This is a genomic window from Nocardia shimofusensis NBRC 100134, assembly GCF_001613125.1.
Taxonomy (GTDB): Bacteria; Actinomycetota; Actinomycetes; order Mycobacteriales; family Mycobacteriaceae; genus Nocardia; species Nocardia shimofusensis.
Map to the genome: position 1 here is coordinate 288358 of NZ_BDBT01000003.1, position 56301 is coordinate 344658.

The window sequence follows — 56301 nt, forward strand, 5'->3', positions numbered from 1 at the left end:
CCAGCGGCTTGAGCTGGCGGCGCAGCTCGGTGGTGAGGTCGGTCAGGCGGGCCAGATTGGCCTGCATCGCCTCGAGCTTGCGCACCGCCTTCTCTTTGCGCTTGCGGTGTTTGAGCACGCCCGCGGCTTCCTCGATGAACGCGCGGCGGTCTTCCGGCCGCGATTCCAGGATCGCCGAGAGCTGGCCCTGCCCGACGATGACGTGCATCTCGCGTCCGATGCCGGAGTCGCTCAGCAGCTCCTGCACGTCCATCAGCCGGCAGGAGTTGCCGTTGATCTCGTATTCGCCCGCGCCGTCGCGAAACATTCGCCGGGTGATGGACACCTCGGCGTAGTCGATGGGCAGCGCGCCGTCGGAGTTGTCGATGGTCAGGGTCACCTCGGCGCGACCCAGCGGCGCGCGGCCGGCGGTGCCCGCGAAGATGACGTCCTGCATCTTGCCGCCGCGCAGCGCCTTGGCGCCCTGCTCGCCCATCACCCAGGTGAGCGCGTCGACGACATTGGACTTGCCCGAGCCGTTGGGCCCGACCACACAGGTGATGCCCGGTTCGAAGCGCAGCGTCGTCGCGGACGCGAAGGATTTGAACCCCTTCAACGTCAGGCTCTTCAGGTGCAAATTCGACGACCTTTCCTGGGCCGGAGACGGGCGAGGTGCCATGCTATCGGCTGGTCACGACATGTCGTGGCACGCCCGACCCCCCGTGGCGCGAGTGCTGCTCGACCAGACTAGCGAGCCCGGCGCCCGCGCCCCACCCGACCCAATGCTGGACAGTTGCCCGAAAGGGTTCGCTCGATCCGTCGTGCTTCCCGCGCGAACTCTACGGTTCGTCGGCCCAGGATCACCGGTCGCGAGCACTGCCGTTTCGCCGTTCGTACGCATACGATCCACGGGTTCAGGCGGTACTTCTTGGTTCGGGAGCGTTGGGCGAATGCGGGCACCATCGATCGGCACGGCCCTGCGGCTCGGCCGGATCACCGCACTCGTCGTGGCCTGTCTGTTGTTCCTGCACGCCTGCGATCGCACCCGGCGCCTGCTGCCCACCGACGTATGGCTGGAACTGGTCGCAGCCGCGCTGCTGGCCACGGGCGCGATGATCGCCGCGTGGTTCGAGATCGTCCGGGCCGAGCGGATCGAGGAGGCCGAGGAACTCGAGGCCAACCATCCCCCCGCCCCGCGCGCAGACGACCTGCTCTACGACACCAGCACTCACGCGATCCGCGCCAGGATCGCCCGATCCGGCAATCTCGTCATCCACGGCCGCGAATACGGCGGCCCCCGCCCCGGCCACGAATGGTCCTGGACCTTCCGCACCGATACCTTCCCCGCCGTCCGCACCGCCCTCGGCGGCGGTGGTGACGACGACAGCGATGGCAGCGATGTTCTGGAGCTGCTGGAAGAGGTGGTCCCCCGGCTCGACGCGGACAGCCGCGCGGACCCGGGCGCCTGGCTGCGCGCGCACGGCATCGCGGGCACCTACCGCGAGAAGGGCGACCATCCCAGTCGCACCACCCACAAACTCCCGATCCTGCGCCCCGGCCCGCGCCGCGCCACCGACGCACGCACACGCGCGTCGCGTGAGGAATCCGCCGCAGGTCCATCCGTTTCCGAACCCACCCGGCGCGGCTCCCGCCGACCCGCATCGCCGACAGACGCCGCGTCCGCCCGCGGTGCGCGCCCGGCCGCCTCCGAATTCCGCGACGCCCGTTCCGGACCGAACCGCCGGGTCGACGCCGACCGCGCCTCGTCGTCGCGCCGACGCTCCGACGTGCAGGGCCCCGACTCCGCGCCGATCCGCACAGGCAACCGCACCCCGAAGCCCCGGCCGGGCTCGCACTCCGGCCCCCTGCCCACGGCGAGACCCCCCGATTCCGGCCCACTACCCTCCTCCGCGCGGCATCCGTATGCCTTCCAGGACAGCGCCGAGCAGCATTCCGGACCGATCGCGCGAGCCGCGAAACGCAGAGCGGCCGGATCTCGCGACATCGCCGACCACGCCGCGCGCCCCGACCCGCCCCGTCGCAGTCGGCCACGAGCGACAGCCGACGATCTCCCCGAGACCACGATCCACGGCAGCAGGCGGGCATCCGCGGCCGAGTCGCCCACGCCGGGACTGTTCAGCGCCCGCACCGGAATCGACCCCGCCGATACGCCGCGCACCCAGACGTCCCGGAGCCGCGCACGCCCCACCCGATCGGGCCCTTCGCCCGCAGCCGACGTACCGCCGACGCGACTGCCTCCGTCACCGGGCGATGCCGCGTCCTCGGGGTACACCACCTCTCGGGGGTACGACAGACCGTATGGCGCCGAGAGCCGATACGACCGCCCGGCGCACCACGATCCCGGCTCCAGCGGCCGGGACCACGACGGTCCGGATCACAGCAGCACGGAGTACAACGGCCGGGCCTACGAACAGGCGGACCCGATGCCGGGACAACCACGCCGACGCGGTCACCGCTACCGCTGACAGTCGGTCACATCACCGGGCAGACGCCTGGCCGCGCGCGATGTACGCTCCCCGCCCGCACCCGCGCCCGGATTCGAAGCCGGTGACGATGCGGAAGGCCAGCACCGCACCCCACGGACCGATGACCCACACCGGCCACGGGTAGGTGAATTCACCCGCGCCGAGCGAGATCGCCGCCCAGATTCCGAGCACGAGCAGGCTGACACCGGCCCAGGTACGCAGTTCGACGCGCTGCCAGAGCGGCAGACGAGAGCGGTCGCCGATCGGCTTGCGCCGACCGGCGTCCTCGGCCGGGCGCGGCAGGTCGGAGAGCACGAGGTCGAGATCGTCGCGGGTGGTGGTGGCGTAGACGCGCGCGACCCTGGCGTCGTACTCGGCGAGATCGAGCCGGCCATCGGCCAGGTGCCGGGCCAGCAGCTGCACGACTTCGTCGCGTTCGGCGTCGGAGGCGCGGGGGGAGGGCGAGATTTCCATGTCCGATTCCTCTGATCGATACTCCATTGTGGAATGTCTACTCCCAGCCTGCATCTTCCATAGTGGAATGTCAAGAGAGATAGAAGTACAGACAGGTGTCCAGTTCTACTGGCAATGCCCGCCCGCGCCGGGCAATATGGGCACCGTGCCGACGACGGCACGCCGAACCACGAGGAGGCATGCGTGTCCGAAACCGTGCGCGGGGTGATCGCCCGAGCCAAGGGAGAACCGGTCGAACTGGTCGACGTGGTGATTCCCGACCCGGGGCCGCACGACGTGGTGGTCCGCATCCAGGCCTGCGGTGTGTGCCATACCGACCTGCACTATCGCGAGGGCGGCATCAACGACGAGTTCCCCTTCCTGCTCGGACACGAGGCCGCGGGCGTGGTGGAGACCGTCGGCGCGGCGGTGACCCATGTCGAGCCGGGCGACGTGGTGGTGCTGAACTGGCGAGCGGTCTGCGGCGAGTGCCGCGCCTGTAAGCGCGGACGCCCGTGGTACTGCTTCGCCAGCCACAACGCGAGCAAGAAGATGACCCTGACCGACGGCACCGAGCTGAGCCCGGCGCTGGGCATCGGCGCGTTCGCCGACAAGACCCTCGTGCACGAACGTCAGTGCACCAAGGTCGATCCCGAGGCCGACCCGGCCGTCGCCGGGCTCCTGGGCTGCGGCGTGATGGCCGGTCTCGGCTCCGCGCTCAACACCGGCGGCGTGACCCGCGGGGACACCGTCGCGGTGATCGGCTGCGGCGGCGTGGGCGACGCGGCCATCGCGGGCGCGAACCTGGTCGGCGCGCGCACCATCATCGCCGTCGACCGCGACCAGCGGAAACTGGAGTGGGCCAAGGGCTTCGGCGCCACCCATACCGTCGACGCGAGCAGCGAGGACACCGTCGAGCGCATCAAGGAACTCACCGGCGGCTTCGGCGCCGATGTGGTGATCGACGCGGTCGGCAGGCCCGAGACCTGGAAACAAGCCTTCTACGCGCGCGACCTGGCGGGCACCGTGGTGCTGGTCGGCGTGCCCACCCCGGACATGACCCTCGACATGCCGCTGATCGATCTGTTCTCGCACGGCGGCGCGCTGAAGTCGTCCTGGTACGGCGACTGCCTGCCCGAACGCGATTTCCCGCTCTACATCGACCTGTACCGCCAGGGCAGGCTGCCGTTGCACAAGTTCGTCTCCGAGCGCATCGGCGTCGACGAGGTGGAACAGGCCTTCGCCAAGATGCACGCCGGCGACGTGCTGCGCTCGGTGGTGGTCTGGTGAGCGCGCGCATCGACCGCGTCGTCACCTCCGGCACCTTCTGCCTGGACGGAGGCACCTGGGATGTCGACAACAACGTCTGGCTGATCGGCGACGACAGCGAGGTACTCGTCGTCGACGCCGCGCACGACGCCGACGCCATCGCCGACGCGGTGGGCAACCGCCGGGTGGTCGCGGTGCTGTGCACGCACGGGCACAACGACCATGTCACCGTGGCGCCGGAACTGGCGGACCGCTTCGACGCGCCCATCCTGTTGCACCCCGGCGACGAGCCGCTGTGGCGGATGACCCACCCGAACGTCGGTTACCGCTCGTTGGAGGGCACCGACCGGCTGACAGTGGCCGGGCTGGACATCGACATCCTGCACACGCCGGGGCACTCCCCCGGCTCGGTGTCGCTGTCGGTGCCGCAACTGCACGCCCTGTTCACCGGCGACACCCTGTTCGCGGGCGGGCCCGGCGCAACGGGCCGGTCCTTCTCCGATTTCGACACCATCATCGATTCGATCAGGGACCGGCTGCTGACCCTGCCCGAGGAGACCGTGGTGTACACCGGCCACGGCGAGGGCACCACGATCGGCGCCGAGAAGCCGTCCCTCGCGGACTGGGTCGCCCGCGGGCACTGACCCCGGCGACAAAACAGGTACACGGCCCGGCCGGTCCGATCCGGCCGGGCCACGCGAACCGGTCGGAGCCGGCCGGTGCCGGTCAGAGGATCGCGACGGCGACCACGAGACCGAGCGCGAAGTGCGCGGCAGCGACCACGAGCACCTCGGTGGTGCGGACGTCGGAGTGCAACGCCGCGCCGATGTCGATGCCGAACACCCGCTCGAGCACCCGCACCGAGATGACCTGCGCGACGATGCCCACCAAGCCGAAGACCAGAGCGGCGATCAGTCCTTCGGACAGCTTGCCCGCCGAGGCGTAGATGGCCAGCACCACGATGAAGGCCATGCTGACCAGGCCCGCGGCCGTGACGATGATCGCGTTGGGCTTGCCCTCGGCGACGAGCCCACGCAGGTGGCCGGGGGTGGTCAGGTCGATGGCGTAGAAGCCGACGAGCATCAGCACCAATCCGACGACGGCGTAGAGGAGGATGGCGCCCACGCCCTCGCCGAGCGCGCTCCAGTACCCCGATTCGAGGGCGACTGCGGTCATCGTGAACCTTTCCGGAAAATGTGGCGTACGAAGTGGATCAGAGTCGGCCGGTGCGCAGGACTAGCCGGTCGGGATTCGGTGCGGGACGAAGGCGGCGCCGTCGTCGGTGATCAGGCCCGCCGTCTCGCGGATGCCGAGCCCGGCCGAGCCGTCGCCGACCATCCAGGCGCCGAGCACCGGGCGCATGCCGTCGAATTCGGGCAGCGGGTCGAGCAGTTGGTAGACGTAGCCCTCGGCGCCGTAGACGCCGCCGGTGGCGGTTTCCATGCCCGCCCCGACGATGGTCATGTTCGCGCCCTCGCGCCCGAGCTTGGGTTTGCGGATGTACTCGGTGAGTTCGTGCGGATCATCGAGGTAGGTGGGCAACAGGTTCGGGTGCCCCGGATACATCTCCCACAGCACCGCGAGGATCGCCTTGTTGCTCAGCAACGCCTTCCACAGCGGTTCGATCCAGCCGGTGGCGGGCAGGCTCGCGACCACCCGTTTGCCGAATTCGTCGTCGAGCACCCATTCCCACGGGTAGAGCTTGAAGATCGATGCGATCGGCGCTTCGGCGAGATCGACGAAGCGCTCGAGTTCGATGTCCCAGCCGATCTCCTCGATGGGCAGCGCGATGGTGTCGAACCCGGCTTCTGCGGCGGTCTCCTGCATGTAGGCGGTGGTGACGTTGTCCTCACCGGAGGCATCGGCGCTCGACCAGGCGAAGTGCAACTGCGGGTCGGTGGCCTGCTTGCGCAGGTCGCCCCAGCGCTCGACCAACTTCTCGTGCAGGGAGTTCCACTGATCGTCGCCCGGATGGGTATCGGTCAGCCAATGCCACTGCACGATCGCGGCTTCCAGCAGCGAGGTCGGAGTATCGGCGTTGTACTCCAGCAGTTTGGCCGGCCGCCGGGCGTCGTAACGCAGGTCGAAGCGGCCGTAGACATAGGCGTCACCGCGCCGCCACGACTCGGCGATCGGCCCCCAACTCCACTCGGGCAGGCCGAAATCGGCGAACCTTTCGGTGAGCACGACGTGTTCGACGGCATTGAGGCACATCGAGTGCAGCAACTCGACATCGGCTTCCAGCGCGAGGATCTCGTCCATGTCGAACTCGTAGTGCACCGATTCGTCCCAGTAGGGTCGCGGCGCGCCGTCGGCGTACCGGCCCGGCGCACCGTAGACCAGGCCTTGTTCCTCGATGACGCGTTGCCAGCCGGGACGGGGGGTGCCCCGCGTCCGTCGCATCAGGAACCACCGCCGGTGCTCTTGCTGCCCAGACCACCACGCTGAATCGTGGTGCCGGACTTGGTGGTGATGTCGGCGCCCTTCGGCTTGATCGTGGTACCGCCGGCCGGTGGTCTGCCGACGGTGTTGCTGCCGCCGTAGTAGTAGCGGTACTGCGGGCCGCCGCCCAGGATGATCAACGCGCCGGAGCCGCCGTTGTCGTCGACGAACCCGCTCTGCCCCGGAGTGCAGTACCGATCCTCGACCACGACTTCCTCGCCGTTCTCGGTCTTCACGCAATAGGCGGTCACATCGGGTGCGCTGAGCGCACGGTAGGCGAGGTAACCGCCGCCGACGAGGCCGGCCACGCCGACGATGGCCACGCCGCCGATCAGCACCCGGTTGCGGGTGCGGCGCTTGGCTTCCGCCGCCGTGGCCTGGGCCCGCGCCCGTTCCGCGGCCTCCCTACGGGCCTTGTCCCTGGCACGGGCCTCGGCAACCGTCGGCGGTCGCGGGCGGGTGACGCCCGGCTCCTGCCTGTGCACACTGCCGGCGAACGGCGGCTGGGGCATGCCGGGCGGATTCTCCTCCGGCACATTGAGTTGCGGCTGTCCGCCGCTCGGCTGCTGTGTGCCCTCCGGGCCGGAATCCTGTGGAGTCCCGTCCCCCTGCCCCGGCGTATTCACCGCCGGCTCCCCGACGGCATCGCACTCTCCACTAGCGCTCCTCGAATCCGGTGACATCCCCCCGCGGGGTCTCCCAGCTTTCCACAACGAGGTCGACCCGGCCAGGCGTTGTGCCCGAACGCAGGAGTGCGAGCAACCGATCGCAGTTCGCCCGCGACCCTTCGGCAACCACATGGACCCGACCGTCGGCGGAATTGCGCGCGTACCCGTTCAATCCGAGCTCGAGAGCACGTGAACGGGTCCACCAGCGAAACCCGACCCCCTGCACCTGGCCGTGCACCCAGGCGCTCAGACGCATCCGGGTGCCCGCGTCCTCGCGTTCACTCATGCCCGACAGCATGCCGGGCACGGGATACGGACGGAGCAGCGGGTCGCTCACCCGCGGGTCACCTCACGCGGTGGGGCTCACAGCGTGTCGACGTCGAACGACAGCGTCACCTTGCTGCCCGCTTTCAAGGTGCGCCCGACGGTGCAGACCTTGTCGATCGCCCGCTGCACGGTCACCAGCAGGCGCTCACGCTCCTGCTCGTCGAGTTCGCTCAGATCCAGTTCGAAGATCTCGTCGAGCTGCGGGTACACCTCGTTCTCCCGGTCGGCGTCGCCGGAGACCCGGATGGTGGCGTCGAAGTTGTCGCCGAGTTTGCGGGAGAGGGGGAAGTCGGCGCTGAGGCCGGAGCAGGCGGCCAGAGCGACTTTGAGCAGTTCACCCGGGGTGAATGCGCCGGGTACGCCCTGCGAGGCGATCTTCACCTCCGCGCCGCGGGAACTGCGGCCGGTGTAGGCCCTGGTGCCGGTACGTTCGACCCAGAGCGTGGTCGGCGCGTCGGTCACGGTGGTAGCAGCGGTCGCGGTCGGTTCAGCCATAACGTGAATCCTGCCATTCGGGTCACGGCCGCCCGTGTCGAGATCGGCCCACACCCGGCAACAGCGGACGCACCGGCCGGCATTCCGGCGAGCGGCCGACGCCATACCCGCACGCCGCGTTACTGCGAGTGCGGTGCCGCACACAGGGCGGCACCGCACCGACGGACCTAGTGGCGGCGCTGAGAGCCGGCGCCACGAGCGCGGCCGTGCGCGCGCGGGTCGATGTGCTCGACGACCGCGGCAGTCGCGGTGTCGGGGCTGCTGAAGACCGGGCGCGGCACGGAGGTGACGGGCGCGGTCTGGTACTGCTCCTGTGTCGTCTGTGTCGTCGGATGACTGAACGACGGAAGGTCATCATGCGTCATGGGGACGCTCCTGTCCCGGCGAGACGGCGGCCGGATCGCAATTCGGAGGCGGCACGGCCACGTCGGCGGTGCGCTCGGAAATCCCCCGAATACCACCACCCTACGCGGTCACCGTCCGATTCGCCCGCATCACGGCACAAAGACGACTCGCGCGCCCCTCGCGACACGGCCGGTGACGACCGGGCGGCCGATATGCCAGCAGCCTTTCAGCTATCGCTTGGATAACAAACAGATAACGACACGCCTGGCGGGACGGTTGAGTCGTGCGCCACGCGGTACCACGGCGTCGGCCCCCTCTGCTCAGTGACATGCGTCACGACAAGCCTCGAGTGACGGAGACGGACCACATTTCGGCGCCCGGCACTCGGAAGTTGCCGGGTGAAGCGAGTGCCAACGGTTGTGTCCCTGAAAGGAGGGTCATGAGCGCAGTGTTCTCGGAGCCGGTAGCGGCCCCACGTGCCGCCACGGACCTTGTGTCGATCGATCACCCTGGTAGCAAATTCCACATTGCCATGGTTGTTCCCCCCTATTTCGACGTTCCCCCCAAGGCCTACGGCGGTGTCGAGGCCGTCGTCGCCGATCTCGTCGACGCTCTGGTCGATCGCGGCCATCGGGTCACCCTGATCGGCGCGGGCGAGCCCGGCACCAAGGGCGATCTGGTCACCGTCTGGGATCGGATCCTGCCCGAACGCCTCGGCGAGCCGTTCCCCGAAGTCGTGCACGCGCTGAAGGTGCGCCGGGCGATCGAACGCCTGATCGCCACCGAGGGCGTGGATCTCGTGCACGATCACACCTTCGCCGGCCCGCTCAACGCGCCGGTCTACCGTGCGCTCGGGCTGCCGACCGTGATCACCGTGCACGGACCGGTCGAAGACGACTCCTACTGCTACTACCGCGAACTCGGCAACGACGTGGCACTGGTCGCGATCAGCGATCGGCAGCGCGCGCTGGCGCCGGAATTGCCGTGGGTCGGCCGGGTACACAACGCGCTGCGGGTCAGCGAGTGGCCGTACCGGACCGACAAAGAGGACTACGCACTGTTCCTCGGCCGCTTCAACGAGTGCAAGGCGCCGCATCTGGCGCTGGAGGCGGCGCACGCGGCGGGCATCCCGCTGGTACTGGCCGGCAAGTGCAGCGAACCGCCGGAGCAGGCCTATTTCGAGGAGTACGTGCGCCCGTTGCTCACCGACCGCGATCATGTATTCGGCCTCGCCGACGCGGCCGCCAAGCGTAAACTTCTCTCCGGCGCACGATGCCTGCTGTTCCCGATCCGCTGGGAGGAGCCCTTCGGGATGGTCATGATCGAATCGATGGTCTGTGGAACCCCGGTGGTAGCGCTGCGCGGCGGTGCCGTCTCCGAAGTCCTGGTCGACGGCGTCACCGGGCGCATCTGCGACGACCCCGCCGAACTGCCCGGCGCGATCGAGGAAGTCCGCTCGATCGATCCGGCGGCGTGCCGGGCGCATGTCCTCGAGAATTTCGACGCCGCCGAAACCCTCGGCCGCGGCTACGAACAGGTCTACCGCAGGCTGCTGCTGTCCGAAGCACTCGCCGGTGCCGGTGATTCGGTGGCCCGCGCGTTCGGCGCCCCACAGCTGACCGCCCCGAAGCGGATACGAGCGGTCACCGCGGGCGGGCCCGCGTGAGCATGGCGGATTCCCCCGGCGGCCCCTCGCCGCTGAACTCTGGCGAGGCGGCCGGTTTCGGCGGCTCCGATTCGGTGACACTGGTGGAGGGCTCGACCTTCTGCCTGTCGAACCGGATGGGTGACGTCGAACCCGGCCGCCCGCACGGGTTGTTCTTCCGGGACGCACGCGTGGTGTCCCGCTGGGAGTTGCTCGTCGACGGCAAGCCCGCCGAGTCGTTGTCGGTGTTCAGTCCCGAAGCTTTCACGGCCCGATTCGTCCTGCGCAGGCCGCCGCAGGCGGGTCTGGCCGACAGCACACTGCTCGTGGTGCGTGAGCGCATCGTCGCCGAGGGCATGCACGAGATGCTGATCCTGGAGAACATGGGCCGTGAGCCGACCGCGGTCACGCTGGAACTGAACGTCGATGCCGATTTCGTGGATCTGTTCGCGGTGAAAGAAGGCCGCGCGGGCCATAATCGCGCCGAGGTGACCGTGGCCGACGGCGAACTGCTGCTGCAGGATCGCGTCGATCGGATGCGCGGGCTGTCGGTTTCGGCCAGCGTCGAACCGACCGTGCTGCCCGGCACGCTGACCTGGCGGGCGGTCGTCCCGGTCGGCGGCAGCTGGCAGACCGAGATCATTGCCCAGCCCACACTGGGCAATCAGCGTGTGCAGACGGCGGTCTCGCCGGGCGAGCACTACGGCGTCAGCGCGCCCGGCCGCAAGATCGAGGCGTGGCGCGACACCGCCACCGACATCGTCGCCGCCGATCCCACACTGACGCAGGTGTTGCGCCGCACCGAAAGCGATCTGGGCGCCTTGCAGATCCACGACGATTCCGGCGAGCGCAGGCCCTTCGTGGCCGCGGGCGCGCCGTGGTTCATGACCCTGTTCGGCCGCGACAGCCTGCTCACCGCGTGGATGGCGCTGCCGCTCGCGGTCGATCTGGCGTTGGGCACGCTGCAGCAGCTGGCCGAATTGCAGGGCCGCGCCGTCGATCCCCTCACCGAGGAGGAGCCGGGGCGGATCATGCACGAGATGCGCCGCGGCCCGGCAGGCGGGCAAGTGCTCGGAGGGCAGATCTACTACGGAACAGTGGACGCCACTCCGCTTTTCGTCATGCTGCTGGCCGAATGTCACCGCTGGGGCGCCGACGAGGACGCCATCCGCCGGTTGTTGCCCGCGGCCGATGCCGCCCTGGACTGGATCACCCACTACGGCGATCGTGACGGCGACGGGTTCGTCGAATACCGCCGCGCCACCGATCGGGGTCTGATCAACCAGGGCTGGAAGGACAGCTACGACGGCATCAACGATGCCGAAGGGCATCTGGCCGAAGCGCCGATCGCCCTGTGCGAGGTACAGGGTTACGTGCACGCGGCGATGCTGGCGCGCGCCGAACTGGCCGAGGCCTTCGGCGAGGTCCCGCTGGGCGGCCGGCTGCGCGAGCGGGCGGCCGAACTGCGGGTGAAGTTCGCCGAGCAGTTCTGGCTACCCGAACGCGGCTGGTACGCGGTGGCATTGGACGGCTCCAAACGCCGGGTCGACGCGCTGACCAGCAACGCCGCCCACTGTCTGTGGGCGGGAATCGCCGAGGACGACCACGTTGCCGAACTCGTGCGCCAATTGTCCGGCCCGGAGATGGACAGTGGATTCGGTCTGCGCACCCTGGCCTCGTCGATGGGCGCGTTCAATCCGATGAGCTACCACTGCGGTTCGGTGTGGCCGCACGACACCGCCATCGGGGTCGCGGGTCTGCTGCGCTACGGGCACGTGCCCGGCGCGGTGGAACTGGCCACCCGGCTGGCGACCGGACTGCTCGACGCCGCCGCGGCTTTCGACGGCAGGCTGCCGGAGTTGTTCTGCGGCTTCTCGCGTTCCCGGTTCGCCGTTCCGGTTCCCTACCCCACCTCGTGTTCGCCGCAGGCGTGGGCCAGCGCCGCACCGCTGCTGCTGGTGCGCGCGTTCCTCGGACTCGATCCCGACGTGCCCGCCCGCACCCTCACCCTCCGCCCGCGCCTGCCCGCCGAATGGGGTCGGATCTCCCTGACCGAGCTACGCCTGGGCGAGATCACCATCGATCTGGAAGCCGAAGGCGACCAGGTGATCTCCGCCCGGGTCCCGCAGGACTGGCAGTTGATCACCGAATAGCGAACACCTCGATCCAGGTTCGTACACCTCCGACCGGGCGCGCCCCGGACGATCTCCCCGAACTGGAGTCATGATGCAGACGTCACTGGACAGCCTCGACCTCTGGGGATCCGGCCACCGCGACTGCGCGGTGGTCCCCACCGATCTCACTCCCGATCTCGCCCAGTTCCTCCGCGCCGTCCACGCAGGCCACGGTCCGGAGTGCACCCAGTATCTGGCGGCCGCCGCCTACCTCGACACGCTCCGAGGCGAATCCGCGGCCCACACCTGAGGTCGACGGGCTCACCGCCTCGGCGCGCATGTGCTCGAGTCGAGCGTGCCACCGACCCCGAAAGCCACCACGGCAACGTCCGGGCCCTCTTCCGACACTCGATCCAGACCACTCCGGCGAGTCCGGCCTGGCGCGTTCAGCCCTCTGACGCGCCGGCCCAGGCGAGCAGTTCTTCCACCGGCCAGGTGTTGATCACTCGCTCGGGCGGGACGCCGGTGGCGACGGCGCGTTCGCAGCCATAGCCCTGCCAGTCCAGCTGGCCCGGCGCGTGGGCGTCGGTGTCGACCGAGAACAGGCAGCCCATCTCCACGGCCAGTGTCAACAGCCGAGTGGGCGGATCGAGGCGTTCGGGGCGGCAGTTGATCTCGATGGCGGTGCCGTACTGCCTGCACGCCTCGAAGACCATCTCGGCATCGAACTGCGATTCCGGCCTGGTGCCGCGCCCGCCGGTGACCAGCCGCCCCGTGCAGTGCCCGAGCACGTCCACGTTCGGATTCGCCACCGCGTGCACCATGCGCCGGGTCATCGCCGCCGATTCGGCACGTAGGTGCGAATGCACGCTGGCCACCACGATGTCGAGTTCGGCAAGCAGGTCGGCGCGCTGATCCAGCGTGCCGTCGTCGAGGATGTCGACCTCGATTCCGGTCAGGATGCGGAACGGAGCGAGTTGTTCGTTGAGCTCGGCGACCACGTCGAGCTGCCTGCGCAGCCGGTCGGCGGACAATCCGTTGGCCACCGTCAGACGCGGGGAATGGTCGGTGAGCGCGCAGTACTCGTGTCCCAGGGCCGCCGCGACACGCATCATCTCCTCGATCGGGCTTCCGCCGTCGGACCAGTCCGAATGGGTGTGCAGATCACCGCGCAGCAGGGCGCGCAGCGCCGTGCCGGGCGCGCCGATGGGTTGCGCGGAGCGGCGCAGGTCGGCGAGTTGGCCGGGCACCTCGCCCGCGGCCGCCTGTGCGATGACCGCGGCGGTCTTCGGGCCGACGCCGGGCAGGTCCTGCCAGGAGTTCGCGGCCGCGTGGGCGGCGAACTCGGCATCGTCCAGCCCGGCCACCACGTCGGCGGCCCGCCGGTAGGCCTTCACCCGATAGGTCTCGGCGCGCTGACGTTCGAGCCAGAACCCGATCTCGCGCAGTGTCTCCACCGGCCCCGGTATATGCGCCGGGGGCGGTGGGTCCGCTCGATCGGGCTCGGCCATCTATCGAATCCTGCTGTATTTCAGGAACGCGACGCCGTCTTCGAACACCCGGCTGGTGATCACCCGGAACTGCGCCGGCTCGGGCAGGCGCGGCCCGGAACCGAACAGCGACCGGCCCCGGCCGAGCACGATCGGATACAGCTTGAGGAAGATCTGATCGATCTCCGGCAGCAGCACCTGGGCCAGCTCACCGCCCCCGCACAGCCAGATACCCAGGCCCTTCTCGCGCTTGATCTCGCGGACCCGAGCGAGCGGGTCGGCGGAGATCAACTCGACCCCGACCCCGGGGCTCTCCGGCAGTGTGGTGGACACGACGTATTGCCGCAGGTGCTCATACGGGCTCGACGTGCCGGTCCGCACCCCGAAATCGTGCGTCTTGCGGCCCATCAGCACGGTGTCGAAGGACGCGTTGCGCTTGGTGATGCCCATCGACTCCCTGACCTTGGTGGGCAGAGTCTCGGGATACTGCGCCGTGATCGCCTGGCTGTGGTCGCCACCGACGGGGAAGAAGTCGACCGACCCTTCCTCGGTGGCGATGAACCCGTCGATCGTCGAGGCGACGAAGTAGGTGAGCTTGCGCATGGTGTCCTTCCTCCAACGGCACATATCGTCGGGCCGTTCGAGGCAACGGTATCTCGCACGGCTCGGCCCCCGCGAGACCTCGGCCGACACCGGGACCATACCCATACCGAGAGCGCCCGTGACCATTTCGACGGGGCAGGTTCGCGGGGCGGACGCAGCTCAGCGGCGACGAGGTCGGGGCTGGCAGCGGGGGCAGGAATACGACGAGCGATTCATGAACTTCTCCCGCCCGATCGGCGCACCACACCGCCTGCACGGTTCGTCCTGCCTGCCGTAGACGGCGAGGGCGCGCTCGAAGTAGCCGGACTGCCCGTTGACGTCGACATACAGCGCGTCGAACGACGTCCCGCCGGCCGCGAGGGCCTCGTCCATGACCGCGCGCACCTCGGCGAGCAGCCCGCGCAGCGCGGGGCGGGTCAGACCGGACGCGAGGCGGTTGCCGTTGATGCGGGCCCGCCACAGCGATTCGTCGGCGTAGATGTTGCCGATCCCGGAGATCACCGTCTGGTCCAGCAGAACGCGCTTGATCTCGGAGTTCTTGGCGCGGATCGCGGCGACGACGGCCTCGGCGTCGAAGAGCGGATCCAGCGGATCGCGGGCGATGTGCGCGACAGGTTCGGGAACGAGTGAGCCGTCGACCTCCAGCAGCGGAGCCAGCGCCCAGCCGCCGAAGGTGCGCTGATCGACGAACCGTAGTTCGGAGCCGTCGTCGAGCGCCGCGCGGATGTGCGCGTGCTTCTCCACGGGCGCGCCCGCGGGCTGGATGAGCATCTGACCGCTCATGCCCAGGTGCACGACCAGAGCGGCGTCCAGGGCGGGGGAACCGGCGGCGGACGGATCCGGCTCGTCGAAGGTGAGCCACAGATATTTGCCGCGACGGCAGGCGGCGTGCACCCGGCGACCGGTGATCCGGACGGTCAGATCGGCCGCGCCCAGGATGTGCCTGCGCACCGACCGCGGATGGGTGACGACGACCGAATCGACGACGTGACCGACCACGTGCTCGGCCAGTCCACGCCGGACCACCTCGACCTCGGGAAGTTCGGGCACGTCAGGATTCGGCGGTCAGCGCCTGGTAGGCAGCGCCCGCGGCCTTCTGCTCGGCTTCCTTCTTGGAACGCCCGACACCCGTGCCGTAGGACTGGCCGCCGACCACCGTCGTCGCGGTGAACTCCTTGTCGTGATCGGGGCCAGTCGAGGTGATCTCGTAGGCGGGCACGCCGAGGCCGCGCTCGGCGGTCAGCTCCTGCAGGCTCGTCTTCCAGTCGAGCCCGGCGCCCATACGGGGACCGCGCTCGAGCAGTTCGGCGAACAGGCGCAGCACCACGCCACGCGCCACCTCGATACCGTGCTGCAGATGCACGGCCCCGAGCAGCGATTCCATACCGTCGGCGAGAATGCTCGGCTTGTCGCGGCCGCCGGTGAGCTCCTCGCCCTTGCCGAGCAGCAGATGCACACCGAGGCCGCCCGCGCCGAGCCCGCGCGCCACTTCCGCGAGCGCGTGCATGTTGACCACGCTCGCGCGCAGCTTCGCCAACTCGCCCTCGGACTTGTCCGGGTGCTCGTGGTAGAGCCGCTCGGTGATGCTGAGACCCAGCACCGAGTCGCCGAGAAACTCCAGGCGTTCGTTGGTGGGCAGGCCGCCGTTCTCGTAGGCGTACGACCGATGTGTCAGCGCCAAGCGCAGCAGATCCGGTCGTACGTCGACACCTAGCGCCTCGAGTAGACTCCCATGATCACCGGACGAGCCGGCTTCGTCCTTGCTGGCCGTCACGTTCGATTACGGTGATCGAGCCGTCAGACGGCGGAAGTGACCTGGCGGCCCTTGTAGGTGCCGCAGGACGGGCACGCGATGTGCGGCAGGGTCTTCTCACCGCAGGCCCGGTTCGGGCAGGTGATCAGAGTAGGCGCGACAGCCTTCCACTGGCTGCGCCGCGACCTGGTGTTGGAACGGGACATCCGGCGCTTGGGAACGGCCACGACTACTTCTCCTCTTTGTCCTGTAACTTGCTCTGCCGGTGAACGGCTGACTTGGGGTCTTGCGTTATCGGTCCGACTCGGCGTCCGCGTCGGGACCGCCGTTGCCGGGCGATTCGGGGGCGAAATTCGCCAGCCCGGCCCAGCGAGGGTCAAGTATCTCATGCCGATGATCAGATCCCGCAATCGCCATCGCCACCCCGCATTCCGGGCACAGCCCGGCGCAGTCCGGCGAGCACAGCGGCTGCAACGGCAACTCGAGCCCGATGGTGTCGACGATCAGCGGTTCCAGATCGATGAGATCGTCGATCATCCGATAGACCTCGTCGTCCTCGGTGGTCTGCTCGGTGGCGCTGTCCGGGTAGGCGAACAGCTCGGTGACCGGCAGGCTCACCTCGTCGGTGAACGATTCGAGGCAGCGCGAGCACTGCCCCTCGGTCGGCGCGGTCACCGTGCCGGTGACGAGCACCCCTTCGGACACCGCCTGCAACTGCAGATCCAGCTCGACCTCGGCGCCCACCGGAATGGCCACCAGGTCGAGCCCGATGCGCCCCTCGGTGGTGACCGTGCGCCGCAACTCCCGCATGGTGCCGGGGCGACGGCCCAGGCTGCGGACGTCCAGCACGAAACCCGCGTCGACGTGGTGCGAAGACACCCGATGACGCGAGGTGGAACCGGAACCGGCGGACATCACGAACTCACTCACATTCCGAAGGGGATGGGCAACCACCCCACAGTACGCCGATGGGCCCCGCGCGCCAAAACCGCGCGGGCCGCATCACACCCCGCCTCAGCGGCGGTATTCGGCGGCGTAGTCGGGGGCGCCCGCACCGCTGCGCAACTGGTGCCTGCCGCGTCCGACGGTGCGCAGCGTGCTGTTCAGCGTCTCCTCCAAGCCTGCCAGCGTGGAGTCGACGTAGTGGTCGCATTCGTCGCGCATCCGGTCGGCCTCGGCCTGGGCGGAGTCGATCAACCGCGCGGATTCGGCGTGCGCGGCGCGCACCACCTCGGTCTGCGCGACCAACCTGGCCTGTTCGGCCTGGCCGTCGGCGACCGAGCGCTCGTAGGACGCCTTGCCGGATTCGATCATCCGCTCCGAGTCCACCCTGGCCCGTCCGGTGACCGCTTCGTACTCGGCCTTGGCCTCGGCGACGGTGCGTTCGGCCTCGGCCTGGGCGGTGGCGACGAGATGATCGGCGTGCGCGCTCGCCTCGGCGACCATCCGGTCGGCGTGCGCCTTGGCATCGGCGAGGATGCGGTCGGCTTCGGCGCGCGCGCTGCCGACGGTCTCCCTGGCCTGCTCGTCGGCCGTGGTGACCGCGGTCTCGGCGGTCGCCCGCGCGTCGTTGACGATCTTGTCCCGGTGGTCGAGCACATCCTGGGCGTCGTCGAGCTCGCCGGGCAGCGCGTCACGCACATCGTCGAGCAGGTCGAGCACATCGCCGCGCGGGACGATGCAGTTGCGGGTCGGCGGAATACCGCGCGCCTCCTCGACGATGGCCACCAGCTCGTCGAGCGCCTCGAATACCCGATACATGCTCACCAACCTCGTTCTCGTACCAACCACGGACAGCTCGCCCACAGGCCAGTGTGCCCGTCGTCACCGGTTCTGCCGAGTCGATTCCCGGTGTGTCGGGCCCGATGTCTCGTAGACCACAAGCAATACCCGAAATCAAGTGGAGCTTGAACCTCCACTTCATGTACATTCCTTGACAGAGGACCGCCGGAGTCAGCCGGTCCCGCGAGCAACGTTCGATCGGAATGACCATGACCGCTCTGGAACCACTGCGCTCGGCAGCAATTCCTGCCTGCATGTACACGCCGTGGGCGCCGTGGGCCGTGCCGTGTCCGGCGGGCGTCCCGTCGCCCGCGGTCCAGGAGAATCCCGCGGCTTCCCGATGGAAGCGGGTCGTCCATTTCCTGCGCGGCGATCGGGCGCTGCCGCAGCTGGGACGCTTCGCCCTCGTCGGCGGCGCCAGCAACATCGCCTACGTGCTGTTGTTCGCGGCCATGTACGGCATGGGCTCGATCACCGCCAACATCGCCGGTTCCGCGGTGAGCACCGTGCTCGCCAACGAACTGCATCGCAGGCTCACCTTCCGGGCCGCCGACCGGGTGCACTGGTTCACCGCGCAATGGGAAGCAGGCGGGCTCGCCGTGCTCGGCCTGGTGATCACCACCGCCGCGCTGGCGGCCATCGAGGTGTTCACCCCCGGTCTCGGCGGTGGGGCGCAAGCGGCGGCCGTCCTGGCGATCACCGCCGCCGTCGGCGGGATGCGCTTCCTCGCGCTACGCGGTTTCGTCTTCTGAGCCTCGGGCTCGGCGGTCGGTCACCGAGCCCACGCGTTCGGTAGCTCAGCCCCGGCGTTCGGCGATGCGGTCGAGCAGACGCTTGTGCACGACCGGGGGCAGCATGTCGGAGACATCGCCGCCGTAGAGGGCGACCTCCTTGACCAGCGAGCTGGACAGGAAACTGAACACCGGATTGGTGGCGATGAAGAAGGTGTCCACCCCGGACAGCTTCTTGTTCATCTGCGCCATCTGGAGTTCGTAGCCGAAGTCGGTGGCATCGCGCAGACCCTTGACGATGGCGGTGATGCCCTGTTCACGGGCGAAGTCGACAAGCAGCCCGCGCCAGGAGGCGACCCGGACGTTGGGCAGGTGCGCGGTGGTCTCGCGCAGCAGTTCCATCCGCTCCTCGACCCCGAACATGCCCTTCTTGTTCGGGTTCACCATGACGGTGACGACGAGCTCGTCGAATTGCTCGGCCGCGCGGGCGAATACGTCGAGGTGTCCGTTGGTCACCGGATCGAACGATCCGGGGCACAGTGCTCCAGCCATGCGCCCGACGCTATCAGGCGGGCACCGGCGACCCGCCGGTCCCGGGCCCTGCCGCCCCGCACCCGTCGATCCGCCTACGGCTCGAATTCGGCCGACTCCAGACGCGTCTCGCCGTACCGTCGCGAGGCGAGGGGGACGAACCCCTCGGGCCACGCGATCTCGGGACTGCGAGCCGAGCGTTCCACCACGACCAGCGCGCCCTCGGCCAGCCAGCCGCCTGCGGCCAGCTCGGCGACCTCGGCGGTGAGGGTGTCGGTGCTCAGGTCGTAGGGCGGGTCGGCGAACACCAGGTCGAAGGCGCCCGCACCGCCCTGGGCCAGCACAGCGCTCACCGCGCCGACCCGCAATTGCGCGCCCGCGAGCCCGAGTTCGGCGATATTGGCCCGCACCACCTGCGCCGCCTTGCGGTCGGATTCGACCAGCAGCGCGTAGGCGGCGCCGCGTGAGAGCGCCTCGAGGGCGAGCGCACCGGAGCCCGCGTAGAGGTCGAGCACCCGCACGCCGGCGAAGTCCATCCGCGCGTCCAGCGAACTGAACAGCGCCTCGCGCACCCGGTCGGAGGTGGGCCGGGTGCCCGCGGGCGGCACCCGGAACCGGCGGCCGCCCGCGACGCCCGCGACGATCCGCGGCATCAGGCCGAGGACTCGCGCAACTGGAGTTCGACCAGGAGGTCACCGCCTTCGACCTGCTGTACTTTCGTGGTCGCGATTCGGGCCACCACACCCGCCCGCGGCGCGGTGATGGCGGCTTCCATCTTCATCGCCTCGATCGTGGCGATCGTGTCACCCGCGGTGACGGTGTCGCCTTCGGCCACGGCCAGGGTCACCACACCGGCGAACGGCGCGGCGATATGGGCGGGGTTGGTCTTGTCGGCCTTCTCCGCCACCGGCACCTCGCTGGCCACCGAGCGGTCGCGCACCGCGATCGGGCGCAGCTGGCCGTTGAGAATGCACATGACAGTGCGCATGCCCTTCTCGTCGGGTTCGGAGATCGCCTCGAGCCCGATGAGCAACGTCACGCCCTTCTCCAGCTGCACCTTGTGTTCCTCGCCGCGGCGCAGGCCGTAGAAGAACTGGTTCGCCGACAGCCCCATGGTGTCGCCGTACCTGTCGCGGTGGGCCAGGAACTCGGCGGTCGGGCCGGGGAACAGCAGTCGGTTCAGCGTGGCGCGGCGCTGCGCCGAGTCGCCGGACAACGCGGCCTCGTCCGCGGCCGAGAGCGGAGTCTCCGGCTTGGCGGGGCCGCGCCCTTCCAGCGCTCGCGAGCGCAGCGGTTCGGGCCAGCCGCCCGCCGGGGTGCCCAGTTCGCCACGCAGGAAGCCGATCACCGAATCCGGGATGTCGTAGCGGCTGGGGTCGGCGGCGAAGTCGTCGGCGTCCACCCCGGTGCCGACCAGCGCCAGCGCCAGATCGCCGACCACCTTGGACGAGGGAGTCACCTTCACCAGCCTGCCCAGCATCCGGTCGGCGGCCGCGTACTGGGCCTCGACCTCCTCGAACCGGTCCCCCAGCCCGAGCGCGATGGCCTGCTGACGCAGGTTCGACAACTGGCCGCCGGGGATCTCGTGGGTGTACACGCGGCCGGTCGGCGCGGGCAGGCCCGATTCGAACGGGGCATACACCTTGCGCAGCGCTTCCCAATACGGTTCCAGGTCACACACCTTCGACAGGTTCAGACCGGTGTCGAATTCGGTGTGCGCGGCCGCGGCCACGATCGCCGACAGCGCGGGCTGACTGGTCGTGCCCGCCATCGCCGCGCTCGCGCCGTCGACCGCGTCCGCGCCGGCCTGCCAGGCCGCCAGATAGGTGGCCAGCTGACCACCCGGGGTGTCGTGGGTGTGCACGTGCACCGGCAGATCGAAGTTGCTGCGCAGCGCGGTCACCAGCTTCGCCGCCGCGGGCGCGCGCAGCAGACCGGCCATGTCCTTGATCGCCAGCACGTGCGCACCGGCGTCGACGATCTGCTCGGCCAGCTTCAGGTAGTAGTCCAGCGTGTAGAGGTCCTCGGCCGGGTTCATCAGATCGCCGGTGTAGGACAACGCGACCTCGGCGATCGCGGTCCCGGTCTCGCAGACCGCGTCGATGGCCGGACGCATCTGATCGACATTGTTGAGCGCGTCGAAGATGCGGAAGATGTCGATCCCGGTGGCGGTCGCCTCCGAGACGAACGCGCGGGTCACCTTTTCCGGATAGGGCGTGTACCCGACCGTGTTGCGTCCGCGCAGCAACATCTGCAGGCAGATATTCGGAATCGCCTCGCGCAGCGCGGCCAGCCGCTCCCACGGATCTTCGTAGAGGAACCGCAGACCGACGTCGTAGGTGGCTCCACCCCAGCATTCCACCGACAACAACTCCGGGGTCAGCCGCGCCACATGCCCGGCCACGCCCAGCAGGCCGTTGGTGCGCACTCGCGTGGCCAGCAGCGACTGATGCGCATCACGGAAAGTCGTATCGGTGACCCCGACAGCCTTCTGCTCACGCAACGCCCGCGCGAATCCCTCCGGACCCAGCCTCAGCAGCCGCTGCCGCGAACCATCCGGCGGCGGCACGCTCAGATCGATGGCGGGCAGTTTGTCGTGCGGATAGACCTGTGTCGGGCGCTCGCCGTGCGGCTTGTTGACCGTCACGTCGGCGAGGTACTCGAGGATCTTGGTGCCGCGGTCGGCCGACTGGCGCAAGGTCAGCAGCTGCGGGCGCTCGTCGATGAACGAGGTGGTGACCCGGCCCGCCTTGAAGTCCGCGTCGTCGAGCACGGCGAGCAGGAACGGGATATTGGTGGTGACGCCGCGAATGCGGAACTCCGCCAGCGCGCGCCGGGCCCGCGTCGCGGCACTGGTCAGATCCCGCCCGCGACAGGTCAGCTTGACCAGCATGGAATCGAAGTGGGCGCCGATCTCCGCGCCGAGATTCGCACCGCCGTCCAGCCGGATACCCGCCCCACCCGGGGTCCGATAGGCCGAGATGCGGCCGGTGTCGGGACGGAAGCCGTTGGCCGGGTCCTCGGTGGTGATCCGGCACTGCAGGGCCGCGCCACGGATCGTCACCTTCTCCTGGCTGAGACCCAGATCCGCCAGCGACTCCCCCGCCGCGATCCGCAACTGCGACTGCACCAGATCCACATCGGTGATCTCCTCGGTCACCGTGTGCTCGACCTGGATGCGCGGATTCATCTCGATGAACACATGATTGCCGCGCTCGTCGAGCAGGAACTCCACCGTGCCCGCGTTGCAGTAACCGATCTGCCGCGCGAACGCCACCGCGTCCGCGCAGATCCGCTCACGCAACGCCGGATCCAGATTCGGCGCGGGCGCCAGCTCGATCACCTTCTGATGCCGCCGCTGCACCGAGCAATCCCGCTCGAACAGATGCATCACATTGCCCTGACCGTCGGCCAGGATCTGCACCTCGATATGCCGCGGATTCACCACCGCCTGCTCGAGGAACACCGTCGGATCACCGAACGCCGATTCCGCCTCCCGCGAGGCCGCCTCGATCGACTCCCGCAGTTGCGCCGGCTCGGCCACCCGCCGCATCCCACGCCCGCCACCACCGGCGACCGCCTTCACGAAGACCGGGAATTCCAGCTCCCGCGACGCCTCGAGCAACCACTCCACATCCGAGGAGGGCTCGCTGGACTTCAGCACCGGCAACCCGGCCGCCCTCGCCGCCTCGATCGCCCGCGCCTTGTTGCCTGCCAGTTCCAGCACCTGGGCGGAGGGACCGACGAAGGTGATGCCTTCGCGCGCGCAGGCCGCCGCCAGTTCCGGGTTCTCCGAGAGGAACCCGTAGCCGGGGTAGATCGCGTCGGCGCCTGCCGACTTGGCCGCGTCGATGATGGCCTCGATCGACAGGTAGGCACGGACCGGGTGGCCGGTCTCGCCGATCTGGTAGGCCTCGGCCGCCTTCAGCCGATGTACCGAGTTGCGATCCTCGTACGGGAAGACCGCGACCGTCCCGATGCCGAGCTCATAAGCCGCACGGAACGCACGGATAGCGATCTCGCCGCGATTGGCGACCAAGACTTTCGAGAACATTGGCCTACGGTACCCGCCGCCACCCCGGTGCCCGACAGGGAAGTCCCGGTTCGCCATATTCTTCACAACTATGGCTGGCAACGTTGCGAAGACTTGTTCACCGGCCCGTCACATACCCCGGTGGCGTCATTCCTCCTCCACAGGTTTGCGAACCTGATGCCAGCGCGGAGAGGTGTAGCTTTCACACGCTTCGCCCGCAGGCAGTACCGGGCGCGACCGATGTCTCGGCCTCGACCGGGCGCCGCTTCCATGACCGGTCCCCTGCCGCCACGTCAGCCTGCACTTCGGATCCTCCACGCGCTACCACTCCTCACAGCTCCACAAGCCGGATCGTGCACCCGCTTGTACTACTTCGACGTACAGGTGCGCGGTTCGGTTCCCGAGCGGCGGCTGCAATCTGCGTGAGCGCGAATCCGCGTGACGCGCGAATCCCCCTGGGCGCGGGATCTCAGTCGCCGGCGGCGAAAGCCCGGGTGACCGCGGTCATGTCGAAGTAGTCGCGCCACGCGGTGACGAGACCGTCGTTCACCTCGAACACGCCCATCACCGGCAACGCGGTGTTGCGCCCGTCCTTGCCACGCATGGTGTCGGTGCGCTCGTTCATCACCAGCCCACCGGCGACGACCTGGTGGTGGATCTCGAAGTCGATGGCCTCGAAGGCGGTCAGGAAGCCTGCCACGAACTCCCTGATGGCGGCGCGGCCGACCACCGGTTCCATCGGGATGTTGTGATAGACGGCGTCCTCGGCGAAATAGGCGGCGATCTCGTCGGGATCGGGCGTGGACCAGCTGCGGCACAGCGCACGCACGATGTCGTCGGAATCGGTCATGCCCTCGGCTCGCTTTCTCGCGGCGGTGGCGCGCGGCGCCCTCGGCTGCGATTCAAGCAAACAACCCCCCGTCCCGGCCGGTGTTCGCCCGGATTCCGGGTGGACTCCGAGAAGTCCCTCGACGTTTGCCGTCCCGGTGCAAGCCTTCACTCAGGGGACTCGACGCGCAGAAACCGTTGCGACACAGCGGTTTGCGAATGATCGCGGGCGACGACTCCGGCTCCCGCCGGAGCGCGAGTACTAGGATTTTTCCCTGTGCGCAAGATGTACGCGGGCGCTCGGCTCCGACGCCTGCGCGAGGAACGACGGATGACCCAGGCCGCATTGGCCAAGTCGCTCGATCTCTCGCCCAGCTATCTCAACCAGCTCGAACGCGACCAGCGACCGCTCACGATCCCGGTTCTGCTCAAGCTCAATTCGACCTTCGACCTGGACGTCCAGTTCTTCGCCGCCGATTCCGACGCCCGACTGGTCTCGGCCCTGCACGATGTGCTCGTAGACGCGGCGGGCGGCGACAGCGCACCCTTGGCCGAGGTCGAGGAGCTCGCGACCCGCCAGCCCGAGGTCGCCCGCATCCTGGTCGCGATGCACCGGCGGCTGCGCGCCGCCACCGACCAGCTGGACCTGCTCTCCGCGCAGGTCACCACGCCCACCGGTGCGGCGAAGGTGCCGATGCCCGCCGAGGACGTGCGCGATTTCCTCTACGACCATCACAATCACATCCCGCAGCTCGATCATCTCGCCGAGCAACTGTTCGACGACTGCGGGCTGACCGTCGGCTCACTGGACCGGCAGCTGGCCAGGGTCGCCGAGGAGCGCGCGGGCGTGACGGTGCTGGTACGCGGCGACGGCGCGGACCCGACCATCCCGAAACGCCACTACGACGAAGCCGGTCGCACCCTCACCCTGGCCCGCAGGCTGCGCCCGGGCCAGCGCGCCTTCCAGATCGCCGCCACGCTGGGTTTTCTGCTCTACGGCGACCACTTCGACACGGTCCTCAACGAGACCCCCTCGCTGTCGGGCGAGTCACGGGACCTGGCCAGGGTCGCACTGGGCAACTACTTCGCCGCCGCACTGGTGCTGCCCTACAGCCGGTTCCTGCGCTCGGCGGAGGAACTGCGCTACGACATCGACCTGCTCGGCCTGCGTTTCGAGGTCGGCTTCGAAACCATCTGCCACCGCTTGAGCACCCTGCAACGCCAGGGCCAGCGCGGTGTGCCGTTCTTCCTGGTGCGCACCGACCGGGCGGGCAATATCTCCAAACGCCAGTCCGCCACGGCCTTCCACTTCGCCCGCGTGGGCGGCAGCTGCCCGCTGTGGGTGGTGCACGAGGCCTTCGCCCAGCCCGGCCGCATCCTCACCCAGATCGCCGAGATGCCCGACGGCCGCCGCTACCTGTGGATCGCCCGGACCACGGCCACCGCGCCACGCGGATTCGACACCGCCACCCGTGATTTCGTCCTGGGCCTCGGCTGCGACATCGAATACGCCGAACGGCTGGTCTACTCCGCCGGGCTCCCCGTGGACGACCCCGCCGCCGCGGTCCCGATCGGCGCTGGCTGCAAGGTGTGCGAGCGGCCCGCCTGTCCGCAACGCGCGTTCCCACGGATCGGCAGTCCGCTCACCGTCTCCGAGCACACAGTCACCGATCTGCCCTATCCGCGCGCGCTCCCCTGAACTCGAAACAATCGGAGTGTCCGCGGCCCGAGTCCGAGCACAGTGGTGGGGCACGCCGGGAGTCCGCGGCAACGGCGAGCTCCGCGGCAGGGACGAGCCGCTGTCGGAGCCATGGGCCGATCCCGCGGTGGGATCGGCCCACGGCGGTCCTTGGCTCCGGGCGCGGGCGGAGAGCTCCCTCGGCGCGCACGCCGTGGGGAGGAGGCATGGTCAGGACTTGGCGAGGTACTCGAGGCGGTCGGTGTCGACGGCGGCGTGCATCATCGCCGCGAGACCGGGGTGGGCGGATAGTCCCGGGTCGTCCTCGACGAGCTGACGCGCGAGTTCCTGCGCGCTGGTGATGACTTCGAGGTCGTCGACCAGCGAGAGCAGACGCAGTGAACGGGCGGTGCCGGACTGCGCGGAGCCGAGCACATCGCCTTCGCGTCGCTGGCGCAGGTCGAGCACCGCCAGCTCGAAGCCGTCGTTGGTCCCGGCGACCGCCTCCAAGCGCGCCATCGCCGAGCCGCCCGGCGCGGCGTCGGTGATCAGCAGACACAGACCGGGGTGCGCGCCGCGACCGACCCGCCCGCGCAACTGGTGCAACTGGCTGACGCCGAACCGGTCGGCGTCGACGATCACCATCACCGTGGCATTGGGCACATCCACGCCGACCTCGACGACGGTGGTGCACACCAGCACATCCACCGAACCGTCGTTGAAGGCGCGCATCACCTGGTCTTTCTCGTCGGCGGGCAGGCGGCCGTGCAACAGCCCGACCGCCACCGAGGCCAGCGGCCCGGAACGCAACATCTCGAAGACGTCGACAGCGGCCTGGGTCGGCGGTGGCTCCTTCTCGTCCGCTTCGGCAGCCTTGCCGCGCGCCTTGCTCCCCTTGCCGCCGCTCCCCTTGCCGCCGCTCCCCTTGTTTCCCGCGAGCTTGCCGTCCTCGTCGTCGCCGATGCGCGAGCACACCACATACGCCTGACGTCCCTGCCCGACCTCCTCGAGTATCCGTTCCCACGCGCGCTGCACCCAGTTCGGATGTAGTTTGCGCGGAACCACTTTAGAGCTGATGGGCGAGCGGCCGCGCGGCAGTTCGGTGAGCGTGGAGGTTTCCAGATCTCCCAGGGTGGTCATGGCGATCGTGCGCGGGATGGGGGTCGCGGTCATGACCAGCAGGTGCGGGCTGGTCCCCGCTTTCGCCTTGGCGCGCAACGCGTCTCGCTGTTCGACACCGAAGCGATGCTGCTCGTCGACGATGACCATGCCGAGATCGAAGAATTCCACATTGTCCTGGATGAGCGCGTGGGTGCCGATCACGATCCCGGCTTCCCCGGTGACCGCCGCGAGCAGCGCGGCCTTCTTCGCGCTCGCCGACATCGACCCGGTCACCAGCACCACCCGGGTCGCGTTCTCGGCGCCGCCCAGCTCACCGGCCGAACCGAGATCGCCCAGCATCGCGCACAGCGAACGATAGTGCTGTGCGGCAAGCACTTCGGTGGGCGCGAGCAGCGCGCACTGCTGGCCCGCGTCGACCACCTGGAGCATGGCGTGCAGGGCGACGATGGTCTTGCCCGAGCCGACCTCGCCCTGCAACAGCCGGTGCATCGGATGGGTGCGCTCCAGATCCGCGGAGATCTCGCCGATGACCTTCTGCTGACCTTCGGTCAGCTGGAAGGGCAGCCGTTCGGCGAACGCGGCGGCGATCCCGTCGTGGCGAGGCGGGCACGGGCGGGCGGTTCGGCCGGACACCTCGTGCCTGCGCTCGGCCAGCACCAGTTGCAGTGCCAGCGCCTCGTCGAAACGCAGCCGCTCACGCGCCTTGTCGATATCGGCGCGATGCTCGGGCAGGTGGATCAACCGCAGCGCGTCGGAGACCGGCAACAACTCGCGTTCGTCACGGACCTCCTGCGGCAGCGGGTCGTCGATCGGGTCCAGTTGTTCGAGGACCTGCCGCACGCAGGCGAGCAGATCCCAGCTCTGCACCTTCGCCGTGGCCGGGTACACCGGGATGAATTCCCGTTCCAGGAACGAGACATCCACGCCGCCCGCGCCTTTCGCGCTCTCGGCCAGCCCGCGCAGATCACCGCCGCCGCGTACCCGGGTGATCGGCGGAGCGTCGGTCAGCGCCGGATCGTCGCCGGCCTCCGGCAGGATCAGGTAGCCGGGGTGGTTCAGGCTCCAGCTGCCGGGGCGCCAGTAGCTCACATTGCCCGACATCATCGCGCGAAGTCCTTGCTTCACGACGTATTTCACTTTGTCGCCGTTGAAGAAGGTGACGTCGACCGGACGCCCGGAGCCGGTGTCGAGCTGCACTTTCAGCAGGGAGCCGCGGCGATTGCGCATCGGGCGCAGGTCGGCTTTGGCGATCCGGCCGATCACCGTGATGTGGGCGCCGTCCTCGGGGGCTTCCTCGGTGAGCGGCTGGCCCTGGGTGGCGTAGCGCAGCGGGTAGTGGCGCAGCAGGTCCTCGACGGTGGTCATGTCGAAGGCCTCGGCCAGCGAATCGGCCGCCTTCGCTCCGAGGATGTGGTCGAGCCGGTCGCTCAGGGTCGCCATGTGTTCGTCCTCGCCTTTCCCTGCCCCGCGTTCATTCCACCCCGATCTGCACCAGATCCCCCTGCTGACCGCCCGTGTACACCGCGATCTCCACGCCGGGGAAACCTTGTGCGATGTGCTCGCCCAGCGAGTCGGCCAGCGCGGGGTCGGCGGCGTCGCCCATCAACAGGGTCACCAGTTCACCGCCGAGACCCAGCATCCGGTCCAGCAGTATCCGGCCCGCGCCGAGCACATCGCGGGCGATGACGACCACGTCGTGTCCGACCAGCCCGAGCCCGTCACCCGGCCCGCAGGTGCCGACCATCGTCAGTGCCCGATGCTGCGCGCGACGCAGCGACCCCCACCGGGTCGCCGCCGCGGCCTCCGACATGGCGAAACCGTCGTCGACGGCGATACGGGCGCGATCGTGCACCGCGAGCGCCGCCAGTCCCTGCACCATCGATCCACTCGGCAGCAGCAGCACGTCGCGGTGCGCGTCACGGGCGGCCACACCGACGGCGACCAGTTCGTGCGCGGGCAGCGCGCCGTTGGGCAGCACGAGAATTTCCCGGTGCGGCAGCTCGCGGATCGCGCTCAGCAGGCTCGCCGAGGTCACCGGATGCCGATCGAGCACCACCGCGCCCGCCTGTTCGAACAACGCGGCGGCCCCCACTCCCGTCGCGACCGCCAGCACCGCCCGATCGGCGGGGGCGTTCTCGAAGCGCGCCGCCGTCCCGACGCCCGGTAGATGCCGCGGCCCGACACCGAGCGCGTTCTCGGCGAAACTCTCGATCCTGATGCGGCTCAGCGTGCCGGCCGCCAGACCCGCTTCCACCGCGGCCCCCGCGTCGGCGCAGTGCACGTGCGCCGACCAGACCTGCGCGCCGTCGCCCACGACCGCCACCGAGTCCCCGAGTTCACCGAGCGCCGCGCGCAACCGGTCGATCCGCTGTGTGTCGGTGTCGCCGATCAGATACATCACTTCGAACGCGGGCTCGGCGGTCGCGCTCGTGTGGTACTCGCATTCCGGACGGGTCGGCTCGGCCACCAGGCGGGCGTACTCCGGGCGTGCCGGGCATTCCCCGAGTGTCACCGCCACCAGGGCGTCGAGCAGCACCAGCAGTCCCCGCGCCCCCGCGTCCACCACTCCGGCCTCCCGCAGGACGCCCAGTTGCGAGGGCGTCTCCCCCAGGGCTTCGGCCGCACCGTCCGCCGCGGCGACCGCGACGTCGGCGATGGTCACCGCGCCCGCCCGCTCTGCTGTCCCGCCCTCGCCGCCGTCTGCCGAGCCGGCCACCGCGCGCTCTCGCGCACCGGCGTAACAGGCGCGAGCGGAGGCGGCCGCGCAGTCGAGCACCGTGAGGATGGTGCCCTCGACCGGCGCGCTCAGGCAGGCCCGCACCAGCGTCGCGGATCGCGACAGCGCGTCGGTGAGCGTCCGCGCGGTGAGCGGGCCGTGTTCACCCGCGTCGGCGAGACCGCGCAACAGCTGCGACAGGATGATCCCCGAATTGCCGCGCGCGCCGACGGTCGCGCCGCGAGCCATCGCGGCAGCCACCTCCCGGATGGACGGATCGGCGGCGGACTCCCCCGCGCGCGCCTGCGCCGCCTGGACGGCCGCGCGCATGGTGGCCAGCAGATTCGTACCGGTGTCGGCGTCCGGGACCGGGAAGACATTGAGGGAGTTGATCTCCGCGCGGCGCTCGGCCAGGCCCTCGAGGCAGAGCCGTCCCCAGAGCAGCAACGCAGCGCTGTCGATCGTCTCCCGCTCGCCGGGCACGGTCCACCTCACTCCCTCACACCCCCGCTCACCACCGCCGCCCGTCAGGTTAGCGTCAGCGGACGACAGCCGAGGCCACAGCGGGGGCGGCGCCCCCCGGTTTGGTCGTTCGGGGAACCTGCGGTTACTCTTGCAGGGTTGCCAGGCCGCACGTCACTCTCGCAGGGTCATTCTCACCGGGAATCGCCGCGCGCCGCACGCCGACATCAGTCGGCACAGGCACATCACGACATTGTTTCCGGACATGCCGCCTATGCAGGTAGCTGTCCCCACAGGACATGAAGGAGTTCGCGACTATGGCTGCCGTCTGCGACGTCTGCGCCAAGGGCCCCGGCTTCGGGAAGTCGGTCTCGCACTCGCACCGGCGTACCAACCGTCGTTGGAACCCGAACATCCAGACCGTGCGTGCCCAGGTCGCGCCGGGCAACACCCGCCGCATGAACGTGTGCACCTCCTGCCTGAAGGCAGGCAAGGTCGTTCGCGGCTGAGCCCAGCGCATCACCGCACACGCCCCGGCGCCCTGATGGGTGATCCGGGGCGTTGCCGTTCCCGCCCGGTGCCGGTATGGCGCGTGGTCCCCGCCGCACTCGAGCACGCCCGCGGCATCGCGGAGTGCCATATCGAATCCTGGCGCGAGGCATACACGTCCCTGGTGCCCGCACCGGTACTCGCCGCGTTCGATATCGATCGCCGCGCTGCCGCGGTGGCCCGCCGTCTCGATCCGGCCGCCGGGGGGACCGCCGAACGCACCCACGTCGCGCTGGCAGGCGGGGAGGTGATCGGATTCGTCACCGTCACCGCCCCCGGCGAATCCGGACCGGCCTACGCCGAACTCGACGCGCTGTACGTGCGGGAAGCGTGGTACGGCACCGGCGTCGCCGACGATCTGGTGCGCACCGCCCTCGATCCCGGCATCCCGTGCCGCCTCTGGGTTTTCGCCGACGCCCCGCGAGCCCTGGCGTTCTACCGCCGCCACGGCTGGACCGCCGACGGCGCGCGCAAGTTCGAGGAGTTCACCGCCCTGGCGCAGCTGCGCATGTCCCGGACCCCGCAACCGGTGCCGGATCGGTCCGGTTAGGGTGGCGATCATGACGACCAGCGAGACTGTCGAATACGTCACCAGCACCGAGGGTGTCCTGCGGATCACGATCGCCACCGCCGCGCACGGCACCTCCATGGATTTCGCCGGAATCGACGCGGGCACTGCCGCGCTGCGCGACCGTGATTCCTCCGTCGGCGCGGTGCTGCTGACCGGCACGGGTGCGAACTTCTGTGCGGGTGGCGACGTACGCGGTTTCGCGGCCGCTCCCGAGCGCGGCGCGCACATCCGCGATCTGGCCACCAGACTGCACGATTTCGTCCGCGAACTCGACGCCACCACCGTGCCGATCGTCGCGGGCGTGCAGGGCTGGGCAGCGGGTGCGGGCATGAGCCTGGTGCTGGCCGCCGATGTGGCGCTCGGCGCCGCCTCGACCAAGTTCCGTCCCGCCTACCCCGGTATCGGACTGAGCCCCGACGGCGGGATGTCCTGGACTCTGCCGCGCGTGGTCGGACTCGGCCGAGCGCGCGAGATCCTGCTCACCGACGCGGTGATCGGCGCCGAGGAAGCCGTGCGACTGGGCATCCTCAGCCGCCTGGTCGACGGGGGCGCCGATGTGCGCGCGGCCGCCTTCGATCTCGCCCGGTCCCTGGCGAGCGGACCGCGCTCCACCCACGCGAGCATCAAAGCCCTGCTGCGCGACTCGCTGAGCACCTCGCTCGATGCTCAGCTCGACCGGGAGACCGACGCCATCGCCACCGCCGCCGACAGCCCGACCGGCAGGGAGGGCGTCGACGCCTTCGTCCAGAAGCGCACGCCGGACTACACCTCCTGATCGACACCTGCGAGCCCGGAGCACCCACCCGGGCCGGATAGGTGCTCCGCTCAGCGAGCCGACGCCCGCACGAATTCGGCGACCGCGTCGGTGAAGGCGTCGTTGTCGTCACCGGCGGCGGTGTGCGCGGCATTGCCGATCTCCACGACGTCGGCGTGCGGGACCTGCTCCAGGAATTCCTCGACCGCCTCGGCGCTGACCACGTCGGACATCTTGCCGCGTACCAACATCACCGGGATCGTCAGGGCACGTGCCGCGGGCTCGAGCAACCGGGCCATGGTGTCGGTGTCGGCATCGGCGCCACGGCCGGTGATCATGTCCGGATCCCAGTGCCAGTACCAGCGACCGTCACGGTGACGAAGGTTGCGCAGCAGTCCGTCGTTGCTCGCCGGTCGGGGCCGGTGCGGCATGTACGCGGAGACGGCGTCGGCCGCCTGCTCGACGGTGTCGAAACCCTCGCGGTGCTTGCCGAGGAAGTTCAGCACCCGCTCCACGCCCTGGGATTCGGGGCGGGTGACGATGTCGACCAGGACGAGCGCGCGGATTCCCGTGCCACGGGGATGCGCGGTGGCCAGCAACCCGGTGATGCCGCCCATGCTCGCCCCGACGATCACCGCGCCGTGGTCGGCGGTGGCGCCGAGTTGGTCGAGCACCTCGACGAGATCCTCCACCAGGACCGCGCGGGTGTAGTCGCGGTCGGGAGCCCATTGGCTGTCGCCGTGGCCGCGAGCGTCGAGAGTGACCACCCGCAGGCCGTCGGCGGCCAGCACCGCGCCGGTCTGTTTCCAGGAGTGCCTGGTCTGACCACCGCCGTGCAAGAACACGACGAGCGGGCCGTCCTCGGGTCCGAACTGGTCGGCGGCCAGTTCGATCCCGCCCTTGCCGCGCAACCGCAGCGGCTTCGGCTCGACGAGATACTTCGCATTACTCACGATCCGAGGATCGCACACCAGGAGTGCTTCGTCACAGTGCCCCGACGCGAACGCGGGCCGGTGACACTGTCACCGGCCCGCGCGAGATTCGTGTTTCAGCTGGTCAGCAATCCAGCGGCATGGCGCTGAAGGTGCGCTGGAAGGTGCAGGCGATCTTCGCGTTCACCGCGGAAGAGATGGTGGAGGTGCCGGTCGAGGTGAACTCCTCGGCCACCGGCGCGGATTCGACCACCGGCTGCGTGTAGGGCTGCAGCTGCAGCGGCTCGGCGTTCGCGACGGACGCGCCCCCGGCCAGTGCGCCCGCCAGCGCCAGGGTCGCCAGGGTGCCGCGCAGTCCTGCGCGAACGGTCGTGTGGTGCATGGTGTAGCTCCTCAGTGAATCGTTGCGTGCGATATAACAGGCCCCGGACTGGCCCGGGGCACAGCGGTGGGGATCAGAGCCGGAATCTCGAGGCCGTAACCGTCGGAGCCGGAATGCTCAGGGCAGCCGCCAGTCGACGGGGTCGGCGCCGAGTTCGTCGAGCAGCTCGTTGACCCGGGAGAACGGCCGGGAACCGAAGAAACCGCGCGAGGCCGACAGTGGCGAGGGATGCGCCGACTCGATGTAGGGCACCTCGGCCTCGGTCAGCAGCGGCCGCAGCGTGCCCGCGTCGCGGCCCCACAGGATCGCGACCAGCGGTTCGTCCCTGGCCACGAGGGCGCGGATGGCCTGCTCGGTGACCGCTTCCCAGCCCTTGCCGCGATGGGAGGCGGCCTGCCCCGGGGCGACGGTGAGCACCCGGTTCAGCAGCAGCACGCCTTGATCCGACCACGGGCTCAGATCCCCGTTGGACGGGGTGGGATGGCCGAGATCCTTGTGCAGTTCGGTGAAGATGTTGACCAGGCTGCGCGGAATCGGCGAAACATCCGGCGCCACCGAGAAACTCAGGCCCATAGCGTGTCCCGGCGTCGGGTACGGGTCCTGGCCGACGATCAATACCCGCACGTCGCGGAAAGGACGTTGGAACGCGCGAAGGACATTCTCCCCCGCTGGCAGATATCCCCGTCCGGCGGCATTCTCCGCTCGGAGGAATTCACCCATGGCCGTGATCCGCTCGGCCACCGGTTCGAGCGCCTGCGCCCAGCCCGGATCGATGATTTCCGACAATGGTTTCGAGCCCATGACCGCACAACCTATCGCGCTTCGTTACCCGGCGCAGCCTCCGCCCCACGGAACGATTCCCAGCCCCCCGCGCCCTGTGGTGTCACACCGTCCACCGTGACGCCCGCGCCCGCGCCGACCACACCGATCGCGCGCCATCCCGCGGGCAGTCCGACCTCGGCCGGCCAGGCGCCCGCGAAGGCGTGGTCCTCTCCGCCGGCCAGAACCCACTGCGCCGCATCGGCATTCAGTTCCGCGGCGAGCGGTTCGAGCTCCGGTGCGCGCAATGCGTCCCAATGCACATCGATGGCCACCCCGGAGGCCGTGGCGAGGTGCCCGAGATCGGCGAGCAGTCCGTCTGAGACATCGGTCAGCGCGTTCGGCCGCGGGCCGGCGCCGACCGGAACGCAGTCGTAGCGCGGCTGTGGAGCACGGTGTGCGGCGAGCACGTCCTCCAGCACCCGCGCGCGAGCCGGAATACCGTCTGCGGGCGCATCGGGGCGACCGGAAGTAACGGCGCGGTCGGTGGAAATACCGTGCTCGGTGGACAAGCCGTGCCCGGAGTAATCGGCCCGGTCGAATTCGGCACCCTTCTCGAGTACCGCCAGCCCGGCCGCCGACCAGCCGAGCGCACCCGCGACCGCGACGACGTCGCCAGGTCGCGCCCCCGAGCGCGTGATCGCGGGCTGTCCGCGCAGGTCTCCGAACGCGGTCACCGAGATCACCAGTTGCGGGCTGCGCACCAGGTCACCACCCGCGATCGACGCTCCGGCCCGGCGGGCCTCGGCCCACATCCCGTCGGAGAGCTCATCGATCAGCTCGACCGGGGTGTCGGCGGGGCAGCCGAGGGCCACCACGAACGCCGAAGGCACTGCCCCCATCGCGTAGACATCGGCGGCGTTCTGAGCGATGGCTTTGCGGCCGATATCGCGCGGACCCGACCAATCGAGCCGAAAGTGCCTGTCCTGCACCAGCATGTCGGTGGTGACGACGAAGCGTCCGTCCGGCGCGGCCACCACCGCGGCGTCGTCACCGGGCCCGAGCAGAACGCCGGCGCTGGGCACGCGCCCGGCGTTGATGCGCTCGATGAGCGCGAACTCCCCCAGTTCGCGCACCGTTCGCGGCGTCGCGCTCTCGCTGATGGCCGTGGCCCCTTTCCCGAGGTCGTGCGGGCAGAAGTCGGCACGACGGTACCCTGTTCTGGGCGCTCGACACCACCGAGCGACCCCGATGGCGCGATCGGAAAGGACCAGGGCATGGCGGCGGATTCGCCGGACGAGGACACCTCACGCACCTCACGCGAGGACACCTCACGCGACGACGAGAACCGCCCCGACGGCGAGGACCACGCTGCCGACAGCGGAACAATCGAGGACGCCGCCGAGGCCAGATACTCCCCCGGGTTGATCGCGACCGCCGTCGCGCTCCCCGTCATCCTCGTGGTCGGTGTGCTCGTCGCCGCCGTGATCGCGGGCAATATGCCGGTCGATCGCGAGCCGTTGGCGCTGGGCCCCGTTCCCGCCCCCGCCGCCGACGGCCCGGCCTGCGCGGCGCTGTTGCCCGCCCTGCCCGACGAGCTCGGCGACTACACCGCGGCCACCCTGGTCGAGCCGGTCCCGCCCGCGACGAAGGCCTGGCAGCCCGACGGCGAAGGCGAACCGATCGTGCTGCGCTGCGGCCTGGATCGCCCGCTCGAATTCAACCGCGCCGCACCGTTGCAGATCGTCAACGATGTGCGCTGGTTCGAGATCCGCGACGACATCGCGGCGGTCAGCACCTGGTTCGCCGTCGATCGCGAGACCTATATCGCGCTGACCATTCCGGACGGCTCCGGCCCGACCCCGCTGCAAGCGGTCTCCGACGCCGTCACCGCCAGCATCGCCCCGCGCGAGATCGACCCCGGCCCGCTTCCCAACTGAGCAACGGGTCTCCCCCTGGCCGGCTCAGGTTTCTCAGCGCAGCCCGGTCCCGCGCGCCACGGCGGTCTCGATCAGCGTGGACACCAGGGTGGCGTAGTCCACGCCCGCCGCTTCCCACATCCGCGGGTACATCGAGATCGAGGTGAACCCGGGCATGGTGTTGATCTCGTTGATCACCGGGCCGTCCTCGGTGACGAAGAAGTCGACCCGAGCCAGCCCCTGGCAGTCCAGTGCGCGGAACGCCCGGACCGCCATCTGCCGCACCGCGTCGGTGATGTCGTCGTCGAGCTTGGCGGGCACATCGAATTCACAGACATCGTCGAGGTATTTGGTGTCGAAGTCGTAGAACTGCGGGCCGTCTCCCCCCGGTGTGCCGTCAGGCATCTTGATCTCGGCGACGACACTCGCCTCCACCCGCCCGTCCGGAAATTCCAGCACGCCGCACTCGACCTCGCGCCCGACGATGCCCGCTTCCACGATCACCTTCGGATCGTGGTGCCTGGCCTTGTCGATCGCCGCCTCCAGGCCGCTCCAGTCGTCGACCTTGGTGATGCCGATGGACGAGCCGGCACGCGCGGGCTTGACGAACACCGGCAAACCGAGTCCCGCACGCTGTTCGTCGGTGAGGGTCGCGGTCCCCGGCCGCAGCACCACCTGCCTGCCGATCGGCAGGCCCTCGGCAGCGAGCAGCTTCTTGGTGAACTCCTTGTCCATGCCTGCCGCGCTGGCCAGCACGCCGGGTCCGACGTAGGGCACGCCCGCCAGTTCCAGCATGCCCTGGAGGGTGCCGTCCTCGCCGAACGGTCCGTGCAGGACCGGGAAGACCACGTCGACCGAACCGAGCACCGCGCTCGCGTCGTCGAGCGCGACCAGCGCGCCCGCCCTGGTCGGGTCCGGGGTCAGGGTGAGCGCGGTGCCGGTGGCGTCCACCGACGGCAGCGCGTCGTGGCTCAGGCCGATCGAGGCGGTGTCTGCGTTCGCCTGGTGCGCCAGCACCCAGCCGCCGTCGACGGTGATGCCGATCGGGACGGGTTCGTATCTGTCGCGGTCCAGATGTCGCAGCACGCCGGCCGCGGACACGCACGACACCGCGTGCTCGTTGCTACGCCCGCCGAACAGCACCGCCACCCTGATCCGGTTCGTCATGCAACGAACCGTACCGGGCGCGCCGGTGCCCGCCGTACCCGCACTTCTGGGGTCACTACTCCGGTTTGATGCGTCTGCCGAGCAGGCTGCCGACCGCCTCGCGCACCGAAACTCCCTCGTGGCACACGCGGTGCACCGCATCGGTCAGCGGCATCTCCACCCCGTGCGCGGCGGCCAGCGCCCGCACCGATGTGCACGACTTCACACCCTCGGCGACCTGGCCATGGGTGGCCTGCTGCGCGGCCTCCATCGAACCGCCCGCACCGAGCACATGGCCGAAGGACCGGTTGCGCGACAGCGGCGAGGTGCAGGTTGCGACGAGGTCGCCGACTCCCGCCAGCCCGGCCAGCGTCACCGGTTCGGCGCCCAGGGTGACCGCGAGCCGGATGATCTCGGCCAGCCCGCGGGTGATGATGCTGGCGATCGAGTTGTCGCCCAGCCCCATGCCCGCCGCGATGCCGGTGGCCAGCGCGATGACGTTCTTACAGGCGCCGCCGATCTCGCAGCCCACCACATCGGTATTGGTGTAGGGCCGGAAATAGCCGGTATAGCAAGCGCGTTGCACCGCCTCCGCCCTGGCCGAATCGACGCAGGCGACCACCGTCGCGGCGGGCTGGCCCGCGGCGATCTCCTTGGCGAGATTCGGTCCGGACAGCACCGCGATGCGTTCGCGCCCGGCGCCGGTCACCTCGTCGATGACCTCGCTCATCCGCAGCAGCGTGCCGGTCTCGATGCCCTTGGCCAGACTCAGCAACGTGGCGTCGTGCTCGTCGATCGCGGCGCGCAGCGCCGGCCGCCATGCCGTCAGGTTCGCGCGCAACGATTGCGAGGGCACCGCGAGCACCACCAGTTCCGCGCCGCGCAACGCGAGTTCGGGGTCGTGCGTGGCGGCGACCTCGGGTAGTCGCACATCGGGCAGGTAGGCGGGGTTGCGATGCTCGGTCGCGAGCGCCTCGGCGATCTCCGGGCGCCTGGCCCAGATCGTCACTTCCGTTCCCGCGTCGGCCAACACCTTCGCGAACGCGGTGCCCCATGATCCCGCACCAAGTACTGCCGCCCTCGTCATCAACCCAATATGCCATGCAAGGATTGGGCCCATGCGTCCGCACGCCGTGCACGCCCTGATCGCGGTCAAGCGTCTCGATCAGGCCAAGAGCCGCCTCGCCGACCGGTTGCCCGCCCCGCACCGGGCCCGTCTGGTGCTCGCCATGCTCGCCGACACCGTCACCGCCGCCACGGCCGTCCCGCAGATCCACTCGGTCACCGTGGTCACCCCCGACGCGGCGGTCACCGACCTGGTCGGCGCACTCGGCGCGCACGCCCATCCCGAGCCCGCGGCACCCACGGCCGACGGCCTCAGCACCGGCGACGGCCTCACCACCGCCGACGGCCTCAATGCCGCGCTCGTCCACGCCGCCGCAGGCCTGCGCGCCGAGCACCACGGCGCCGACCTGCTGGTCCTGCAGGCCGATCTGCCCGCGTTGCGCCCGGCCGAGCTCGCCGACATGCTGAGTACCGCCCCGCCGCACGGACGCGCCGTGGTCGCAGACCACACCGGCTCGGGCACCGCCGCTCTGCTGGTACGCGACGGCGGTGAGCTCGCGCCCGCGTTCGGCGTGGATTCGGCGCGACGCCACGTCGCGGGGGGCGCGGTGGAACTGACCGGCGATTGGCCCGGCCTGCGATTGGACGTCGACACGGTCGCCGATCTCGAGCTGGTGACCGAGTTGGGCGCGGGTTCGTCCACGCGTGCTGTCCTCCGCGACATCGGCTGGTCCTGCCGCGTTCACGAACCGGTCCGCCGAGTGTGCTAGCGGGTCGCCGTCGCGCGGGTCACGGCACTGTGTTCGTTGCGATGTCGACGTGCGCGCGGTATCGCCGGTAAGGGATGATCGGTGATGTGAGCCCTACGGAAATCGCCAAGCAGCAGCAGCTGCCAACGCCGCCCCCGGCCGCGACGCCTCCCCGATCAGACCAGGCGACACAGCGTTTGCCGCAGGATCGCTACCTCAATCGAGAATTGAGCTGGCTCGACTTCAACGCGCGGGTTCTCGCCCTGGCCGAGGACGCCTCGCTGCCGCTGCTGGAACGTGCGAAGTTCCTGGCGATCTTCTCCTCGAACCTCGACGAATTCTTCATGGTGCGCGTCGCCGGTCTCAAGCGGCGCGCCGAGACCGGTCTGTCGGTGCGGTCGGCCGACGGACGCTCACCGAGCGAACAGCTGGCACTGATCGCCGCCCGCACCCAGGAGATCGCCGCCAGGCACGCGCGGGTGTTCATCGATTCGGTGCTGCCCGCACTCACCGCCGAGGGCATCGACATCATCGGCTGGGACGATCTGGACGCCGAGGAACGCAAGCGCCAGTCGGCGTACTTCCAGGATCAGGTCTTCCCGGTCCTCACCCCGCTGGCGGTGGATCCGGCGCACCCGTTCCCCTACATCAGCGGCCTGAGCCTGAACCTGGCGGTCACCGTGAAGGACTCGGTCACCGGCGGCGAGCACTTCGCCCGCGTCAAGGTTCCCGACAATGTCGACCGGTTCGTGCGGGTGCGCCGCACGTCCGGCTCCATCGCGGCCTTCCTGCCGATGGAAGCGCTCATCGCCGCGCACCTCGATCAGCTGTTCCCCGGCATGGAAGTGGTCGAGCACCATTCCTTCCGTATCACCCGCAATGCCGATTTCGAGGTCGACGAGGACCGCGACGAGGATCTGCTGCAGGCGCTCGAACGCGAACTGGCCAGACGCCGCTTCGGTTCCCCGGTGCGGCTCGAGGTCGCCGACGACATGACCGAGCACATGCTCGATCTGCTGCTGCGCGAACTCGACGTCGATCCGGCCGACGTGATCCAGGTGCCCGGTCTGCTCGACCTGTCCTGCCTGTGGCAGGTCTACGGCGTGGACCGGCCCCTGCTCAAGGACGCCCCCTACGTGCCCGCGACGCCGCCCGCGTTCGGGGAGCGCGAGACCCCGCGCAATGTCTTCGCCGCGCTGCGCGAGGGCGATGTGCTGGTGCACCACCCCTACGATTCGTTCTCCACCAGCGTGCAGCGCTTCATCGAACAGGCAGCCGCCGATCCGCAGGTGCTGGCCATCAAGCAGACGCTGTACCGCACCTCGGGTGACTCCCCCATCGTCAACGCGCTCATCGACGCCGCCGAGGCGGGCAAGCAGGTCGTCGCGCTGGTGGAGATCAAGGCCCGCTTCGACGAGCAGGCCAACATCAAGTGGGCACGCAAACTCGAACAGGCGGGCGTGCACGTGGTCTACGGGCTCATCGGGCTCAAGACCCACTGCAAGACCTGCCTGGTGGTGCGACGCGAGGGCTCCACGATCCGCCGCTACTGCCATATCGGCACCGGCAACTACAACCCGAAGACCGCGCGCCTGTACGAGGACGTCGGATTGCTCACTGCCGCACCGGAAATCGGCGCGGATCTGACCGATCTGTTCAACTCGCTGACCGGATATTCGCGAAAGTCGGACTACCGCAATCTGCTGGTTGCCCCGCAAGGGGTCCGCGCAGGCATCATCGAGCGAATCCAGCGCGAGATCGAACTGGCCCAGCAGGGCGCTGCGGCGCGAATCCGCTTGAAGGCCAACGCGATTGTCGACGAGCAGGTCATCGACGCGTTGTACCGCGCCTCGCAGGCGGGTGTACCGGTGCAGATCGTCGTGCGCGGCATCTGCGGCCTCAAGCCGGGCGTGCCGGGCATGAGCGAGAACATCGAAGTGCGATCCATCCTCGGCCGATTCCTCGAGCACTCGCGGTTGCTGCATTTCCAGGCGCAGGACGAGTTCTGGATCGGCAGCGCCGACATGATGCACCGCAATCTCGACCGGCGGGTGGAGGTCATGGCGAAGGTGAACGATCCCAAGCTGAAAGAGCAATTGGGACGGGTACTCGATTCCGCCCTCTACCCGACCACCCGATGCTGGGTGCTGCAACCGGACGGCAGCTGGTCCGCCTCGCCCGGTGACACCGACACCGAGAACGGGCAGGTCCGCGATCACCAGCAGTACATGATGCGACTACGGAGGCCGGAGCAGCCGTGAACGACGACGCTGGCTACACCGTCGAGGGCCCGATCGCGGACCCCAGGGTCACCGCAAACATCCACGCGGCAGGCGCGGTGCTGTGGCGTCCCGGCGCGGACGGCGGGATCGAGATCGCGGTCGTGCACCGGCCGAAGTACGGCGATTGGTCGCTGCCCAAAGGCAAACTCGATCCAGGCGAGACGCCGCTGCTGGCCGCGGTGCGCGAGGTCCACGAGGAGACCGGCCTGGCCTGCCGGCTCGGCCGGTACCTCGGCTCCGTCACTTATCCCATTCCCGGCCATCGCAAACTCAAGCGCGTCGACTACTGGGCGGCTTCGGCGGCGGGCGGCGAATTCCGCGCCGATGCCGAAGTAGACGAACTCCGCTGGTATCCGCTGGACCGGGTGATGGACGAGCTGTCGTATCCGATGGACCGTCAGGTGGTGCGCACCTTCGCCCGTCTTCCTGCCGACACCGCCACCCTGGTGCTGGTGCGACACGCGAAAGCCGGTCATCGCGAACGTTTCGACGGACCGGACGATCAGCGCCCGCTCGAACAGGCGGGCCAGGAGCAGGCCAGGGCCCTGGTGCCCAATCTGCTCACCTTCGGCCCTGCCGCGGTGCACTCCGCGCCGCCGACGCGCTGCGTGGACACGATGCGGCCGCTCGCGGACAAACTGGGCGTGGACGTCATCCTCGAGCCGACGCTGTCGGAATCCGCCTACAACGCCGATCCCGAAGCGGCCAGGAAGCGGGCGGTCGAACTGATCTCGCCCGATCAGGTGCGGGTGGTGTGCAGTCAGGGTGGGGTGATTCCCGACCTGCTGGACTGGTGGGCGAAACGCGACGGATTGAAATTGCCGCCCGCGCGCAATCGCAAAGGCAGCGCGTGGGTGCTCTCGTTCGTGGGCAAGCGACTGGTGGCCGCCGATCATCTCGACCGCAAGCTGTCGGCGGCCGTAGTGAAATCGTGACCTGCCCAGGGGCATAACCGGAAACGCCCCGCATCCCCGACACACCGAATCGGCCCCGGGATGGTGTTCCCGGGGCCGTTATCGGTCCAGCGGCGGTGTATGCGCGTGTGCCGCGCCTGCGGCGGTGGTGTACGCGGCGTTCGGCGCGTTGTGCGGCGTCAGCGGCGGGTGGTCGTCCGCTTGGCCGCGGTCTTCTTCGCGGGGGCCTTCTTCGCCGCCGTGGTCTTCTTGGCGGCGGTGGCCTTGGCCGCGGTCGACTTGGCCGCCGTCGACTTGGCGGCCGTGGTCTTCTTGGCGGCGGTCGTCTTCTTGGCGGCGGTGGTGCTCTTGGCGGCTGTCGCCCTGGTGGTGGTCTTCTTCGCGGGCGCCTTCTTGGCCGCGGTCTTGGTCGCGGTCGTCTTGCGCGCGGTGGTCTTCGCGGGCGCCTTGGTGGCGGTGGTCTTCTTGGCCGCCGCCTTGGTGGCGGTGGCCTTGGCCGCCGTCTTCTTGGCGGCGGTCTTCTTGGCCGCCGTCTTCTTGGCCGCCACAGGCGCATTCACGCCCCGCTTGACCGCGGGACCGGTCGCGGCCAGCTTCTGCTTACCCGCGATGACGGCCTTGAACTGGGCGCCGGGCCGGAACGCCGGCACCGAAGTGGCTTTCACCTTGACGGTTTCGCCGGTGCGCGGGTTCCGGGCGACCCGGGGGGCGCGCTTGCGCTGTTCGAAGACACCGAATCCGGTGATGGTGACGCTCTGGCCCTTGTGCACCGCACGCACGATGGTGTCGACAACGTGCTCGACTGCCGCGGTAGCCGTGCGCCTGTCCGTACCCAACTTTTCGGTCAGAACGTCGATCAGTTCCGCCTTGTTCATTGAATCCTCCGCAGACTAATGGCCCGTCGTCGGACCGACTAGGTACCACGGTAAACCCACATTGAGCAAGAGTCTATGTGCCACGCCAAAATTCATGGTGGTTTAGCACACGTCCAGCTACCGCTTCTGATGAGGCCCAGCTATCACCGCGCCGATGATTACGTCTGCGAAATAGGCGCCGGAAGCGTGGCGGGCTTCCATGCCGGCCTTGCCTTTTCGAACTCGGTGATGACGTCACTACGGCGCAGCGTAAGGCCGATGTCGTCCAAACCCTCGAGCAGACGCCACCGCGTGTAGTCATCAATATCGAACGGCAACACGACGGTTCCGGCGGTGACAGTGCGCGCATGCAGGTCCACCGTCAATTCGAGACCGGGCTGTTCCTCGATCATCTTCCAGAGCATTTCGACATCGTTCTGTGACATCTGCGCGGCCAGCAGACCGCCCTTACCCGCATTGCCGCGGAAGATGTCGGCGAAGCGGGAGGCGATGACCACTCGAAAGCCGTAGTCCGACAGCGCCCAAACGGCGTGTTCACGGGAGGATCCGGTGCCGAAATCCGGCCCCGCCACCAGTACGGTGCCCCGGTTGAAGGGTTCGATGTTCAGAATGAAGTCCGGGTCGTTGCGCCAGGCGGCGAACAGCCCGTCCTCGAATCCGGTGCGAGTGACCCGCTTCAGGTAGACGGCCGGAATGATCTGGTCGGTGTCGACATTGGACCGGCGCAGCGGCACGCCGATTCCCTTGTGCACGGTGAAGGCTTCCATCGGATTCTCTCCTGGTCGAAATGGTGAAGGGTGGACTTTCAGTCCAGATCAGCGGGTGAGGACAGGGTTCCGCGCACCGCGGTGGCCGCGGCCACCAGCGGGGAAACCAGGTGGGTGCGACCGCCCTTGCCCTGCCTGCCCTCGAAGTTGCGATTCGAGGTGGAGGCGCAGCGCTGGCCCGGCTCGAGCTGATCGGGATTCATGCCCAGGCACATCGAGCAGCCCGCCTGCCGCCATTCCGCGCCCGCGGCGGTGAAAATCTCGCCGAGCCCCTCGGATTCCGCCTGTGCGCGTACCCGCATGGAACCGGGTACCACCAGCATTCGGACGCCCTCGGCGACCCGACGGCCCTTCAGCACATCGGCCACCGCGCGCAGGTCCTCGATCCGGCCGTTGGTGCACGATCCGACGAAAACGGTGTCGACCGGGACCTCGCGCAGCGGCGTGCCCGGGGTCAAATCCATATACCGCAGCGCCTTCTCCGCGGCCTCGCGGGCCGTCTCGTCGGCGATCTCGGCCGGATTCGGCACCGTCGAACTCAGCGGCGCGCCCTGACCGGGGTTGGTGCCCCAGGTGACGAACGGAGTCAGCGCGCTCGCGTCGATGTGCACCTCGGCGTCGAAAACCGCCCCCTCGTCGGTCCCGAGTGCGTCCCAGGCGGCCACCGCGGCGTCCCAGTCGGCGCCCTTCGGGGCGTGCGGGCGGCCCTTCAGGAATTCGTAGGTCACCTCGTCGGGGGCGATCATGCCCGCCCTGGCGCCCGCTTCGATGGACATGTTGCACATGGTCATCCGGGCTTCCATCGACATCGACCGGACGGCCTCACCGCGGTACTCGAGCACATAGCCCTGGCCACCGCCGGTGCCGATCTGGGCGATGACCGCGAGAATCACGTCCTTGCTGGTGACTCCGTGCGGCAGCTGCCCGTCGATGTTGATCGCCATGGTCTTGAACGGACGCAGCGACAGCGTCTGGGTGGCCAGCACGTGCTCGACCTCGCTGGTGCCGATGCCCATCGCCAGCGCGCCGAACGCGCCGTGCGTGGAGGTGTGGCTGTCGCCGCAGACCACGGTGGTGCCGGGCTGGGTCAGGCCCAGCTGCGGGCCCACCACGTGCACGATGCCCTGCTCGATGTCGCCCATCGGGTGCAGCCGGATGCCGAATTCCTCGCAGTTGCGCCGCAGCGTCTCGACCTGGGTGCGCGAGATCGGATCCGCGATCGGCTTGTCGATGTCGACGGTCGGGACGTTGTGGTCCTCGGTGGCGATGGTGAGATCCGGCCGGCGCACCGGTCGGCCCGCGGCGCGCAGGCCGTCGAAGGCCTGCGGACTGGTCACCTCGTGCACCAGATGCAGATCGATGTAGATCAGATCGGGCTCGCGCGAGGCGCCTTCACCCTCACCGCGGGCGACGACATGCTCGTCCCAGACCTTCTCGGCCAGGGTACGGGGGCGGTCGGTCATTTCTCGCTCACCTTTCGAAACGAAACGGCAGGTCCGCGACCTCCGGGCTGCGGAGGACGGCTGACTGCACGGGCTGGGCTTTCGCGTCCGGCGGACTCGCCCGGGCGGATACGCCCGAGTGCGATTTCCCCGGAATCGTCTTCCGGGGCTCCCATCGAGTCGACTACCGAGGCGATCTCCGGGGCTCGATTTCCGGTTGGTCTTCTCAGTATCCGAGACGCTAGTATCGTTCTATGAGACAGCATAGCGGTATCGGCGTTCTGGACAAAGCGGTGGCGGTGCTCTACGCGGTCGCCGAGCAACCCTGCGGCCTCAACGACCTCTGCGCCCGCACCGGCCTGCCGCGCGCCACCGCTCACCGGCTCGCGGTGGGCCTGGAGACGCACCGCCTGCTGGCCCGCGACAACAACGGCATCTGGCGGCCCGGCCCGGCGCTGGCGGAGCTGTCGGCGACCGCGAACGATCCGCTCCAGGAGGCGGCGACCCTCATCCTGCCCCGGCTGCGAGAGATCACCGGCGAGAGCGTCCAACTCTACGTCCGCGACGGCCAGGCACGCGTCTGCGTGGCCGCGATGGAGCCACCTTCGGGCCTGCGCGACACCGTCCCCATCGGCGCTCGCCTACCGCTCACCGCGGGTTCGGCGGCCAAGGTCCTGCTCGCCTGGGCCGATGCCGAGGTGCAGCGCACCGTGCTGCCCGACGCCGTGTTCGGCGAGCGCGTATTGGCCGAGGTGCGCAAGCGCGGGTGGGCGCAGAGCGCCGCCGAACGCGCCTCCGGCGTGGCCAGCGTCTCGGCCCCGGTGCGCGACACCGCGGGCGTCGTGGTCGCGGCCGTCTCGGTGTCCGGTCCGATCGATCGGATGGGCAGGCGGCCGGGCGCGCGCTGGGCGGCCGATCTGGTGGCCGCGTCGGACGCGCTGCACAAACGGCTGTAACACGTTTCACTTTCTCCCATACAGTGGGTGGATGGGAGTCAATCAACGCGCGCAGATCGTCATGACCGACGCCGAGGTCGCCGAGTTCCTGGAGCGCAGTCGCATCGCCACCCTCGCCACCCTCGGCCCCGGCGGCGCCCCGCATCTGATCGCCATGTGGTACGCGCTGATCGGCGGGGAGCGCGAGGCCGACGGCTCGGTCCGCACCCTGCCGGAGCTGTGGTTCGAGACCAAGGCCAAGTCGCAGAAGGTGGTGAATCTGCGCCGCGACCCGCGGATCACCTGCATGGTCGAAGCCGGCCACACCTACGACCAGCTGCGCGGGGTCTCCATCGAGGGCACCGCCGAGATCGTCGAGGACCCGGACGCGATCTGGCGCGTCGGAGTCAGCGTCTGGGAGCGCTACACCGGGCCCTACAGCGAGGAGGTCGCTCCCCTGGTGGCGAACATGCTGCACAAGCGGGTCGCCGTGCGCGTCGTGCCGACCCGCATCCGCAGCTGGGACCATCGCAAGCTCGGCCTGCCCGCCATGCCGCTCGGCGGGACCACAGCCGCCGCACTGGAGTGAACCGCACGGGGTGCACAACGCCGAGGCGGATCGGCGGCCGGAAACGTGAAAGGCTCCCGCTCGTGATGAGCGGGAGCCTTTGTGGTAGCCCCGACGGGATTCGAACCCGCGCTACCGCCTTGAGAGGGCGGCGTCCTAGGCCGCTAGACGACGGGGCCAGGGACATGGTCTCCCATTTCTGAGGACCACCCGGTGTGGATCTCTGCGATCCGTGGAGTGCTCGGTTAGCTTAGCCGACCGGAGCCCGGCGACCAAATCGCCGGGTGCTGAACAACTTTCGGTCGCGAACCGAGAGACGTGCAACACTTTCCGCTGGGGTACCAGGACTCGAACCTAGAATGGCTGAACCAGAATCAGCTGTGTTGCCAATTACACCATACCCCAATGACCTGGACATTCTTCCCGAAGTCTGGCTGACTCCGTTCCGCGTTCCGGCCGAGAAAGAGATTACCAAACCCGAGAGGGTAAACTACAAATCGCCTGGTCAGAGGCCTGTTTTCGGCAGTTTCGAGCCGATTGCCCGACGGTGGGGCCGAGCGGCGACTCCGTCCGCCCGGCTCCCCTCACCCTCGCCCGCGTGCGCGGCCGCCCGCCTGCCCGTCGCTATCCCCGCGAGGATTCCAGAGCCGAGCGCAGCCGGGCGAGAGTGATCTCACGCCCGAGCAGTTCCAGCGACTCGTACAGCGGCGGGCTGATGTGCGAGCCGGTGACAGCCACCCGCACCGGCGCGAAAGCCTTGCGCGGTTTGAGGCCCAGATCGTCGATCAGCGCCGTTTTGAGCGCCTCCTCGATCACGGGGGTGGTCCAGGACGCGAGCGGCTCCAGCGCGGCCACAGCCGCCTCGAGCACCGGCGCCGCGTCGGCGCCGAGATTCTTCGCCGCCGCCGCCTCGTCCACGGTGAATTCCTCGGCCGGCACGAACAGGAATCGCAGCAGATCCCAGGCGTCGCTCAGTACGACGATGCGGGTCTGGACCAATTCGGCCGCCGCCGCGAAGACTTTCTCGTCCACCTCCCCGCCTTTGGTCCCGGCTCCGATGTGCCCGTGCGTGGTGAGGAACTCCCGCAGCCGTCCGGCGAAATCAGCCGGATCGAGCAATCGGATGTGCTCGGCATTGATGGCGTCGGCCTTCTTCTGATCGAAACGGGCCGGATTCGAATTCACTTTCGAGATATCGAACGCGGCCACCATCTCGGCCATCGAGAAGACATCGCGGTCCTCAGCAAGGCCCCAACCGAGCAATGCGAGGTAATTCAGCAAACCTTCAGGAATGAAGCCGCGGTCCCGGTGCAGGAAGAGGTTCGACTCGGGGTCGCGCTTGGACAGCTTCTTGTTGCCCTGACCCATCACGAAGGGCAGATGACCGAACTCCGGAGTGAAATCGGCGACCCCGATCCGGCGCAGCGCGGCATACAGCGCGAGCTGGCGCGGAGTGGAGGACAGCAGATCTTCGCCGCGCAAGACATGGGTGATCTTCATCAGCGCGTCGTCGACCGGGTTGACCAGCGTGTAGAGCGGAATGCCATTACCGCGGGTGAGCGCGAAGTCCGGGACCGTACCCGCCTTGAACGTGGTCTCCCCGCGCACCAGATCGTTCCAGGACAGGTCCTCCTCGGGCATCCGCAGCCGCACCACCGGCGCCCTGCCCTCGGCCTTGTAGGCCGCGATCGCCTCGGGGGTCAGATCGCGATCGAAGTTGTCGTAACCGAGCTTGGGATCGCGGCCGGCAGCCCGGTGGCGGGCCTCGACTTCCTCTGGCGTGGAGAAGGATTCGTAGGCCTCACCGGCCTCCAGCAAACGCCGGACGACGTCGAGATGCAGATCGCGTCGCTGCGACTGCCGGTAGGGCTCGTAGGGTCCGCCGACCTCCGGACCCTCGTCCCAGGTGAGCCCGAGCCACCGCAACGAATCGAGGATCGCCTCGTAGGACTCCTCGGAATCGCGAGCGGCGTCGGTGTCCTCGATACGGAAGACGAAGGTGCCGCCGGCGTGGCGGGCGTACGCCCAGTTGAACAGGGCGGTGCGGATCAGGCCGACGTGCGGCGTCCCGGTCGGCGACGGGCAGAAACGGACCCGTACAGGTGTCATTGCTCTCTCTCGATCAGCGTTTGGCGGCAACAGGATTGGTGAGGGTGCCGATGCCTTCGACGGTCACGGACACCTGCTGTCCGACCTGCATCGGGCCGACGCCCTCGGGTGTTCCGGTGAGGATCACATCGCCGGGCAGCAGCGTCATGACCGTACTCACCCATTCGACGAGCTCCGGGATATCGTGCAGGAGAAGCGAAGTCCGGCTGCGCTGGCGCACCTCGCCGTCGAGCTCGGTGCGGATCTCCAGATCCGCCGGGTCGAGGTCGGTTTCGATCCACGGGCCGAGCGGGCAGAAGGTGTCGTACCCCTTGCCCCTGGTCCACTGCCCGTCGCTCTGTTGCTGGTCGCGAGCGGTCACGTCGTTGGCGACGGTGTAGCCGAGGATGACATCGCGCGCCCGGGCCGCAGGCACGTCCTTGCACGGCCGTCCGATGACCACGGCCAGCTCGCCCTCGTAGTCGACCCGGGTGGAGCTGGGCGGATAGACGATCGGCGCGTTCGGTCCGACGATGGCGGTGTTCGGCTTGATGAAGATCACCGGCTGCTCCGGCGCGGCCCCGCCCATCTCGGCGGCGTGCGCGGCGTAGTTCTTGCCCACGCACACCACCTTGCTGGCCAGGATCGGCGCGAGCAGACGCACGTCCGCCAGCGGCCAGCTGCGCCCGGTGAACGTCGGGGTGCCGAACGGATGCTCGGCGATCTCCTTCGCGACGGCGGTTTCCCCCTCCCCTTCGATGCTCACGAACGCGACCCCATCGGGACTGGCAACTCGACCTAGACGCATGGTGGGGAGTCTACGGAAGCCGCTGGTCGCCGCGATCCACCTCCCCGCCGAGGGCTCGCCGACGAGCTCACGGGTGTGAGATTCCTCGCCGCCCGAGGACGACGATCGCGGGTGCGCGCGCTTGCCGATCGGGTGTACCGTGAGCGACGGTTTTCACTTTTTGAGAACTTGATCCCATATTTTGAGAGGCCCGGGAGTAGAGGTGAGGTCGATGTCCGTCGAGTCGGTCGGCGCGGTGCACCGGTGGTCGATGCTCGCCCTCGGCGTCTTCGCCCAGGCCTCCAGCGCCGTCTTCATCCACGGCACGCCTTTCCTGCTGCCCGCGCTGACCGAACGCGGAATGGCACTGCCGACCGCGGGTCTGCTGGTGGCGATGCCCACCGTCGGCCTGGTCTGCACGCTGATCGCCTGGGGCTACGTGATGGATCGCATCGGTGAGCGAAAAGTACTCGTCGCAGGCCCGGCCGTGATGTTCGTCGCCGGCATCGCCGCGGCGACGACCACCAGCGACATCGCCCTGGGCGCATTGCTTCTGCTCGGCGGCATCGGTGCGGCGAGCACCAACTCCGCCAGCGGCCGGGTGATCGTCGGGTGGTTCCCGCCGGACCGCCGTGGCCTGGCGATGGGCATCCGGCAGACCGCGCAACCGCTGGGCGTCGGCATCGGCGCGCTCACGATCCCCCTGGCGGCCGCCCAACACGGAATCCCCGCCGCCATCCTGGTGCCCGCGGTCATGGCGGGGATCGCGGCACTGGCCTGCCTGTTCGGGATCGTCGACCCGCCCCGCCCGAAAGGCGGTGCGGCCGACCGGGACAACCCCTATCGCGGCGATTCCACCCTGTGGCGGATACACGGCGCCTCGGTGCTGCTGGCCGTCCCGCAGGGCGTGCTGTGGACCTTCGCCCTGCTGTGGCTGCACCGCGATCTCGGCTGGTCGATTCCGGTCGCGGGCGCGGTGGTCACCGCCACCCAGATCCTCGGCGCGCTGGGCCGAATCGGCGCGGGCGCCTGGTCTGACCGGGTCGGCAGCCGGCTGGGTCCGCTCTACCGGATCGCGGTCGCCGCGACGATCTGCACGGCGGCGCTCGGCGTGGCCGCCTGGACCCAATGGTGGTGGGCCGCCATCCCGCTGCTGTTCGTGGCTTCGGTGATCACGGTGTCGGACAACGGTTTGGCCTTCACCGCCGTCGCCGAGATCGCCGGACCCTATTGGAGTGGACGGGGTCTGGGCATGCAGAACACCGGACAGAACCTCGCGATGGCCGCCATCCCACCGGTTTTCGGCGCGCTGATCACCTGGGGCGGCTTCCCCGCGGCCTTCCTCGGCGCCGCGGCTGTCGCGGCGCTGGCCGTTCCGCTGGTGCCGTCCGACCACACGCGGCGCACGCGCACAGAGGATTCCGCCGTGGACGCGGCCCGGCCGATCAGATCTCCAGCAGCTCGGCCGGATCCACGCTGACCCGAAACCCGTTGTCCTGACCGACCTCCGCGATCAGCACCGAACCGGGATCGACCACCGACCGCGCGTGATAGATCCCACCCTCGAGCACCAGCCGATGGATGCGCGCACGCGGATGATGTTCCACTATCCAGTATTCGGGGATGCCGACAGCCGCGTACTCGCGCACCTTGCGCACCCGATCGGTGCGCTCGCTCACGGTGGCGGGCGCGATCACCTCCACCGCCAGCCGCACCTGGGTCCCCGGCAACACCCGCGGCGGATCGGCTACCAGCGCGTGACGGATCACCTCTCGCGGCACGACCACGATGTCGGGTTTGCGCACCCCGCTGGACGTACCGACCTCCCAGCCACCGCCGAAACACACATGCAGGGCCGGATCCGCCGCTCGGTCCAGCGACCGCGCCATCCGCCGCACCACGTGATCGTGGCGGGCGCCGCGGTCGACCTGGACCAGTCGGCCGTCCTCGAGCTCGTAGTCGCGCCCGCGGCCGGGCAGCGCGTGCAGGTCGTCGATCGAATACGGACCGCGACCGGTCCCCGGAGTCATTCGTCGTTCGCGCATCGCGACCTCCCCGCCGGTTCGAGCCGACCCATCGGCGATCTCGTCCGTCCCGGATACCCAGCGACGCGGATTTCGAACGACGCGAAAGCACGGGCCTCGCCCCCTGAGGAGGGCGAGGCCCATGTCATGGACTGTCGCGTGGGCGAGGCCCGCGTTCTCGCCGGCACCGAGCCGATGCTCGCTCCCGGCAGTTCGGGCACAGCCTTGTCGAGACCCGGTCAGACCGAGGCGGCGATCCGATCGCCGACCTCGACCGTGGACGCCGCACCCGAACGTGCGGCCAGATCCTTGGCGACAGCCGCTTCGACGCGCGCGGCCTCGTCGGTCCGGCCGAGGTGGTTCAGCAGCAACGAGATCGACAGGATCGCCGCGGTCGGGTCCGCCTTCGACTGCCCCGCGATGTCGGGAGCGCTGCCGTGCACGGGCTCGAACATGCTCGGGTTCGCGCCGGAGGCGTCGATATTGCCGCTGGCCGCCAGGCCGATACCGCCACTGACCGCGGCGGCGAGGTCGGTGATGATGTCGCCGAACAGGTTGTCGGTGACGATCACGTCGAAGCGGCCCGGGTCGTTGACCATGAAGATGGTGGCGGCGTCGATGTGCTGGTAGGCCACGGTGACCTCGGGGAACTCCGCGCCCACCTCGTCGACGGTGCGCTGCCACAACGAGCCGGCGAAGGTCAACACGTTGGTCTTGTGGACCAGGGTCAGATGCTTGCGACGCGCCTGCGCCTTCGCGAACGCGTAGCGCACCACGCGCTCGATACCGAAGCGGGTGTTGGTGCTGACCTCGGTGGCCACCTCGTGCGGGGTCCGCACCCGGATCGCACCGCCGGTGCCGGTGTAGGGGCCCTCGGTGCCTTCGCGCACGACGACGAAGTCGATCTCGGGATCGCCCGCCAGCGGGCTGGTGACGCCGGGGAACAACTTCGACGGGCGCAGGTTCACATGGTGGTCCAGCTCGAACCGGGTACGCAGCAACAGACCGCGCTCGAGCACCCCACTGGGCACCGACGGGTCGCCGATCGCGCCGAGCAGAATCGCGTCGTGTTCGCGCAGTTCCGGCAATACCGACTCGGGCAGGATCTCGCCGGTCGCGTGGTACCGCTTGGCGCCCAGGTCGTATTCGGTCTTCTCGACGCCGGGCACGACCACGTCGAGCACCTTCAGCGCCTCGGCGATGACCTCGGGGCCGATGCCGTCACCGGGGATGACCGCAAGCTTCATGACAACTCCTCGTCACGCCCCACGCGCCGCCACCGGGTGTGCGGTGGCGGCGCGTGACGGCAATGTCTGGATCAGCGGGGTTTCGATCAGAACAGGTCGACCAGGGCGATCTTGGCGGCGCCGACGGCCTCGCCGATCGCGGCCTGCACGTCTTCCGGAACCGGCTTGTTGACACGCAGGATCACGGTCGCGCCTTCCTTGTCGACGTCCTGAGCCAGCTGTGCGGCCTGGATGTCGATGTCGGCCTCGCCGAGCTTGGTGCCGATCTTGCCGAGCGCGCCGGGGCGGTCGTCGTAGTTCAGCACGGCCAGGTTCAGACCCTCGGCGCGCATGTCGTAGTTGCGGCCGTTGATGTTGACGATCTTCTCCACCAGCTGCGGCTCGGTCAGCGAGCCCGCGACATTGAGCGTGCGGCCGTCGCCGAACACCGCGCGCAGGTCGACCATGCTGCGGTGGTTCGGGCTCTCCGACGCGGAGGTGACCTCGACGCTGATGCCGCGTTCCTTGGCCAGCACCGGCGCGTTGACGAAGGTGACCTCTTCCTCGACGTGCGCCGAGAAGATGCCACGCAGCGCCGAGAGCTCCAGCACGGCGACCTCCGAGGAAGCCAGCTCGCCGCGCACCTGCACCTCGACGCTGACCGGCAGCTCGTCGGCCAGCGCGCCGAGCAGCACGCCCTGCTTGCGCACGATGTCCAGCCACGGGGCGACCTCGTCGCCGACCACGCCACCAGTGACGTTCACCGCGCCGGGCACGAACTCGCCTGCCAGCGCCAGCAGCACCGACTTGGCGACGTCGGTGCCCGCGCGATCCTGCGCCTCGGAGGTCGACGCGCCCAGGTGCGGGGTGACGACGACCTGCGGCAGGTCGAACAGCGGGCTGTCGGTGCACGGCTCGGTCTCGAACACATCCAGACCGGCGGCCCGCACATGCCCGGAGTTGATCGCGTCGGCCAGCGCCTGCTCGTCGATCAGGCCACCGCGCGCGGCGTTGACGATGATGACGCCCTTCTTGGTGAGCGCCAGCTTCTCCTTGCTGAGCAGCCCCTTGGTCTCCGGGGTCTTCGGCAGGTGCACCGAGATCAGGTCGGCGCGGCTCAGCAGCTCGTCCAGCGTCACCAACTCGATGCCGAGCTGGGCGGCGCGCGCCGGGGAGACGTAGGGGTCGTAGGCGATGATCTTGGTCTCGAACGCGGCCATCCGCGCGGCGAACAGCTGGCCGATACGACCCAGACCGACGACGCCGACCGTCTTGTCGAAGATCTCCACACCGTTGAACTTGCTGCGCTTCCAGGTGCGCTCACGCAGGGTGGCGTCGGCGGCGGGGACCTGACGGGCCGCGGCCAGCATCAGGGTGACCGCGTGCTCGGCGGCGGTGTGGATGTTGGAGGTCGGCGCGTTGACGACCATCACGCCGCGCTCGGTGGCCGCGGGCACGTCGACATTGTCGAGGCCGACGCCGGCGCGCGCGACGATCTTGAGATTCTTGCCCGCCTCGAGCACCTCGGCGTCGACGGTGGTGGCCGAACGCACGAGCAGCGCGTCGGCTTCGGGGACCGCGGCCAGCAGGGCCGGCCGGTCGGGGCCGTCGACCCAGCGAACCTCGACACCGTCACCGAGCGCGTCGACGGTCGACTGGGCGAGCTTGTCGGCGATCAGAACAACAGGACGGCCTGCTTGGCTCACAGTGGGTTACTCCTGGAGAAAGGGGGCGGCTAATTACCGGGGCCCAGCTTAGTGGGCAGGTTCCCCGCCGGTGCCGCCACCCGGTGGGCGGGTGCCATCAGTGGCATCGCGCCCCTGCGATGAATCGGGCAAACCAGGACACAGAACGGGCTCCGCACCCACTTATCCGGTGCGGAGCCCGCGTTCGGTGCCGACGTCGTCAGGCTTCCGACGAGCCCAGGGCCTCGACGATGCCGTCCAGAACATCCATGACGATGTCGATGGCGCCCTCGACCACAACACTGCCGAGATCGAGTACGGCACTGCCGAGTCCGATGATTGCGCTGCCCATATAGAACTCCTCTTCCTCGAGAACCGGTCGGGACGACCGGTTCGGCCCCGGCTTCGCCGTTCAGCGGAAACCATTGGGGCGTCGGATGGTGAGTCAACTTCGAACGCAAGGCTAGCAACGATCCGATCAAGCCCCTGCCAGCCGAATCCCGAGTTCGGTTACGATACGGCAACACATCGATGAGGCCCCGCACCACCCGGTGCGGGGCCTATCGTGCACAGCCTGGGGACACGGCGCGTTCGTCAGGCGCCGTCCGACGATCCGAGCAGCGCGCCGAGGCCCTCCAGGATGATCACGACGATGTCGAGGGCCCCGTCGATGACAGCACTGCCGGTTTCGATGATGATCGGAATCATGGTGAAACTCCTCTTCCTCGCTGCGGTCGGGTGAAGCCGAATCGCACCCAGGACCCGGCCGAGTTCGGCCGACCCCGGGCCGGGTGTGTAGAGCTACTTCCGACCGCACAGGCTAGCAACGTTCCGGACACATCCACGCAGGCAGATCAGCGTTTCGACAACGATCGGGTAACGCAGCCGCAGCGGAAACGACGAGACCCCGCGCCGTTCTCGGCGCGGGGTCTCGGAGCTTGTGCGTTCGCTTCCGCGATCAGGCGCCGAACGAACCCGTCCACAGGGTGTTCACGAGACCGTTCAGCGCGGCACCCAGGGTGTCGAAGAGTCCGTTCAGAGCGGCGCTACCGGTGTCGATGATAACGGGGATCATGCGAATTCCTTTTCGTCGAACTGTCCCAGTATTCGAACTGGCTGACATATGGCACATCGAGACACCCCCACACACGGTTACGGAAATTCCGAGAAATGTGAGCCAGGCTACTTCTCGACGCGCGAGGTGAATTCGAACACATGCACAATCATCCCCCGGGCGCGCCAACCCACTCTGACCTGCGAATATCTTCCGAATTCGCTGCGACCGAGCAACTGCGGCCACAGCGAAGCCCCGAAAACCGAGGCCTTGACAGTTTCGAGCATCGCAAGTCCCGACGTCCCACGAGAATTGCGCGGAAATTCTCGGCGATCTACCGCCGAGATCACACCGAAATAGGCCTTCACCTGCCGCCGAGATACGCCGGGAGCGATTCCCCCGACCGCCGCGAGCCCATGGCGCGCGGCCTCCCGACCGACAGGCAGCGCCGGTCAGCCGACGACCCTGACCCCCATCGCCTCCGGGCCGGACTTGCTGTGCCGTAGGTCGAAGCACACCCGCTGACCTTCTTCGAGCGACCGGAAGCCGGTCCCGGCCAGGTCCAGGTAGTCGACGAACACGTCGGGTCCGCCTCCGTCCTGGGCGATGAAGCCGAAGCCCTTCTCGCTGTCGAACCACAACACAGTGCCGTGCACCATCTACGTCTCGAGCCTTCTGTCGAACGTGCGGAACGACGAATGTTACTGCGCCGGCGGTCCCCCGCCGATTCCGGCCCGTAGCGAACCGGCCGCCCCAGCCCCCACCACTCCCCCGTAAACGCGAGAAGCCCCGCACCATCGGTGCGGGGCTTCTGCAAAGTCGACGTGTCAGGCGACGACGCGGACATCCTGGGCCTGCGGGCCCTTCTGCCCCTGG

Annotated in this window: 56 protein-coding genes and 2 tRNA genes (2 of these 58 cut by a window edge); 18 read left to right on the forward strand and 40 right to left on the reverse strand. The window is 69.0% G+C overall.

Going from position 1 to position 56301, the window contains the following annotated elements; translation table 11 throughout:
• Positions 1-616 carry the 5' portion of a chromosome segregation protein SMC gene (gene smc / locus NS3_RS05030; RefSeq protein WP_067854196.1) on the reverse strand. The gene continues 3002 nt to the left of window position 1, outside the view, so the window shows 616 of its 3618 coding nt (coding positions 1-616); it begins with the start codon at positions 614-616; its stop codon lies off the left edge, out of view.
• Positions 617-929: 313 nt separating this feature from the next.
• On the opposite strand from smc, the gene NS3_RS05035 reads away from it, so the two are divergent.
• A complete protein-coding gene (locus NS3_RS05035) occupies positions 930-2465 on the forward strand; it encodes a hypothetical protein (protein ID WP_067854199.1) in 1536 nt (511 codons plus the stop codon).
• Positions 2466-2477: 12 nt separating this feature from the next.
• Here the strand turns inward: NS3_RS05035 and NS3_RS05040 are convergent, their stop codons facing one another.
• Positions 2478-2939, reverse strand: coding sequence for a DUF1707 SHOCT-like domain-containing protein (locus NS3_RS05040; RefSeq protein ID WP_067854202.1), 462 nt, complete (start codon positions 2937-2939; stop codon positions 2478-2480).
• A gap of 183 nt (positions 2940-3122) precedes the next feature.
• Here NS3_RS05040 and NS3_RS05045 point away from each other — a divergent pair, with 183 nt between their 5' ends.
• Positions 3123-4208: an S-(hydroxymethyl)mycothiol dehydrogenase gene (locus NS3_RS05045; RefSeq protein ID WP_067854205.1), complete on the forward strand. Its 1086-nt coding sequence runs from the start codon at positions 3123-3125 to the stop codon at positions 4206-4208.
• A complete protein-coding gene (locus NS3_RS05050) occupies positions 4205-4831 on the forward strand; it encodes an MBL fold metallo-hydrolase (protein WP_084495050.1) in 627 nt (208 codons plus the stop codon). The genes NS3_RS05045 and NS3_RS05050 overlap by 4 nt, the downstream gene beginning before the upstream one ends.
• Positions 4832-4913: 82 nt before the next feature.
• Here the strand turns inward: NS3_RS05050 and NS3_RS05055 are convergent, their stop codons facing one another.
• The 6 genes from NS3_RS05055 to NS3_RS05080 form a co-directional block, all read right to left on the reverse strand.
• Positions 4914-5363 carry a DUF350 domain-containing protein gene (locus NS3_RS05055; protein WP_067854208.1) on the reverse strand — a complete coding sequence of 150 codons (450 nt, stop codon included), beginning with the start codon at positions 5361-5363 and terminating at the stop codon, positions 4914-4916.
• 60 nt (positions 5364-5423) lie between these two features.
• Positions 5424-6590, reverse strand: a complete 1167-nt coding sequence (locus tag NS3_RS05060; protein ID WP_067854211.1) for a glutathionylspermidine synthase family protein — start codon at positions 6588-6590, stop codon at positions 5424-5426.
• Positions 6590-7141, reverse strand: a complete 552-nt coding sequence (locus NS3_RS05065) for a hypothetical protein (RefSeq protein WP_218018193.1) — start codon at positions 7139-7141, stop codon at positions 6590-6592. Before NS3_RS05065 ends, NS3_RS05060 begins: the two co-directional genes overlap by 1 nt.
• Before the next feature lie 145 nt (positions 7142-7286).
• Positions 7287-7553, reverse strand: coding sequence for an acylphosphatase (locus tag NS3_RS05070; protein WP_373865281.1), 267 nt, complete (start codon positions 7551-7553; stop codon positions 7287-7289).
• A 107-nt stretch (positions 7554-7660) separates the two neighbouring features.
• Positions 7661-8119, reverse strand: coding sequence for an OsmC family protein (locus NS3_RS05075; RefSeq protein WP_067854217.1), 459 nt, complete (start codon positions 8117-8119; stop codon positions 7661-7663).
• Positions 8120-8286: 167 nt separating this feature from the next.
• Entirely contained in the window at positions 8287-8484 is a 198-nt protein-coding gene (locus NS3_RS05080; protein WP_067854220.1) for a hypothetical protein, read from the reverse strand.
• Positions 8485-8996: 512 nt separating this feature from the next.
• On the opposite strand from NS3_RS05080, the gene NS3_RS05085 reads away from it, so the two are divergent.
• From NS3_RS05085 to NS3_RS05095, 3 genes are all read left to right on the forward strand, one after another.
• Positions 8997-10130 (forward strand): glycosyltransferase family 4 protein, encoded by a 1134-nt coding sequence (locus NS3_RS05085; protein ID WP_067854230.1) that lies wholly within the window; start codon positions 8997-8999, stop codon positions 10128-10130.
• Positions 10127-12262, forward strand: coding sequence for an amylo-alpha-1,6-glucosidase (locus NS3_RS05090; protein WP_373865278.1), 2136 nt, complete (start codon positions 10127-10129; stop codon positions 12260-12262). The genes NS3_RS05085 and NS3_RS05090 overlap by 4 nt, the downstream gene beginning before the upstream one ends.
• Positions 12263-12335: 73 nt before the next feature.
• Positions 12336-12533, forward strand: coding sequence for a hypothetical protein (locus tag NS3_RS05095; protein WP_067854618.1), 198 nt, complete (start codon positions 12336-12338; stop codon positions 12531-12533).
• Positions 12534-12669: 136 nt separating this feature from the next.
• Here NS3_RS05095 and NS3_RS05100 read toward each other — a convergent pair whose 3' ends face one another.
• From NS3_RS05100 to NS3_RS05125, 7 genes are all read right to left on the reverse strand, one after another.
• Complete coding sequence (locus NS3_RS05100) at positions 12670-13734, reverse strand: PHP domain-containing protein (protein WP_067854236.1); 1065 nt, start codon at positions 13732-13734, stop codon at positions 12670-12672.
• Positions 13735-14316, reverse strand: coding sequence for a dihydrofolate reductase family protein (locus NS3_RS05105; RefSeq protein WP_067854239.1), 582 nt, complete (start codon positions 14314-14316; stop codon positions 13735-13737).
• A gap of 159 nt (positions 14317-14475) precedes the next feature.
• Positions 14476-15366 carry a bifunctional DNA-formamidopyrimidine glycosylase/DNA-(apurinic or apyrimidinic site) lyase gene (gene mutM / locus NS3_RS05110; RefSeq protein ID WP_067854242.1) on the reverse strand — a complete coding sequence of 297 codons (891 nt, stop codon included), beginning with the start codon at positions 15364-15366 and terminating at the stop codon, positions 14476-14478.
• Position 15367: 1 nt separating this feature from the next.
• Complete coding sequence (gene rnc / locus NS3_RS05115; protein ID WP_067854245.1) at positions 15368-16090, reverse strand: ribonuclease III; 723 nt, start codon at positions 16088-16090, stop codon at positions 15368-15370.
• 23 nt (positions 16091-16113) lie between these two features.
• A complete protein-coding gene (rpmF, locus tag NS3_RS28280; protein ID WP_084495052.1) occupies positions 16114-16296 on the reverse strand; it encodes a 50S ribosomal protein L32 in 183 nt (60 codons plus the stop codon).
• Positions 16297-16360: 64 nt separating this feature from the next.
• The gene (locus tag NS3_RS05120; protein ID WP_067854621.1) at positions 16361-16984 is read right to left on the reverse strand and encodes a YceD family protein; all 624 of its coding nucleotides are present in this window, start codon (positions 16982-16984) and stop codon (positions 16361-16363) included.
• 99 nt (positions 16985-17083) lie between these two features.
• Positions 17084-17830, reverse strand: a complete 747-nt coding sequence (locus NS3_RS05125; protein ID WP_067854247.1) for a DivIVA domain-containing protein — start codon at positions 17828-17830, stop codon at positions 17084-17086.
• Positions 17831-18060: 230 nt separating this feature from the next.
• On the opposite strand from NS3_RS05125, the gene NS3_RS05130 reads away from it, so the two are divergent.
• Positions 18061-18603, forward strand: a complete 543-nt coding sequence (locus NS3_RS05130) for a GtrA family protein (RefSeq protein ID WP_067854624.1) — start codon at positions 18061-18063, stop codon at positions 18601-18603.
• 45 nt (positions 18604-18648) lie between these two features.
• Here the strand turns inward: NS3_RS05130 and coaD are convergent, their stop codons facing one another.
• The 4 genes from coaD to NS3_RS05150 all read right to left on the reverse strand — a co-directional run bounded on the left by coaD (position 18649) and on the right by NS3_RS05150 (position 23996).
• Positions 18649-19134, reverse strand: a complete 486-nt coding sequence (gene coaD / locus NS3_RS05135; protein WP_067854258.1) for a pantetheine-phosphate adenylyltransferase — start codon at positions 19132-19134, stop codon at positions 18649-18651.
• Positions 19135-19208: 74 nt separating this feature from the next.
• Positions 19209-19766: a 16S rRNA (guanine(966)-N(2))-methyltransferase RsmD gene (gene rsmD / locus NS3_RS05140; protein ID WP_067854261.1), complete on the reverse strand. Its 558-nt coding sequence runs from the start codon at positions 19764-19766 to the stop codon at positions 19209-19211.
• Positions 19766-23167, reverse strand: a complete 3402-nt coding sequence (locus NS3_RS05145; RefSeq protein WP_067854264.1) for a pyruvate carboxylase — start codon at positions 23165-23167, stop codon at positions 19766-19768. The genes rsmD and NS3_RS05145 overlap by 1 nt, the downstream gene beginning before the upstream one ends.
• Positions 23168-23615: 448 nt before the next feature.
• Positions 23616-23996 carry a nuclear transport factor 2 family protein gene (locus NS3_RS05150; protein WP_067854267.1) on the reverse strand — a complete coding sequence of 127 codons (381 nt, stop codon included), beginning with the start codon at positions 23994-23996 and terminating at the stop codon, positions 23616-23618.
• Between the two features lie 255 nt (positions 23997-24251).
• Between NS3_RS05150 and NS3_RS05155 the strand changes: the two genes are divergently transcribed.
• The gene (locus tag NS3_RS05155) at positions 24252-25673 is read left to right on the forward strand and encodes a short-chain fatty acyl-CoA regulator family protein (RefSeq protein WP_174550434.1); all 1422 of its coding nucleotides are present in this window, start codon (positions 24252-24254) and stop codon (positions 25671-25673) included.
• 210 nt (positions 25674-25883) lie between these two features.
• On the opposite strand, the gene recG is transcribed toward NS3_RS05155, so the two are convergent.
• Together recG and NS3_RS05165 are read right to left on the reverse strand one after the other, a co-directional pair.
• Positions 25884-28214: an ATP-dependent DNA helicase RecG gene (recG, locus tag NS3_RS05160; protein ID WP_067854270.1), complete on the reverse strand. Its 2331-nt coding sequence runs from the start codon at positions 28212-28214 to the stop codon at positions 25884-25886.
• Between the two features lie 31 nt (positions 28215-28245).
• Entirely contained in the window at positions 28246-29985 is a 1740-nt protein-coding gene (locus NS3_RS05165; RefSeq protein ID WP_067854275.1) for a DAK2 domain-containing protein, read from the reverse strand.
• A gap of 284 nt (positions 29986-30269) precedes the next feature.
• Between NS3_RS05165 and rpmB the strand changes: the two genes are divergently transcribed.
• The 3 genes from rpmB to NS3_RS05180 all read left to right on the forward strand — a co-directional run bounded on the left by rpmB (position 30270) and on the right by NS3_RS05180 (position 31847).
• A complete protein-coding gene (gene rpmB / locus NS3_RS05170) occupies positions 30270-30461 on the forward strand; it encodes a 50S ribosomal protein L28 (RefSeq protein ID WP_011210730.1) in 192 nt (63 codons plus the stop codon).
• An 83-nt stretch (positions 30462-30544) separates the two neighbouring features.
• On the forward strand, positions 30545-31051 hold the full coding sequence (locus NS3_RS05175; protein ID WP_245649467.1) for a GNAT family N-acetyltransferase: 507 nt from the start codon (positions 30545-30547) through the stop codon (positions 31049-31051).
• A gap of 10 nt (positions 31052-31061) precedes the next feature.
• Positions 31062-31847 (forward strand): enoyl-CoA hydratase/isomerase family protein, encoded by a 786-nt coding sequence (locus tag NS3_RS05180; RefSeq protein ID WP_067854630.1) that lies wholly within the window; start codon positions 31062-31064, stop codon positions 31845-31847.
• A 50-nt stretch (positions 31848-31897) separates the two neighbouring features.
• Here the strand turns inward: NS3_RS05180 and NS3_RS05185 are convergent, their stop codons facing one another.
• The 4 genes from NS3_RS05185 to NS3_RS05200 all read right to left on the reverse strand — a co-directional run bounded on the left by NS3_RS05185 (position 31898) and on the right by NS3_RS05200 (position 35035).
• Positions 31898-32779, reverse strand: a complete 882-nt coding sequence (locus NS3_RS05185) for an alpha/beta fold hydrolase (protein ID WP_067854281.1) — start codon at positions 32777-32779, stop codon at positions 31898-31900.
• A 103-nt stretch (positions 32780-32882) separates the two neighbouring features.
• Positions 32883-33140, reverse strand: coding sequence for a hypothetical protein (locus NS3_RS05190; protein ID WP_067854284.1), 258 nt, complete (start codon positions 33138-33140; stop codon positions 32883-32885).
• Positions 33141-33257: 117 nt separating this feature from the next.
• The gene (locus tag NS3_RS05195) at positions 33258-33941 is read right to left on the reverse strand and encodes a uracil-DNA glycosylase (protein ID WP_067854287.1); all 684 of its coding nucleotides are present in this window, start codon (positions 33939-33941) and stop codon (positions 33258-33260) included.
• A gap of 11 nt (positions 33942-33952) precedes the next feature.
• On the reverse strand, positions 33953-35035 hold the full coding sequence (locus tag NS3_RS05200; RefSeq protein ID WP_067854290.1) for a thiamine-phosphate kinase: 1083 nt from the start codon (positions 35033-35035) through the stop codon (positions 33953-33955).
• A 141-nt stretch (positions 35036-35176) separates the two neighbouring features.
• Between NS3_RS05200 and NS3_RS05205 the strand changes: the two genes are divergently transcribed.
• Complete coding sequence (locus NS3_RS05205; RefSeq protein ID WP_084495054.1) at positions 35177-35839, forward strand: DUF3515 domain-containing protein; 663 nt, start codon at positions 35177-35179, stop codon at positions 35837-35839.
• Positions 35840-35872: 33 nt separating this feature from the next.
• On the opposite strand, the gene NS3_RS05210 is transcribed toward NS3_RS05205, so the two are convergent.
• Both NS3_RS05210 and NS3_RS05215 read right to left on the reverse strand, forming a co-directional pair.
• A complete protein-coding gene (locus NS3_RS05210) occupies positions 35873-36985 on the reverse strand; it encodes a D-alanine--D-alanine ligase family protein (protein ID WP_067854294.1) in 1113 nt (370 codons plus the stop codon).
• Positions 36986-37040: 55 nt separating this feature from the next.
• Complete coding sequence (locus NS3_RS05215; protein ID WP_067854297.1) at positions 37041-38051, reverse strand: NAD(P)H-dependent glycerol-3-phosphate dehydrogenase; 1011 nt, start codon at positions 38049-38051, stop codon at positions 37041-37043.
• A 31-nt stretch (positions 38052-38082) separates the two neighbouring features.
• Between NS3_RS05215 and cofC the strand changes: the two genes are divergently transcribed.
• The 3 genes from cofC (at position 38083) to NS3_RS05230 (ending at position 41995) form a co-directional block, all read left to right on the forward strand.
• Positions 38083-38799, forward strand: a complete 717-nt coding sequence (cofC, locus tag NS3_RS05220) for a 2-phospho-L-lactate guanylyltransferase (protein ID WP_067854302.1) — start codon at positions 38083-38085, stop codon at positions 38797-38799.
• 74 nt (positions 38800-38873) lie between these two features.
• On the forward strand, positions 38874-41039 hold the full coding sequence (locus NS3_RS05225; RefSeq protein ID WP_067854304.1) for an RNA degradosome polyphosphate kinase: 2166 nt from the start codon (positions 38874-38876) through the stop codon (positions 41037-41039).
• Positions 41036-41995, forward strand: coding sequence for an NUDIX hydrolase (locus tag NS3_RS05230; protein WP_084495055.1), 960 nt, complete (start codon positions 41036-41038; stop codon positions 41993-41995). Before NS3_RS05225 ends, NS3_RS05230 begins: the two co-directional genes overlap by 4 nt.
• Positions 41996-42153: 158 nt before the next feature.
• On the opposite strand, the gene NS3_RS05235 is transcribed toward NS3_RS05230, so the two are convergent.
• The 3 genes from NS3_RS05235 to leuC all read right to left on the reverse strand — a co-directional run bounded on the left by NS3_RS05235 (position 42154) and on the right by leuC (position 45079).
• Entirely contained in the window at positions 42154-42849 is a 696-nt protein-coding gene (locus tag NS3_RS05235; protein WP_067854307.1) for an HU family DNA-binding protein, read from the reverse strand.
• A 158-nt stretch (positions 42850-43007) separates the two neighbouring features.
• Positions 43008-43616 carry a 3-isopropylmalate dehydratase small subunit gene (gene leuD / locus NS3_RS05240; RefSeq protein WP_067854310.1) on the reverse strand — a complete coding sequence of 203 codons (609 nt, stop codon included), beginning with the start codon at positions 43614-43616 and terminating at the stop codon, positions 43008-43010.
• Between the two features lie 38 nt (positions 43617-43654).
• Positions 43655-45079 carry a 3-isopropylmalate dehydratase large subunit gene (gene leuC, locus NS3_RS05245; RefSeq protein WP_067854313.1) on the reverse strand — a complete coding sequence of 475 codons (1425 nt, stop codon included), beginning with the start codon at positions 45077-45079 and terminating at the stop codon, positions 43655-43657.
• Between the two features lie 233 nt (positions 45080-45312).
• Here leuC and NS3_RS05250 point away from each other — a divergent pair, with 233 nt between their 5' ends.
• Entirely contained in the window at positions 45313-46014 is a 702-nt protein-coding gene (locus tag NS3_RS05250) for an IclR family transcriptional regulator (RefSeq protein WP_067854316.1), read from the forward strand.
• Positions 46015-46045: 31 nt separating this feature from the next.
• Positions 46046-46582: a pyridoxamine 5'-phosphate oxidase family protein gene (locus NS3_RS05255; RefSeq protein WP_067854319.1), complete on the forward strand. Its 537-nt coding sequence runs from the start codon at positions 46046-46048 to the stop codon at positions 46580-46582.
• 82 nt (positions 46583-46664) lie between these two features.
• Here the strand turns inward: NS3_RS05255 and NS3_RS05260 are convergent.
• The 4 genes from NS3_RS05260 to NS3_RS05275 all read right to left on the reverse strand — a co-directional run bounded on the left by NS3_RS05260 (position 46665) and on the right by NS3_RS05275 (position 49457).
• Positions 46665-46740, reverse strand: a tRNA-Glu gene (locus tag NS3_RS05260).
• A gap of 154 nt (positions 46741-46894) precedes the next feature.
• A tRNA-Gln gene (locus tag NS3_RS05265) sits at positions 46895-46966 on the reverse strand.
• A gap of 219 nt (positions 46967-47185) precedes the next feature.
• Entirely contained in the window at positions 47186-48670 is a 1485-nt protein-coding gene (gene gltX / locus NS3_RS05270) for a glutamate--tRNA ligase (RefSeq protein ID WP_067854330.1), read from the reverse strand.
• 13 nt (positions 48671-48683) lie between these two features.
• Complete coding sequence (locus tag NS3_RS05275; RefSeq protein WP_067854333.1) at positions 48684-49457, reverse strand: fumarylacetoacetate hydrolase family protein; 774 nt, start codon at positions 49455-49457, stop codon at positions 48684-48686.
• 211 nt (positions 49458-49668) lie between these two features.
• On the opposite strand from NS3_RS05275, the gene NS3_RS05280 reads away from it, so the two are divergent.
• Positions 49669-50916: an MFS transporter gene (locus tag NS3_RS05280; RefSeq protein WP_067854337.1), complete on the forward strand. Its 1248-nt coding sequence runs from the start codon at positions 49669-49671 to the stop codon at positions 50914-50916.
• Here NS3_RS05280 and NS3_RS05285 read toward each other — a convergent pair.
• The 6 genes from NS3_RS05285 to NS3_RS05305 all read right to left on the reverse strand — a co-directional run.
• Positions 50882-51481, reverse strand: coding sequence for a Uma2 family endonuclease (locus tag NS3_RS05285; RefSeq protein ID WP_067854340.1), 600 nt, complete (start codon positions 51479-51481; stop codon positions 50882-50884). The two genes, NS3_RS05280 and NS3_RS05285, sit on opposite strands and share 35 nt — an antisense overlap.
• Positions 51482-51699: 218 nt before the next feature.
• Complete coding sequence (locus NS3_RS05290) at positions 51700-52707, reverse strand: 3-isopropylmalate dehydrogenase (protein WP_067854343.1); 1008 nt, start codon at positions 52705-52707, stop codon at positions 51700-51702.
• An 86-nt stretch (positions 52708-52793) separates the two neighbouring features.
• Positions 52794-54392, reverse strand: coding sequence for a phosphoglycerate dehydrogenase (serA, locus tag NS3_RS05295; RefSeq protein WP_067854346.1), 1599 nt, complete (start codon positions 54390-54392; stop codon positions 52794-52796).
• A 199-nt stretch (positions 54393-54591) separates the two neighbouring features.
• Positions 54592-54723, reverse strand: a complete 132-nt coding sequence (locus tag NS3_RS30295) for a hypothetical protein (RefSeq protein ID WP_281204891.1) — start codon at positions 54721-54723, stop codon at positions 54592-54594.
• Between the two features lie 1154 nt (positions 54724-55877).
• Positions 55878-56084, reverse strand: coding sequence for a cold-shock protein (locus NS3_RS05300; protein ID WP_067854349.1), 207 nt, complete (start codon positions 56082-56084; stop codon positions 55878-55880).
• 168 nt (positions 56085-56252) lie between these two features.
• Positions 56253-56301: the final stretch of a cold-shock protein gene (locus tag NS3_RS05305; protein ID WP_011210759.1), read on the reverse strand. The gene runs 158 nt beyond the window's last position; 49 of the gene's 207 nt are visible here — the last part of the coding sequence; its start codon lies off the right edge, out of view — the gene reads right to left on this strand; it ends in the stop codon at positions 56253-56255.

Excerpts from the sequence above, each read along its gene's own strand:
- NS3_RS05080 (WP_067854220.1), bottom strand. The coding sequence starts at position 8,484 with ATGACGCATGATGACCTTCCGTCGTTCAGTCATCCGACGACACAGACG.
- NS3_RS05285 (WP_067854340.1), bottom strand. The coding sequence starts at position 51,481 with ATGCGCGAACGACGAATGACTCCGGGGACCGGTCGCGGTCCGTATTCG.
- NS3_RS05125 (WP_067854247.1), bottom strand. The coding sequence starts at position 17,830 with ATGTATCGGGTATTCGAGGCGCTCGACGAGCTGGTGGCCATCGTCGAG.
- gltX (WP_067854330.1), bottom strand. The coding sequence starts at position 48,670 with ATGACACCTGTACGGGTCCGTTTCTGCCCGTCGCCGACCGGGACGCCG.
- leuC (WP_067854313.1), bottom strand. The coding sequence starts at position 45,079 with ATGACCGACCGCCCCCGTACCCTGGCCGAGAAGGTCTGGGACGAGCAT.
- NS3_RS05290 (WP_067854343.1), bottom strand. The coding sequence starts at position 52,707 with ATGAAGCTTGCGGTCATCCCCGGTGACGGCATCGGCCCCGAGGTCATC.
- NS3_RS30295 (WP_281204891.1), bottom strand. The coding sequence starts at position 54,723 with ATGGGCAGCGCAATCATCGGACTCGGCAGTGCCGTACTCGATCTCGGC.
- NS3_RS05145 (WP_067854264.1), bottom strand. The coding sequence starts at position 23,167 with ATGTTCTCGAAAGTCTTGGTCGCCAATCGCGGCGAGATCGCTATCCGT.
- NS3_RS05070 (WP_373865281.1), bottom strand. The coding sequence starts at position 7,553 with ATGCGTCTGAGCGCCTGGGTGCACGGCCAGGTGCAGGGGGTCGGGTTT.
- NS3_RS05180 (WP_067854630.1), top strand. The coding sequence starts at position 31,062 with ATGACGACCAGCGAGACTGTCGAATACGTCACCAGCACCGAGGGTGTC.
- leuD (WP_067854310.1), bottom strand. The coding sequence starts at position 43,616 with ATGGAAGCCTTCACCGTGCACAAGGGAATCGGCGTGCCGCTGCGCCGG.
- NS3_RS05130 (WP_067854624.1), top strand. The coding sequence starts at position 18,061 with ATGACCGCTCTGGAACCACTGCGCTCGGCAGCAATTCCTGCCTGCATG.
- NS3_RS05060 (WP_067854211.1), bottom strand. The coding sequence starts at position 6,590 with ATGCGACGGACGCGGGGCACCCCCCGTCCCGGCTGGCAACGCGTCATC.
- NS3_RS05250 (WP_067854316.1), top strand. The coding sequence starts at position 45,313 with ATGAGACAGCATAGCGGTATCGGCGTTCTGGACAAAGCGGTGGCGGTG.
- NS3_RS05065 (WP_218018193.1), bottom strand. The coding sequence starts at position 7,141 with ATGCCCCAGCCGCCGTTCGCCGGCAGTGTGCACAGGCAGGAGCCGGGC.
- NS3_RS05100 (WP_067854236.1), bottom strand. The coding sequence starts at position 13,734 with ATGGCCGAGCCCGATCGAGCGGACCCACCGCCCCCGGCGCATATACCG.
- NS3_RS05075 (WP_067854217.1), bottom strand. The coding sequence starts at position 8,119 with ATGGCTGAACCGACCGCGACCGCTGCTACCACCGTGACCGACGCGCCG.
- NS3_RS05105 (WP_067854239.1), bottom strand. The coding sequence starts at position 14,316 with ATGCGCAAGCTCACCTACTTCGTCGCCTCGACGATCGACGGGTTCATC.
- NS3_RS05215 (WP_067854297.1), bottom strand. The coding sequence starts at position 38,051 with ATGACGAGGGCGGCAGTACTTGGTGCGGGATCATGGGGCACCGCGTTC.
- NS3_RS05120 (WP_067854621.1), bottom strand. The coding sequence starts at position 16,984 with ATGTCCGCCGGTTCCGGTTCCACCTCGCGTCATCGGGTGTCTTCGCAC.
- recG (WP_067854270.1), bottom strand. The coding sequence starts at position 28,214 with ATGGCGACCCTGAGCGACCGGCTCGACCACATCCTCGGAGCGAAGGCG.
- NS3_RS05085 (WP_067854230.1), top strand. The coding sequence starts at position 8,997 with ATGGTTGTTCCCCCCTATTTCGACGTTCCCCCCAAGGCCTACGGCGGT.
- coaD (WP_067854258.1), bottom strand. The coding sequence starts at position 19,134 with ATGGCTGGAGCACTGTGCCCCGGATCGTTCGATCCGGTGACCAACGGA.
- NS3_RS05225 (WP_067854304.1), top strand. The coding sequence starts at position 38,874 with ATGATCGGTGATGTGAGCCCTACGGAAATCGCCAAGCAGCAGCAGCTG.
- NS3_RS05205 (WP_084495054.1), top strand. The coding sequence starts at position 35,177 with ATGGCGGCGGATTCGCCGGACGAGGACACCTCACGCACCTCACGCGAG.
- cofC (WP_067854302.1), top strand. The coding sequence starts at position 38,083 with ATGCGTCCGCACGCCGTGCACGCCCTGATCGCGGTCAAGCGTCTCGAT.
- NS3_RS05150 (WP_067854267.1), bottom strand. The coding sequence starts at position 23,996 with ATGACCGATTCCGACGACATCGTGCGTGCGCTGTGCCGCAGCTGGTCC.
- NS3_RS05255 (WP_067854319.1), top strand. The coding sequence starts at position 46,046 with ATGGGAGTCAATCAACGCGCGCAGATCGTCATGACCGACGCCGAGGTC.
- NS3_RS05195 (WP_067854287.1), bottom strand. The coding sequence starts at position 33,941 with ATGGGCTCGAAACCATTGTCGGAAATCATCGATCCGGGCTGGGCGCAG.
- NS3_RS05040 (WP_067854202.1), bottom strand. The coding sequence starts at position 2,939 with ATGGAAATCTCGCCCTCCCCCCGCGCCTCCGACGCCGAACGCGACGAA.
- NS3_RS05235 (WP_067854307.1), bottom strand. The coding sequence starts at position 42,849 with ATGAACAAGGCGGAACTGATCGACGTTCTGACCGAAAAGTTGGGTACG.
- NS3_RS05300 (WP_067854349.1), bottom strand. The coding sequence starts at position 56,084 with ATGGTGCACGGCACTGTGTTGTGGTTCGACAGCGAGAAGGGCTTCGGC.
- NS3_RS05275 (WP_067854333.1), bottom strand. The coding sequence starts at position 49,457 with ATGCGTCTAGGTCGAGTTGCCAGTCCCGATGGGGTCGCGTTCGTGAGC.
- rsmD (WP_067854261.1), bottom strand. The coding sequence starts at position 19,766 with ATGCCGCGGATCGTCGCGGGCGTCGCGGGCGGCCGCCGGTTCCGGGTG.
- NS3_RS05055 (WP_067854208.1), bottom strand. The coding sequence starts at position 5,363 with ATGACCGCAGTCGCCCTCGAATCGGGGTACTGGAGCGCGCTCGGCGAG.
- rpmB (WP_011210730.1), top strand. The coding sequence starts at position 30,270 with ATGGCTGCCGTCTGCGACGTCTGCGCCAAGGGCCCCGGCTTCGGGAAG.
- NS3_RS05190 (WP_067854284.1), bottom strand. The coding sequence starts at position 33,140 with ATGCACCACACGACCGTTCGCGCAGGACTGCGCGGCACCCTGGCGACC.
- NS3_RS05035 (WP_067854199.1), top strand. The coding sequence starts at position 930 with ATGCGGGCACCATCGATCGGCACGGCCCTGCGGCTCGGCCGGATCACC.
- NS3_RS05210 (WP_067854294.1), bottom strand. The coding sequence starts at position 36,985 with ATGACGAACCGGATCAGGGTGGCGGTGCTGTTCGGCGGGCGTAGCAAC.
- NS3_RS05280 (WP_067854337.1), top strand. The coding sequence starts at position 49,669 with ATGTCCGTCGAGTCGGTCGGCGCGGTGCACCGGTGGTCGATGCTCGCC.
- NS3_RS05095 (WP_067854618.1), top strand. The coding sequence starts at position 12,336 with ATGCAGACGTCACTGGACAGCCTCGACCTCTGGGGATCCGGCCACCGC.